Origin of the sequence: Nostoc sp. NMS2, assembly GCF_017115105.1 — a bacterium.
Taxonomy (GTDB): Bacteria; Cyanobacteriota; Cyanobacteriia; order Cyanobacteriales; family Nostocaceae; genus Nostoc.
Window position 1 is genome coordinate 57,672 of the sequence record NZ_JABXKH010000061.1, and the last position, 57,671, is coordinate 115,342.

The window sequence follows — 57,671 nt, forward strand, 5'->3', positions numbered from 1 at the left end:
CAGTTTGAGTATTTAAGGTATAAGTGCCAGTTGAGTCTACTATGGTGTCAATCAGGTTTTTACCGCCGATGACCTTCCAGTTTTCATCAAATACAAACAGCGACACCCTCGCGCCTGTGATTTTTTCACCAGGAAATGTGCTAGAAATATCTGTGGTGACAGAGCCGCCTAGTTCATGGTTAATCCACACATAGTTGTAGGTTTTTCCAGCGATCGCTACTTGGGTAGCACCTGTGCCATCAGGAATACCAGTGAAGGCATATTTTTCGGTGGCATCAACTTGGGGCGCTTTGTCGATATCAAATGTGTTGGTCAGCAGGGGTACTTCATCTCCTACTGTCAATAAAGGCACGATTATTCTATTGTCAGAGTTATTTACTGTATTGACGTAAGCCGATGCTGTTGTTCTTCCGTTCTCAATTGCCATAATTAGAATGTTTTTTAGTGGGTATTTGGATTTAGCTGCATCACAAGCTATTCAAGTTCTCTCAATTGCATTACTTGTGAAAAAAATCACATTTTCACTCTATTTACTGGAATTATGGGAGTATTTCAGAATTACAAAAATATAGTTCGGTTCGGTCGAATTTTGCCATTAATTCCGAGAATACATTTACAAACAAAGTCTTTTTCAGAGAGTAATGATGGTCAGATGTTAACTACTAATCTGTGTTGGCAAGTAATAGTGTGCAGCTAAATTCCGAATTTAAGTTTGTCGATAGTAGTTATGAGAGAACTTGACCATCATTAATTATGTTTTCATTGAAAGATTAAGAAAAGAATAAGTTAAACGGAAGAAATGATTAAATCATTTGTAATTCGTAATGACGCTTCTACGTCGCTCTAAGCGTTCGCGTAGCGTCTCGTTCGCGCAGCGTCTCCGATAGGAGAAGAGAAGCTATGCCGCAGGCTTTACGTAATTCGTAATTACGTTTGATGACGGCGATTTAGCTTAGATGTTCAATTCGTTCTGCGTGTACAGATTCTTTACTTAAACCCCCAAACTTTGTTAAAATGCATGCAGATGAAAAAATAATTTTTATTAAGTTTTTAAGTTACCAAAATAAAAATAATATATGGGAATCCTATCTGAGTTGTGAAAATTATTTTTTAATCGAACCACAGAGGCGCAGAGAAGCCAGTGCGTTGGGCGGGTTGCCCGACTTGAAGCAACTGGCGCGACACAGAGAGAAGAATCAACTACTTGCACATGAGCAAACGCTAAGGCTAAAGTTAAGTTTAATTGCGCCTAAATACTTACCCAGGCTATAAAAGTTTGGGTATTTGCATTTATGGGAATGATTAATTATAAAAACTACCCTCATACATTCTTTCACTCTTCCCTATTCTTCATCCTATGGATATGATAAATAAATCTCTGACGAGACTCTCATAAAATGGCTTTAAATGTCCGGGTAAAATCTCTACGAAATACTTATAAATCCCTCAAAAACTCTATCTTAGAAAAATATCCACTTTTTCCTGGGGTGCTGACTGCATTCTTATCAGTGGGATTATGGCAATTAAGTGCTTGGAATAGCTTGGAATTATTAGGATTTAACTTAATATTCCGCACCCGTAACTATCTACCGCATTCTAGTTGGGATCAACGGATAGCAGTAATTGGTATTGACGATCGCACATTACAACAATATGGGCAGTTCCCGTTATCACGCGATCGCTATACTCAATTATTAGAAACCCTAGAAGCTACCCCTCCCACAGCCATTGGCTTTGATATTCTTTTTACCGAACCCACAAATTATGATGCTGGACTAGCAGAAGCAATGGCGATTAACGGTACAGTTGTCTTAGCAGTTGCCCCTAGTCTACAGCAACAAACCCTGCATCCTGTGGCAATTTTAGATCGTGTCACTAGCAAGGGACACATAGCCAATAATGCTGATTTTGATGGCATCACTCGGCAATCTTTTCTCTACATCGATCAAGTCCCATCTCTGGGCATTAAGTTACTAGAAACATACAACAATAGTGTACAGCATACCTTCACAGCAAACACAAATAAAAACCAAAAATCTCTGATTACCATTCCATCTCTGCAATCAGGAATGAACAAAAAATCCATCTGGATTAACTGGGTAGCACCAACACAGAAAATCCCCACCTATTCCTTTGCCGATGTTTTACAGAAAAAAATAGATCTAGCCAAACTTAAAAACAAAATTGTCTTAGTTGGGTTAACTGCTACTGGTACAAACGATCCTCTCAAAACTCCCTTCGAGCAAACAGTACCCACTTCTGGTATTTATATACACGCCGCAGTCTTGGATAATCTACTCAACCAGCGATTTCTGCGAAGATTACCTTGGCAATTTGAACTTTTGCTACTACTTATTGTCGGTATTACGGGAACCATCATACTAACTCCCCAAAAATTTTACCAACGAATTTTGCTACTCGGACTACTACCCCTAATTTGGTTTAGTTTATCAATATTAGCCCTGACAACCACTAATCTTTGGTTGCCCACTGCTGCACCCATTGGTACTATTCTCTTGGCTGGGTTAAGTGTGCAGTGGCAAGAACAAAAAGAAAAACAACAATTGATGAGTTTATTTGCCAGTCACGTTTCTCAGGAGACAGCAGCATTAATCTGGCAAAATCGCACCGAAATTTTCCAAAACGGCGAACTAGATGCCAAAGAAATGGTAGTAACGGTTTTATTTAGCGATATCCGCAGCTTTACCACAATTTCTGAAGGCATGAAGCCACGAGAGTTACTCAACTGGTTAAACACCTATCTGGGGGCAATGGCTGAATGTGTTCACGAGCATCATGGAGTAATTGATAAATACATTGGTGATGCCGTTATGGCTGTTTTTGGCATTCCTTTTCCCCACACCCAAGCAGAAGAAATTCAGCAAGATGCCATTAATGCCATCTCTGCGGCCATCGCTATGCAGGAAAAATTAATACTATTAAATAAAGAACTGGAACAGCTTTCACAACCTGCTATTCGCATTGGTATCGGTATTCATACAGGTTTAGTAGTTGTTGGTAGTATTGGCGGATCTCAACGATTAAACTATTCTGTATTAGGAGATGCTGTCAATATTGCTGCTCGTTTGGAGCAACTCAATAAAAATACGCAAGAAGGGAATCCTAATAACATCTTAGTTAGCGAGACAACATACCAGCTAATTAAAGATAATTTTGATACACAAAAACTGAAAGAATTAAAACTGCAAGGAAGGCAAGAATTGACTGTGGTTTATTCTGTGACTGAGATTAAAAACTCAGTGAATTCAACAGATAAGTATTGAAAAGCGATACTAAAAACTTTAAAATTTTACATTAGTCATATATTTATAACTCAATAATTTCTAGACAGACTATAAAGTGTAAAATGGTATAAGTAAGTGAATAGATATCTAATTGCAGGAATAGTCACAACTGTATTATGGAACACCCTGTTATGTAAGGGTTGGACACAATCACCCCCATGTATTTCTCCAAGCTTGCCAGAAGTTAGCAATTCTGTTAATAGTTTCCCAGAGAGTGATGTTATCGTCATTGGGAAAGTACCAAATCATCCTTATGTAGTAGTTGTTCCCGGTCAATCAGAGCAGTTATTAAATGTTGTCAGACGCTATGTTACCGACGCATTTTTAGCACAGCATAGGCTTGGTGCTTATGTCTATGCTGGAGGATCTGCAAAGAGGTATGAAGCGGAATGTTTATCTTCCGTGTTGAGATCCCACGGGTTAGATGCAAGAGTCGTCTATTTCCATTGAGTAAAGGTAGAAAGTTTTATGAAAGCTTGGTGGGCAGGTTTGATGGTGGTTATGGTTGGGTTAGTTATTGCTGTTCATGCTTTAGCGGCTGAACCACTGAGGGTAAAGAGCGATCGCTGGCTAGAAGTACGCCGCCCCATCGGACAAGTTATTTATTCCCGTGGACAAACATCTCAACCAGTCCACAAGGGAATGCGATTACAATCAGTCGGTGATACCATCACCACTAAACAAGGTTCTAGTGTAGTCCTGGGAATTGATACAGCTACTGGTTTAGTTAAAGTTGCTGAAAACACAACTCTAACCGTACAAAAGCTGGAAACAGGCAATAAAGGCCAACTCATTACAGAATTACTTGTCCTGTCTGGCCAAGTAAACCTCCAAGTTCGTCCCCTAACTCATAATGCTTCTCGTGTAGAAATTAAAACCCCGGCTGGAGTTGCTGGAGTCCGAGGGACTGAGTTTGGCGTGAGCGTTCAAAATGACGGGAAAATGGGTGTTGGAACTAAAGAAGGAGCAGTAGCTACCTCTGCTCAAGGACAAACAGTGCTGGTAAAAGCTGGATTTCAAAATCTGACTATCCTTGGACAACCACCTTCACCAGCAGTTCCTTTGCGAGAAGATACTCGTTTGAATGTTAGTCAACTTTTAGCTAGAGGTAAACAAGTCCAGATTGTTGGTACTGTTGATCCGGTAAATATACTGTTAATTAATCAACAGCCTCAAAATGTTAATTCAAATGGCAGATTTGATATTACTATTCCTTTACCTTCTAACCGCAAAGTAGAAGCTACAGTGTCAACACCGTTAGGGACAAAACAATTATATCAACTGATAGTTCCTTAAATAATTCGTAATTCGTAATTCGTAATTCGTAATTACGTTTTGTGTCGGGGTCTGTCTTACAAAGTTGCTCCTCTTGGGGAGACCCCAAGATCGCACTTTGCGCTAAATCTCCGTCACAAAACGTTCTGCCGTAGAGCCAGGGACTTAAACCCCAAACTTAGTTAAACTAAAAGATAAGACTGGCGACGACTATTGTCATTAATTCTGATAGGTGAGGGTGAGCAAATCCCCGATTTCTTTAAGAAGTCGGGGATCTTACAGCCCCGCAAATTTAATGGGACAGACCACTTGGCAAACAAACTAAGCTACGATACTATCTGAAAAAACGAAATTATTGGCTGTGAGGCTAGTTGATGTAATTCCTAGCAATGAAACTAACTCTGTATTTCCAGCTTTTACTAAGGTGTCACTACCCTGTTGTAATAGTGTTAAAGTACTAAACTGAGTTACGCCAATACCGCCAAGTCCGATTTTGTCAATCCCAACTGTAAAGTCAGTGACGATGTTCTTGCTAGTTGGCAGACTGGCGTTAGCAATCCAGAATTGGTCTGCACCAGTGCCACCACTGAGGCGATCGCTACCTCCTTGACCAGCAAATAGCACATCATCACCATCGCCACCAAATAGCGAATCATTGACATTAGAGAAGAGTTTGTCATCTCCAGAACCACCATACAGACGGTTATTGCTGCCGTTACTGCTGAGGGTGTCGTTACCTGAGCCACCGAATAATGATTGGCGAGAACCTTCAATGACTGTGAGAGTATCATTACCTTCCGCCCCAAACAAATTATTACTACCATTGGCTTCCACTACGGTAATAACATCATCACCATTGCCGCCATCAGCATTAGTATTTTGAGCCGCGCCGTTTTGACCAATAAATATTTGATCGTTACCATCTCCGCCGGATACTGAAGAGTTACTGCCTACGAGTACAGTGTCATCATCATTCCCAGCCTGGATTGTGTTCCCTTCAGTACCCTCAACAAAATCTGCTCCGTCACCTGCAAAGAATGTTTTTCCTGGCTGAACTGTAATATTATCGCTGTTGCTAGAACCGAAAGTAGGCTGTACACCTGTCAGGTTAACAGGATTTCGGGGATCGTAACTTGTGGTGTCAATATTTAGAGAATTGGGCAAGGTATTGGCTATATTCTCCCAAGCCACCAACTTAAAGTTAGAGTTGACGTTTTCACCATCGATGGTTTTAGCAGGTTCATTGGAGCCATCTTGAGTGACAAATAAACCAAATGGGAAGTTAGGCCCCAGTGGCAGGTTAATTACATCTGCCCCGTCTGATTCTTGTACGCTGTCAATTGACCCATTGTTACCAATGGCAAAGTTCCCTACGTATTCGTTATTGCCTTCACGAGTGTAGGCAACAAAGGTGCTATCACCTTGGCTTGATGCTAGTAAGTAGCCTGTGCCGTTTTTGCCGTAGTAAATGGTCAACCCTTCTGCATCATCGGTAAGGTGAGAACCACCCTCAAAACGGACGCGATCTATCAGCTTGCCTGTTGTGCCACCGTCCGGTTCTGCCTGGAATTTCCAGATGCCTACATCTTCTTGGGCTATGTAGAGAAAGCCGGTTTCTTGGTCAACTACCATACCCTCTGTTTGGGGAGAACGGTCTGTGGCTGTGGGTGAGGGGATGGTGAACTCCCGCACCAGTTCGGCTCCAATTTTGCTATTACCTTTGTCAATTAGCTTGAATTGAGCTATGTCTCCAGTTTGGCGGCGACTGGTAAAGACATAGTAATCGTTAGTTATAGGGCTACGGTATAAGGTAAGTCCGTAAGAACTGCGAGTTGATGCGGAATAGGGAGGTTCAAAAGGTGAGGCTTGGAAGATTGTAGCAATATTGCTATCGGTGATATCCTCCAGGTAGTTACCGTCTGCGCCAGGGTTGGGGTTAATTTTGAAGATTGCTAGTTTATCATTTTGGCGATCGCTAGCTACGGCAATATCAATAGATTGATTGCCTAATTTAAAACCGTATTGCAGGTCAATGTTGTTGTAGCGAATACCACCAGGATTTACTGTCTGCAACAAATTACCAGACAAGTCATAAACCCGCAATCCAGCATTTTTCACTGATGTTAGTACTAGACTATCAGCAGCATTTGTGGCGTTAACATAAATGGCAGGGTCATCAGCATCGGCATTTTGATCTACAGCAGGTAGTGCTGGATCTTCATCGTCAAATAAACCAGGACGAGTTTCTAATGTGGGTGCAGCAGTTGGAACCAAGTCTGCACCCAAGGTGAGGATTTGGGTATATTGGGTGTTGCTAAAGTTGTTGTCACTCACCAGCACAATGGACTGACGACCATCTGCTAGTTTGGGGCCGAAGGCAAGACCTTCTATATTATCTACTCCTGTAATCGGGTGATTTGCATCAGTTGGCAAATTCAGGTCAGTTAAATTCAACAGTAAGCGTTTTTGAGCGGGTTTAATAGCTGCTAGTTGTTCAGCACTCAAACTATTGAGAGAATCGTAGAAACTAATATCAGTTGCACCTTGCAAAGAAACTTCGTAGATTTTGATGGTGTTGCCTACACCTTGGGCAAAAGAGCGTTCTAACGCGAGGAAAGTACCACGATTATCTATTGCTAATAAATCCGCCAAACCATTGTCAGCAGAGCCGGTGCTTGGGTTGGGTGCTTCGGGAATGGCATCGGTGATGTAGAGGTATTCTTTTTCTGGTTGTCCAGTAACCAGATTATATTGCAGAATTCGGGAAGGGCTACCACTGGTGAGTGAAGCTTTTAATCCATCTTGGGAGAGGGCGTTTTCGGTGGCGGTAAATAGGGTTTTTTGGTCAGGTGTGATGGTCAGGCTTTCAAATGCCAGATTATTGTATACGCCTGATGTCTGCGTATCTCCGGCATCTACAATACCATTGTTATTGGTATCCTGAACTACTGGCAGGAATTTGCTGGGGATAAAAAGCGATCGCACTTCTTGCCCTGTTGTAAGAGAAAATTCTTTGATAAAGGGATTAGTAACACGACCAGCAGTAGGATTAACTTCGCCTTCTGAAGAGATGAAGACCGTCCCATTTTTAGTTAAAGCAATACCTTCAGGGTCGAGGCTGTTGGTTGCAAAAAAGTTGTCGTTGGTATCTTTTAGGGTGGTGACATTGGTAAAATTCACCCCGGAATCGGTAGTAGTGAAGGTATAAAAGCGGGCAGGAGCAACTTGAGAGCGATCGTCTGAAATGGCATAGTAGCGGTTGTTAACTGGATCGTAGGTGACACCAGACAATCCACCTAATGGTGTCTCTATTCCATTCACAGTTCCCGCCGCACCAGCAGGAATAAAGCCAGTAACGAAGGTAGTCTGCCTTTCAAAACTTACATTGGGAATGGTTTTACCTGCTTGAGTTGGTCTAGTTTGCACATCTGCGAACACCAAGCGATGGTCAGAACTGGGGAAGGGAAAAGTACCCACTGGGGAGAATGTCGGGTCAGTATTCAGTGGCCAAAATACTCCTGAGTCGGCAATTGTCAGGTCAGCTGAGGGTAGCACGTAATCAGTCCGCAGGTTTCCGGGAGCCGTATCAGCAAAGTCTGCGGTGTCAAAGCTAGGATTTCCTTTTTGGCTAGCGTTTGCACCACCTTGTAATGCTTGTTGGGGGCCGCCAAGACTGGTAGGAATGACATTAGTATTGATCCCAGGATTTTGCAACAATTGGCGAATAGCATTGTCATAACTATCACCATCTAATGGGTCAGCATTCTGATCGCCCATAATTACAAAGTCTGAACCAGCAGCGATACCGCCTGTTTTACCCTGGTCATCATAAATGTAATCACTTTTACCAGGGGTAATATAATCTGCCCACAAGCGAATCTCGTCATGGTTACGCTTACCGTTGCGGTCTTCCGCGCCATCAAAGGTTGGGGGTGTGGGGTGGCTAACGAGGGCGTGAATTGTTTTGCCGTTCACTTCGATGGGTACATCCCAGTGACTTTTAGAAGAAAGGCGTAAAACTGCCAGTTCCTCTTCAGAATACCAATCATTTGGCTGTGGTGTTGTGGGATCGTCGGGAAGTAAAGCGTTGGGCATATCCTTCCAGAGGAAGTTTTGGAAGGTACGGATATTGGCGGTGTCAATGGGATATTTGGACAGCAGCAACATGCCAAATTGACCTGGAAAATTCCCGAATCCGAAGGCATCATCGCCATATCCCGGTGTGCCTGGGGTTGTAACTACTGCGCCATTGTTGTTCAAGTCAAAGCCAGAGGCAATACCTGTGTTGGAGGGAGCGATATAGAAGTAGGGGTAGTCAACGGGAGTCGCACCGTTTTGACTTATGGCTAAATAATTTTGCTGGAATAGTTTAACTGCCTCTTGGGAGTAGTCAAACTCATTAATTAGCAGCACATCCGGGTTATTACGCTGGATAATTTCTGCAACAGCTTTTGCCTGAGCATTATTGGGGGTTGACAAATCGGCCGCTAATTGACCTTGAGTGCTACGGTTTAGAGAAGCATTGAATTGGGAAAAGCGGATTGTATTATTAATTACCATAATTTAGTGCTGGAGTAGATTCAAGTTTTGCGAAGATTAGTGTTTATCTGCGGCAACTACAGAATCAAGTTGCCCAATCACATCGCTGTAAAAGTATGGAAAATTTTGAGTGTAAATGTCATTTATATTGTCAGTAAATGACTGTTAACTACAAAGATGCACTTCGCAGTTTAGAGGATGTTTGAAAAGTCCTTTGGTCGGTAGCAAAACGTTTTAGATCCCCCTAAATCCACCTTTTGAAGGGGGACTTTGATTCTTCCCCCTTTTGAAGGGGGGTTAGGGGGGATCTAGAAGTGCCTAAAATTACAGCCGATCACTTTTCAAACAATCTCTTAGAGAGTTTGCAATATCAACATGGACAATATAATATTTGCCTTCCAAATCAATGTTCTTAGAGATTGTTAGAAGACAGCTACATAACTTTTTGTATGAGTTTTTAATTGGGCAATCTCAAAGTATCCCGCTTAGATTAAGAAGCAGCTAGCAAAAGGTTAAGATAAAATAATTGTCGGTTTAGAGATATTTTTTCCACAGCAATTATTCTCAGTCCTATATCCTGAATAGATAATGTGGTTGACAAAACTTAGGGATTGATTCTATACAGCACTTACGGCAGCTATGAGGTACATTCCCAAATCTGAAAGCTTTGATAGGAGAGGGCAAGGAAAAAAACTGTATTGCATAATAGCCGGAAGCGCTGTATATAGCGGTTCCCAGTTGAGTGAGGTACAAAAAGCTCACCCCCAACCCCCTCCCCGCTCTTCGATAGGGGGCTATAATGTACCTCATTTGATTAGGAAAAGCTATATCAATACGGTTCAGTTAAAAAAAATTGTAGATTGGGTTAAGCAAAGCGCAACCCAACAAAGATACAGAAATGTTGGGTTTCGTTCCTCAACCCAACCTACGCAGTTTAAGGCTTTTGGCGCTAACTGATTATCGGAGAATTTAGAGGATTTAAAATTTTTGATACCAATAAGAGGACTTTTCAAACATCCTCTTAATGATAGGTCTTTCATCGGATATAAAATAAGGTGGGCTGTTTACCCACCTTAATGTAAATCTCTATTTTAGAATTACCGCGACAGAAAAAACGATATCTTTTGGTTTTGGTGAAATTGTTCTGAAATGTTGAGTAATTCAAACATTAGCGGAAGTTACCAGGTTTTAAGCGAACAGAGTTAGGCTGAGACCGACGACGAATTGCTACTCCATTCCGCAAATTGTTTCCAGTACCACCATCTTTGCGATCGAGGAAAGGTTTTAGATTAATGCCACTTCTAGATGAACTAAGCCGATTATTGCCACTCCCTAGAAGTGTACGTCCTAAATTATATAATTCATTTCCTCCACTACTGCGATCGCCATAAGTGTTAACCGCTATAGTCTGCTGTCCGTTGTCAGCAGTAGTCAAGTTCTGAAAAATGCTATTGCGGATTACAACAGGATCTTTCCCACGCGGTACTGTCAGCACAATTCTACAGGTTGAGTTAGCGTCTGTTGTGACGCAGACAATATTTTCGTTATTTTGTACAGATGTCTGGAGTTCTTGTAAGCCATCTGGACGATACTGTTCCAACCGACTGGCAATTGTTACACAACGCTTTTGTGTATCCCAACCACCGCCCAAAGTCGCAGGTGCCGCCCAAGCAAAGAATTGTCCTGGTTGACTTTGTGGTTGATACATAACGGTGTATTGACCATTGTAATTCTGACAGCTAAACCGAGTTGTACCGTCAGTTGAGGGTGGTATGCCTGTGGATGTATCTATGGGTATGGGTGTTGATGTGTCGCCTGATGTACCACCTGATGGTACTGTTGGCACCACTACACCATCGTTAGTAGAAGGATCGTATTGCGCCATTGCTACCGAATTGCCGAGACACAAAGATAAACCCAGAATACCCAAAGACATAAATCGCAACAGTTGTGATGACATAAATCATCCTCCAGTAGAAATAAGTAGGGAATTGATAGTTTAAGTGACGAATAATTCTGGTTTTTGATTCATGAAAACGCTATTTTTTTTCTCTCGTTCTTTTTTCTCTTTAGGCAATTAGCTGTAGAACTTTCATCATGAGATATGGTTGCAAAGCTCTTGATTTCGTTCACAATTTTTTACATAAAAATTGCGTAACCTCTCTCAATTGGCTGATAAATATAGTAAAGACTCAAAATTGCCTAGATTTACTTATATTTAGTTGACGGTATCGTCAAAAGAGAAGCTAAATGACGCAATACATTCAGTTTGCCACTGAAGACGGTAGCACTATCCTTGTGGAAGTAGAAGAAGAGGAAGTGTCACCACCTCCAGGATTAGTAAAGGCTGGCTTGCAAGACAAAATAAAACAGACTGTTGGTGTAGCACAAAATACCTTTGCAGAAGCCATAAACACAACTATAAAGCATAACGTCAATGCATTTATTGAGTCAGTACAGTGTCTATCTGAACCACCAACTGAAATGGAGGTGACTTTTGGACTAAAAATGACTGGCGAGGCAGGGAATGTTGCCGTATGCAAGGGAAGTGGTGAAGTAAACTACGGTGTCAAGCTGGTGTGGAAGCAACTTTCAAAACCTAAATAGCGTAATGACTACACAGCAGGATAAGTTAACTCCAGGTATAGTTCGGATCTTGAAACCAGACGGCAAAACAGCTGGTACTGGCTTTATTGTCACTAAAGATGGATTAATTGTGACCTGCGCTCACGTTGTCGAGTATGCCAAAGCAGGACCAGGAGGTACTGTAAGTCTGGTCTTTTACGCTGGACAGCAGACTTATATAGGACGTGTAGATGCTCAGTACTGGTCTGCGTCTACAGTAGGTGACATTGCGATTCTGCATCTAGAGGGAAATCTACCAAATGAAGTAAAACCTTTGCAATTAGGTACTTCTTCCGGTTCGTCAGGTCATGCATTTAAAACCTTTGGTTTTCCTGAAGCCAAGCCACTAGAAGGAATGTATGGTTATGGCACTATCGGCGACTTGATGAGTGGCGAGAATGGTCTACCTTTAGTTCAACTGACTAACACTACAGAAGTGACACCGGGTTTTAGTGGTGCGCCAGTCGTAGATGAACGTACTCATCGTGTAGTAGGAATGGTAACAGCTATTACACCAGTTGATAAATATCAACGACTGGGAGAAACTGCTTTCATAACTCCTAGCGAATTCTTGCAAGAAATTTTTCCGGCACTACAAATTACTAATATCTGCCCTTATGTAGGCTTAGAAGCATTTACCAAAGATAAAGCCGATTTCTTTTTTGGTCGTGAGGCATTAGTTGCAGAATTAGCTAATCACTTAAAAAATAATCCTCGGTTTCTAGCTTTAGTTGGGTCTTCAGGAAGCGGAAAGTCTTCTGTTGTACAAGCAGGTCTATTGCCATACCTGGAGCAAGTTAAGCTACCAGGATTTAATAAAATCTACACAGTTGGCTATCGTTATACTGCTTATATTGCTAATCCATCTGAAGATTTTCATAGTTATTTACAAAAATCTGGAATTTTCAATGTTGAAGATCCAAATAGTCGAATAATTATTTTTATTGACCAATTTGAAGAAATATTTGCACTCTGTCCTGAGCCAGAACAGTCAAATTTTCTCAGATTTTTAACTGAATTAGTCGATCAAAAATTATTTCAAAATCACAAAATTACACTGATTATAGCTGTACGAGCAGATTTCTACGATCCATTGCTCAGGTCTCCTCTAGGACATTTTTTAGGAGTTGGTCAGGTTAATATTACTTCTCTCAATAAGACTGAATTAAGAGAAGCGATCGCTAAACCAGCTGCACAAGTTGGTTTAGAAATTGAGTCTGGTTTAGATGAACGAATCATTGAGGATATCGGAGCTACGCAAAACCCGCTTCCATTACTAGAATTTACTCTCGAACAACTTTGTAAAAACGAACATTCTAACGGTAAATTAACTCATGTAGATTACGAAAAAATTGGCAAAGTAACTGGTGCGATCGGGCAGTGGGCGAATGAGACATACAGGAATCTTGATGAAAAAGAGCAACTCATAGCTAGGCGGATTTTCACTCGTCTTATCCACTATGGCGAGGGCACAATACCCGATACTCGTCGTCGTTTACTAATCTCTCAATTGCTAACTACCAATGATGAACAAGTTACTCGTCAAGTTATAAAAACACTTGCCGATCAGCGTCTGCTTGTAACCGATGCGGAGACTGTAGACATTATCCATGAAGCCTTATTGCGTGAATGGTCTGATTTAGGTATATGGATTAGAGAGCAAAGAAGTTTTCTTTTGTGGCGTCAGAGATTAGATGAAAGACGAACTGAATGGATCAACAACAAAAAGGATCAAGGACTTCTCTTGCGGGGTCTTTCTTTACTAGAGGCAAAAAAATGGTTGCAAAAACCTGAAGTTGACCTGAATTTAGATGAACAAATTTTCGTTAAAGACAGCAGTAAACTACGGCAAAGAGAGCAATTTATATTGTCGGCAGGAATTGGCTCTATAGTTTCGCTCATCATAGCAAGTGTTGTCATTTTTATTAATCAACAAAATCAAAAACAATTGGATCTTCTTGCTGCTTGGGCTGGTGTCAGTCAAATTGACAACAATATTGAAACATTACAGAAACTTTTTGAGGAAGCAGATAAATACAAGAAGGTAGCAGATACAAAAAGCCAGGATCGCATAAATCTAAAATGGGATAAAGATGAGGATTTAATGCGAGCTTTTAGTTACTATGTGACCATTCAGTCAACAGCCAATAGGATGTTTAGACAAACTAGTAAAAATCAGATAAAAATTAAAAAAAGTGATTTAGATAAAATTAAAAGTATTATGGCTGAAGCTGAAAAAAATAGAGTAGAAATGATTCATGACCACTTAATTCCAGTACTTATTCAACGTTTAGATACAAAAAATTATGGAACTTATTTATCTTCTAATGAAGATGATCCGGTAGATGGTGAAAACTTATATACAAAAGAAAGTGCTTTACAAGAAACTTATAAGATTATGTTTAAAACTGGAGCAGACTTGAATCGCGATCAAACAATAAATACACAAGAGGAAGCAAACTTAATACCTAGTAAAACTCTATTAGAGATTGAAAAAGTATGGCTCAACAAAACGGAAAATTATTGTGGTTGGTGCAATCCATGTGTGGGTTCAGGCGTGGGTTCAGAACCACATCAATTAGGAAAAACTTATAGCATCAAACAAATATTATTTTTCTCTTTGACTAGCTTTGTTGACGATCGCTTCAAATCGGTTCTGGGCGATCGCTGTTCCTCTGACTGAGATATAGATAGTAAGTAGGTGTTTTTAGATTCAATTATTGCTTTAGAGGAGAGTTTTGTGAAGTTAATTCATTTTCAAATATTACTTATTTCTGCATTAACTACTGCACTGATACCTTTTTACTCGTTGGCGATTGATGTTAATAGTTCTGCACAAGAGCCTATTAAGGCGGAAATTAAAAATATAGGAGATCAAGGACAAGAATTGCAAGTACTGGAAAAAAAGAGTAGTGGATTGTTGCCTGTAGCCGATCAACCTAAAGTAATCACAGCTAAGAATCGGCTTTTATTAGTCCCATCTGGCTCCAAGAAACCCTTTGGTCATTTGAGGTTTTTTACCAGTTCTGGTGCTATAGATCCATTGGTACAAGTCGGTCCTAATACCCAGAGAACTACGTACAAGTTTCCTTGTACTATTGTAAATGGTAAATTTATGTTTGCTTGGGGTCTTATTAATAATACTAAAGGTGGCTTGTGTCACGGAATAATAAAAGTACGAGACATAGGGCAAGTAAGTAGAATTCAAACCGTTCCTTTCTTTCTCTCTAAAACTCCTGACATTACTCAGTTTGCTAGTAGTTTGCTAAAAACTAAAGCTTTGTCTAACTTTCTTACCAGCCAAGCAGACTCTTCTGAGAAGATTAATGTTTCCCCAGAAAGTATTGGCATAACTATAGTTCAAGTTGATTCTTCTGCGGAAAGAGTAATAATTGATGCCTTAGTTGGCAATGCCAAAGTTACTACTGATAGTCAGCAAGAAGGGATATCTTTAAGAGAGGGTTTCAGCTACGATAGCAGTAAACCAGAGACTATTGAACCGATTAAGATTACTGAAGAAACTCGTTGGGCGATCGCAGTATTTGTAGATCCGAAAAACTGGACTGAATCTGTCGCTCCTCAAATACCCACCCTTCAACAACAGCCATCTCTACAGAAGTTTTTAGAGCGAGAAGTAATTATAGATTACGGAGGTTTAGGTCGTCCTCAAAATCCTCCGATAGAAGTACCCAGGTGATATTTATATAAAAAAATAAAAGCCATGAAAAAAATTGCAATTCTGCTTTTTTGTTTTTTGATGGGAATAGGTATATTGATGTATGGTTTCCCATTTCAACAAGGTGTTTATGCTCAAGTTCCTGACCGACAATTCGCTCAAGAAGTCTTGAAATCTGACTGGGATGGAAAATGGAAGTGTAATTTAGATGGTCGGACAGCAGAAGTAGAGTTTAGTTATGAATCAACTGAAAACAGAGTTTTTGGATATATCAGTGATAGTGGTGGAGAGAAGAAAGCTTTCGGTGAAAGAAAGCTAAATAAGTCTGACTTGCCCAGTTCTCGTCGAGATCACATGCTTCCTTTACTCTACGACGGAAAAGTTAAGTGGATGCTAATGATGCATACGTGGGATCGCAGTTACGCTAGTGGATATACATATTGGGAAGGTATCCCTTTCGGGTTGCAGTGCCACAAAGAGTCATAGACCTGTTTCTGCTGTTGTTTGAGTGATGTCTGGGTTGGGCTATGTCTACGCTGTTATTTTACAACGCGATATACTACTTGCCCTTGAAGATGCGAACACAAAAAACCCCGGCGAAACTAACCGGGGTAAGAGAGAGAGGTACGAATGACAATGAGATACAGCGATATCGAAATTGAAAATCTTAGCTAACGCTAAAACTAACCAAAACTAAAGTTGTGACAATTAAAGTCGCAAAAAAACCTTGTAAAACGTATTTACGTTGTTCCCAAATTGCTGGGTACTCGGTGTAGTAAACCTTGGGTTCAGCTGCGTAGTTATTGAGAATGCCGTCTTCATTTACAGTGGTGTACATATTTTTTTCTCTTCTTTTGTTTACTTATGTAACTAAATTTAACAATATTGTTACGAAACGTCAAGAGGACTTGACAAAAAAAGGCTGATGACTTTAATAAAAGTTACTTATCAGGCAATACGGTTCGGTTAAGGCAAGAGACGCGATAAATCGCCGTCAAGACAAAGGACTTATTATTGTAGAGACTGCGATTTATCGCGTCTCTCTAACCATCAAAATGAATTTGACAGACTACTAATAATCGTATTTAGCGCACCATCTATTGCAATCATTTTTGGATGAAATAAAATCTACATCTAATTCTTCATCACTGCGTCCAAAAGCACATTGGCATCAAAGCGGACTACATCGGTGCAAGGTAGCCCGGTTTCTGCTGTTATTTGAGCGATCGCATTTTCAGCCGCAGATTCATCTAAATGTGCTGTGTTAAGCGCTATACCCACTACAGGCACACTTGCAAAAGCGCCACCAGCACTAGCAACGGTTTCATAAAGACGAATTACCTCTGGTAAAGGTGGGATGATTACATGGGGATGATTACGGATATGAACTTGTCCCGCCCGATGGACTAACACCAGTTGAGTGGGTTGGGAACCACGAATCAGGGGTAGGGTTGCCGTTGAACCAGGGTGTAGCAGTGAACCTTGTCCTTCAATGTGCAAGATGTCATAGTTTTTACCGTAGCGCATGACTATTTGTTCCACAGCACCAGCAGCAAAGTCTACCCGCACGGCATCTAAAGGCACACCATCCCCTTCTAACATCACCCCAGTTTGACCTGTGGCGAGAAATTTAGAACGCCAGCCCCGCAGTTTTGATGCCCAATGTAACTGTAGGCTAGTTGACATTTTACCGATCGCCATGTCGGTTCCCACTGTCAACACCCGCCGACATGGAAGCGTGCGTGCTATTCCACTAGCAACACTTATATTAGACGGCTCTTTGCGGACATCCCAAATTAGTTGCCCTGGTTTGAGCAGTGCATTTAAGTCTGGTATATTTGCCATTGGTGTATGCAAACCGTTCACCAACGACATCCCAGCTTCTAGAGCGTCTTTGATTTCCACCCAATAATCATCTGGGATCGCACCACCACTTGGAGCAATACCTATTACCAAAACTTCTGGGTTGTACTTTAGGGCTGCGGCTACCGATGCCACAATCGGTACATCACGCTTGATACCTGTTAATTCTGTCAGAGGTTTGCCAGCACATTCGCGATCGATGACGGCTACAATTGGTGCTTCGCTGTAACGTAAAATTGCGAGTCCTGTTTTGCCGTGAGCCCCAGTAGTTCCCTCATGAAGTAAGATAGCTACTCTTTGATTAAGTGGTAGACGCACTGTGTTTTACCCCCAAACCTGGTAAATCGTTTAGCAAAACTCTACCTTCTTTTAGCAATGCACCCGTAAAGGGATCATCGATTAAGTTAAGGTGACTGTCTAAATCTAAATAATCAGCTAGTGGCGCTAGCTGTAATGCTGCTGTATTAGCTAGCGAACTGTCAGAATAGCAACCGAACATTACTTGTAACCGATATGCTCGCGCTGTATGTACCATTCGCATCGCTTCTGTTAGTCCCCCTGATTTCATCAGTTTGATATTAATCCCATCCACGTAATTTGCCAAATCGGGAATATCAGAGCTTGTGAAGCAACTTTCATCAACAAAGATGGGTAGGGGAGAGTGTTCTTTGAGTTTTGCTAAACTTTTTTCTTGACCCCGTGGCAATGGCTGTTCTACATACTTTATACCCAATTCAGCCAGCCAATTGCACATTGCGATCGCATCTTCTAAACTCCAACCCCCGTTGGCATCAACGAAAAACTCTAATTCCGGTGCTTCTTCTCGCACCGCTAAGAGCATTTTTTTATCTGCATCTATGCCATCTGGACTACCTAACTTCACCTTAAAAAGGCGGACATCGGTAAATTGTAACCAGTCTCGCGCTCTAGCGATCGCACCTTCGGGCGAATTAATCCCAATTGTGACTGAAGTTGGGACAATTTGATTGCGATCGAGTCCCCAAATTTGCCACAAAGGTAATCCTACGCGCTTACCTAACCAATCGTGCATTGCCATATCCAAGGCAGCTCTTGCAGCAGAAGGAACCTGATTTTGTGTTAAAACTTGCTCAATTTCCTGTCGTTGTAAGGGGCTGAATGTTTGCAACAGTGGCACAACTTGCTGTAGGGCGTCTTTGATTACATCAGTTGATTGCCGATGATTACCCACACCGAATGGCGATGCTTCCCCCCAGCCTTCGATACCATCTTCTGAAATCCTCACCCATACATTCGTTGTCTGTGCCGTTGTACCTCTACTAATGGTCAACGGAAATCTTTTATTTACTGTAAATAAATTTACATTTATTTGCATACTAATTCTGCATATTATGTTATCGCAAAAGCAAGTGTAAGTTCAAAGTTTAGATTATCGGATGTATCTGTTATACTTTTTTACATTCATTGCTTAATTACTAAAGTTGGTATACATAATTTTATTTTCTACTTGATTTATGAGCGACTTAAAAAAGTGGAAGACTTTAAAATCAAAAATGGTTTTAGATAACCCCTGGTGTCAGATCAGGCAAGATGAAATAGAATTGCCTAATGGTAAAATTATAGATGATTATTTTGTCAGTATTAAGCCTGACGTTGCGATGGTTTTACCTATCACTACTAATAAAGAAATTATTTTTGTCTGGCAATACAGACACGCCGTAGGTGAATTTTTCTTAGAACTACCAGCCGGGAATTTTGACCCGGCAAAAGAGAGTGCAGAAGTAGCAGCAATTAGAGAATTTACCGAAGAAACTGGTTATATTGCCCAAGAATTTAGAAAAATCGGGACTCTATATGATAAGCCAAGCAAAGATACCAATAAAATACATTTATTTTTAGCAGAAAATGTAAGTAAAATTGGAGAGCAAAAACTCGATATTACAGAAGAAATTGAAATTGTGTTTATTCCTATAAAATCAGTTTTAGATAAGATTGTCCAAGGTGAAATTTCTGTTGCAGGAACCGTTGCGGCTCTCTTCTTAGGTTTAAAGTTTATTAATTATTAATAATCGTTGTATCTCTCTTCTGTTTTCTAAACAGAATGCTTGAGACAAATTGTCTCATAAAGCTTTTACAGCAATTTTTTTTGGGCGTTTTGGCATATAATAATATTAATAAAGTTTCCATATAATGTCCTTGTAAAAATAATATATAAAAAAACTCTGTATATCACTGTTACTATGCTAAGGACAGAGAGCAAGTAGCTAAATTCAGATTGGCGGTTCGTAACGTGGATGTTCTAATTGAGTCAACAAGCAACTTTGAGAAGGATCTTGGCAGACTGAGTGAAGATGAAAAAGCCACAACGGTTAAAAAAATTAATGATTGCGCCAGCCTCTTCCCAACTCAAAAAGCTGACGTTTATCGTAAGTTGCGTCGTCTTCCCCTACCGTCAGAGATTAATGGGCAAATTCATCTCAAGGATATTATCGAGGGGCAAAGACACGATGATGTAATTGAGGTGATTAAATCTAAAAAAGCACGCTATGAGTAATTTTTCAGTCTTAATATGGTATCGTACCCAAAAAAGTCTTTGCGCCGGAATGCTCCAATATGGTCAGTTGAGTTGCAGAGGTTGTCTGCATCTGGTGAGCTTTTTCGTTAATTTTCGGTAGCGAGTTTGAGTATCCACGCCACTAATTTTTTATCTTGCCCATTGCTGCAAGATATAAGCATAAAAAGCGTCTTTATCTACTTTATCCATTGCATAAATCTTGCGTCCGCTAGGAACTACTTTAGTCCGCCCCTGACTGACTCCAGTGGTGATAATTTCTGTTTTCCATTCGCGCAATTGATAATATTCTGGGTGTCCCAGATAAGCTGTCGCCAGCACATCCCAAAAATAATAATCTTGGGGGATAACTAGCGCATAACATTGTCCTGCTAAATCAGAGATGGGATAGTGGCGTTGTCGCCCCATTTTTTGCACTAATTCTGATGTAACTGGGACATTATTAGTTAAATCCAAAGGACACATAATAATTTCAATTTGCGTTTCCCATACCCGTGCTGCTGAAACCGCGTCCCAATAAACATTCCATTCGGCAGAACCATCTTGTCCAGGTTCTAAACTTTTTTCTACATTGCCACCGACATTTAATGCACCTCCCATCCAAACAATTTTGTGAATCTTGGCTTCAATGTCTGGTGCTTTGTCCAAAGCTACTGCTACCGTTGTTAACGGCCCAGTTACCATCAACGTTACGGGGTCTGATGCCTCCCGCAACACCTTAATCATGAAATCTTGACCTGTTTCGGCAACCAGAGGCGTGGTGATGGTTTCGCTTTGATTGAGAATGGGAAGATGGTCAACGATAAAGGAATCACGGCGATAGAGAGGAGGAAATGGATTGATACCGCGTACAGTACTTTCTGCTACCGAGATATGAGAAAATCCCATCAAATCGAGAATTTTACGTGTGGCGCTAACAGCCGGTTGGACATAGCAATCTGCTGGAGTGACGACAACACCAAGGAGTTCGATATGATCCATCGTCAACAGCAGCATAGTTGCCAAATAATCATCTACACCGCCATCGTGATCCATTAATACTAGTTGTTTTGTCATAAAAGGAGAATTAATATGGATGAGTTTATGGAAGCTGCTATTCAAGAAGCAAAACAAGGCAGACAAGAAGGTGGAATTCCTATTGGTTCGGTTCTCGTCAAGGATGGCAAAATTCTCGGCAGAGGACACAATAAACGTGTGCAAGATGGCGATCCTGTCACCCACGCGGAAATCGATTGTCTCCGCAATGCTGGGAGAGTTGGCAGCTACAGAGGTACTACACTCTATTCAACTTTAATGCCGTGTTACTTGTGCGCTGGGGCTGTGGTGCAATTTGGTATTAAAAAAGTCATCGTGGGAGAATCCAAAACTTTTCCTGGTGCTAAAGAATTTATGGTATCTCACGGTGTGGAAGTAATTGATCTGAATCTTGATGATTGCGAACAAATGATGAGTGAGTTTATTGAAACGAATCCCGAACTTTGGAATGAAGATATCGGTAATTAGCGCTCTTTTATGACTCTGATGAAAGAAAAAATGTAGGTTGGGTTGAACTTTAGTGAAACCCAACAAAACCAAGGGTTTTTCGTGTTGGGTTTCGTCCCTCAACCCAACCTACTCGTAAATTTATCAAAGCCTTAAAAATCAAGGGTTCTGAATTTTTATTTAACGAGAGTAATAGAAGAGCGTTAGAGACGCGATTAATCGCGCCTGTTGGGAATAGAGACGCGATTAATCGCGTCTGTACAAGAGTTTGGAGTAGCCTGCGTCTTGGTGACTTTTGATAGGAGAATTATGGCAGGAGCGATCGCTATCTAAAAAGAAATACAGCAGAATAAGCTACTTGACAAGCATTCAGCCCAGACAAAAAAGTTACCTTCACACTGATACTCTTCACTCCTAACGCAGCAAAAGTGTGCTGTTATTATCAATCAGTGTAAGAGTTCCACCAGTATTAATACCTGGATTAGACTGTGCTGATGCATTATAAGTCTCAATATAGCGACGCACTTCTAATGGAAAGTGGGGATAGTCTAATATTGCATCTCCATCGGCAATAGTTGCCCAGAAGTCTCGCAAACTAGGAGCTAATTTTTTCGCCTGTGATAATGGTAAGTTTAATGGAGAATGAGTTAGTAGCTTGATTAAGAAGGGAAAAGAGCGATCGCCCATCCATTGCCGCGATAACTGTTGCAAGTCGGGGAAATCAGGCACTGACTCTACCCGATGGGATACAATTTGCAACGATTCTTTACCTTGGTTATCTCGATGAAACTCTAGCACCCGATAAGGGTGAGGATAGCTCACTAAAGAACCAGTGGTAATATCATATACTCCATCTGAGTAAGCAATATCCTGAACGTGCAAATGCCCCGTAAATACTAGCTTGACTCCGTAGCGCCTCAGCAACTGCAATAGTTCTGCTGAATTCGCTAACATATAGCGATTTGCGAGTGGATGGTTCGATTGATTGGGCAAATGTTCCACCACATTATGATGCACCATCACTAAAACTAATTCATCAATAGATGCCGCCAGTACCTCTTCTAACCAACGTAGCTGTTTGGTATCCAAATACCCCACTTGTTCTCCCTGGTCATTAAAGAAGTTAGAATTTAGTCCAATCAGCTTAACTCCAGGCAGTAATTGACGAACGTAGTAAATCTGCTGCGGATCTTCATAGCCACACTTTGTGTAATAGTAGGGAAAATCTGCAAAAGCGATTGATTGGCGATCGGCTAACAGCACAGGAACATCATGATTACCAGGAACAACATAGACGGGAAAAGGTAGCTGGGCTAAACATTGTTGTAACCAGGCGTGATTCTCTGGCTCGCCGTGCTGGGTTAAATCTCCTGGCAACAATAAGAAATCTAAATCGAGTTGTATTAAATGTTCGAGTACACTTTGAAACGCCGAGATACTGACTTCTACCAGATGAAAACGGCTAGGATGATCCCAGATTGTGTGGGGAAGTGCCAGGTGTAAGTCGCTGACTACCGCAAAGCGAAAATTGAGAGTCATTGATTTATGAAAATGTTAAAAGCAGGGGTTAAAATAAGCCTTTTCCCAAAAGTATAACGCTTGCTTTGTTTCGCTGCGTAAGAGTGCGTCTACTTAACATTTGTATACATTAAGCATCGATTACACATTATGATGACGATTAACTTCAGTGCGAATCATAACCATTAATCTGCAAAAATTATCGGAGATTTGATTGCTAAAACCCTTGTTCTGATGGCAGTGTAGAGACGTTGCATTGCAACGTCTCTACAGACCTGTGGTTCTCGAAAAAATCCTTAACCCAAGCGTATTGACCTAGAAACTGGCTTCTCTGCTACTCCCCTTTTCGGTAAAATAACTTAGCAGATCGGTAAGGAACAGGTTCAAGCTCATGGCTCAAGCTAGTATTGGGATTATTGGTGGCAGTGGTCTGTATAAAATGGACGCGCTCAAAGATGTCGAAGAGGTGCATGTCCAAACTCCCTTTGGTTCACCATCTGATGCTTTGATTCTGGGAACACTGGATGGTACACGGGTAGCTTTCTTAGCGCGTCATGGCCGCAATCACACGCTGTTACCCTCTGAGTTACCGTTTCGCGCTAATATCTACGCGATGAAGCAATTGGGTGTAGAGTATTTAATTTCAGCTAGTGCTGTGGGTTCTTTAAAGGAAGAGGCGAAACCACTGGATATGGTGGTGCCAGATCAGTTTATCGATAGAACTAAAAATCGGATTTCAACGTTTTTCGGTGAGGGAATTGTGGCTCATATTGCCTTTGGCGATCCGATTTGTAAGAATTTGGCTGTTGTGTTGGCAGATGCGATCGCATCTCTCAATTTACCAGAAGTTACTCTCCATCGCGGCGGCACTTATGTGTGCATGGAAGGGCCAGCTTTTTCTACAAAGGCAGAATCGAATCTTTACCGCAGTTGGGGTGCAACAATTATTGGAATGACGAATTTACCGGAGGCGAAGTTGGCAAGGGAAGCGGAAATTGCTTATGCAACCTTAGCGCTGGTGACAGATTATGATTGTTGGCATCCAGACCATGACAGTGTGACGGTGGAATTGGTGATTGGCAATTTGCTGCGGAATGCTGTGAATGCTCAAAAGGTGATTCAAGAAACTGTGCGGCGTTTGAGTGAAAATCCACCAACCAGTGAGGCGCATTCGGCGTTGCAATATGCGATTTTGACTCAGTTGGATAAAGCACCAGCAGCGACAAAGGAAAAGTTAGGGTTATTGTTGCAGAAATATTTGTAGTATTGCTAGCGATGTCTACAACAGGCTGCGCCTACGCAACATCATTTGAAATTATAAGGGCGATCGCACTTTCTCAGATTACAGCAAGAGCGATCGCTACAATAGGCTACTCTTATGCACCATCAGATTCTTCAGTGACGCACCATTATCATAAAATCATATAAGTGATAACACGTAAATATATAAGCTGTTGTCAACAAACTCATGAGTTTCATCAACAAACTCATGAGTTTTATTAACAAACGCATGAGTTTCGTTATGAAGCTTTGCTTGTTCGTGGTGTCTGGCAGATTTATCGCACTATCATCATAAAATCATACAGGCGATCGCTTTATTCTAGGTTGGGGCGATCGCTCATTACTAAAATCTCTCCACGTCACCGCGTCACCTGCCTGTGCCAATATCATCACATAGATGGCGATCGCTCTCACTCACATTAGAGTTATTTTGCAAATAATCGCGCACCCAAGCACAACCCTTAACCATTAAATCATCCAAATTGAGATTCCACAGGATCACCGTGTTGTCATCACTGGCAGAGGCAATGGTTTGACCGTCGGGGCTAAATGCCACACTATTAACTGAATCGCCATCACCTTGTAGAGTTTGTAAGAGTTGCCCGTTACGATTCCACAGCTTCACTGTGTTGTCATCACTAGCAGAGGCAATGGTTTGACCATCGGGGCTAAATGCCACGCTATTAACTGAATTGCTATGACCTAGGAAAGTTTGTAAAAGTTTCCCGTTGCGAGTCCACAACTTCACCATACTGTCCCAACTGGCAGAGGCAATGGTTTGACCGTCGGGGCTAAATGCTACGCCCAAAACCGGAACCCTAGTACGTTGGAGAGTTTGTAAGAGTTGCCCGTCGCGATTCCACAGGTTTACCGTTGCCTGCCAATTGGCAGAGGCAATAGTTTGACCGTCGGGGCTAAATGCTACGCTAGTAACTGAATCGCCATCACCTTGGAGAGTTTGTAAGAGTTGTCCGTTGCGATTCCATAGCTTTACCGTCTTGTCTGAACTGGCAGAGGCAATGGTTTGACCGTCGGGGCTAAATGCCACGCTATTAACCGAGCTGCTATGACCTAGGAAAGTTTGTAAGAGTTGCCCGTTGCGATTCCATAGCTTTACCGTCTTGTCTGAACTGGCAGAGGCAATGGTTTGACCGTCGGGGCTAAATGCCACGCTATTAACCGAGCTGCTATGACCTAGGAAAGTTTGTAAGAGTTGCCCGTTGCGATTCCACAGCTTCACCGTCTTGTCATAACTGGCAGAGGCAATGGTTTGACCGTCGGGGCTAAATGCCACGCCCCTAACCGAATCGCTATGACCTAGGAAAGTTTGTGACAGTTGCCCCTTGCGATTCCACAACTTCACCGTGTTGTCATCACTGGCAGAAGCAATGGTTTGACCGTCAGGGCTAAATGCTACGCTATTAACCGAATCACTATAACCTGGGAAAGTTTGTAAGAGTTGCCCCTTGCAATTCCACAACTTCACCGTGCTGTCATCACTGGCAGAAGCAATGGTTTGACCGTCAGGGCTAAATGCCAGACTATTAACCGAACTGCTATGACCTTGGAGAGTTTGTAACTGTTGCCCGTTGCGATTCCACAACTTCACCGTGCTGTCATAACTGGCAGAGGCAATGGTTTGACCGTCGGGGCTAAATGCTACGCTATTAACCGAATTACTATGACCTTGGAGAGTTTGTAACTGTTGCCCGTTGCGATTCCACAGCTTCACCGTGCTGTCATAACTGGCAGAGGCAATGGTTTGACCGTCGGGGCTAAATGCTACGCTATTAACCGAATTACTATGACCTTGGAGAGTTTGTAAGAGTTGCCCGTTGCGATTCCACAACTTCACCGTCTTGTCATAACTGGCAGAGGCAATGGTTTGACCGTCGGGGCTAAATGCTACGCTAGTAACCGAATCGCTATGACCTTGGAGAGTTTGTAAGAGTTGCCCGTTGCGATTCCACAACTTCACCGTCTTGTCATAACTGGCAGAGGCAATGGTTTGACCGTCGGGGCTAAATGCTACGCTAGTAACCGAATCGCTATGACCTTGGAGAGTTTGTAAGAGTTGCCCGTTGCGATTCCACAACTTCACCGTCTTGTCATAACTGGCAGAGGCAATGGTTTGACCGTCGGGGCTAAATGCTACGCTAGTAACCGAACTGCTATGACCTTCTAGTCGGTTACGTTCCTTGACTCCATAAATTACCTGCTGGAGTGTGACTAGTGCCAAAACGCGAGTATCTGGTTCTACATTTTTATTTAATGTTTTGAGTCCTTTGCCTGCCTTCAAGCCTGCTACTAAAGCATTAAGTTCTAAATTTAATGCCAGCAGGTTTTGTGATTTGAGGCTATCAACGCGAATTTCCGCATTTATCCGACGTTTATTCGCATCTGCTTTAGCGGCAGTTGCTTCCTGTTCTTTTACCTTGGCAAAATCTCGTTGCTTTTCAGCGTCTGCCTGTCTGTCCTTAGCTAATTGTTCAGCAGTTTTTGTTTTATGAAGTGCATTTGCTAACTCTGTTCCCCTTTCTTCAGCTAATTGTTGTGCAGACTTTGCTTGCTCCTCTCCTTTTTTAGCTCTTTCACTCTGGTGATTAGCAATGTACTTTTGCTTTTGCGCCTCCCTGCGTTGTTCCTCTGCTTTTTTCTGCTGTGTTCCCGCATTTCCAGCTTCTCGCGCTGCCTCATTGCGTTGAGTTTCTGCTTCTAGACGCTGTTTTTTTGCCTCTTTGAGGGCATTTTGGGCAGTCAGACGTTCGCCATTCACATACACAGCCACTCCCGTGATTAAAAGTAAAAATACTACCAACACAACGACAGAAGGCAGTGCTGGTTTAAGCTGCTGCCACCTATCCCGCAAGTTAAACGGCAAATGTTTATTAATCCACTTGTAATCAAAGACTTGCCGATAAATTTGATTCCGCACCCGCAAAACATTATTCTCTCGCCGCACCACTCCCGATAGCTTCAAGTGAGATTTAGCTAAAGACTGCTCCTCATCCACAACCGTCCGCTTACCCCAGCGAATCTCGCGGTAAATTGTCAAAACCTCTGGGTCTGGTGAGCGTTTAGTCAGCATATCCCGCACAAACTGCAAGTTATTGTCTTGCTCACTCATTGAGCCAAAAAATGTGCTGCTCACTATTTTGTCTACAGACGCGATGAATCGCGTCTCTACAATTCTCTCTGCTAATAAGGCACCACAGAGACGCTGCGTTAAATATGGGTGTCCCGCCGTCCACTTCAACACCTGGCGTAATATCTGGTTGGCTTCATTGCTGGGTAATCCTAATCCCTCAGCTAAGGGTAAAGCTTCCTCAAAGGTAAAATCAGTCAAATCTACACGCTGTCCGATATTAAACGGTGTGCGCTTGGCATCGCGGATTAAATCGCCAGGAGTCGCTACCCCCATTAAGACAAAAGAGAGACGGTGAAATTTAGGATTAGTCGCACGGGCAACGTAGAGATAGCGAATTGCTGTATAAAAATCATCGGTAAAATCTAAGCTGAGGGTGGAATCAATTTCATCCACAAAAATCACCACCCGTTCTTCAATCTCAGCCAGTAAAACCTGCTCAAAAAACAGCGTTAGCCGTTGCGATACCCCTAAATGCTCGTGTTGTTGCCACCAACTCATTACATCTGTATCAAACATGAGTTGGTCATCTAGCTTAACCAAAAAGCCAAAATACCACTGTTCCAGTGTGACTTGTGCCCCCAATTCCTGAAGGTCAACAATTACCGAGCGAATTCCCTCATCCGTTAGCGTTTGCGCCGTGCGTACCATCAGGCTAGACTTACCCATTTGGCGCGGCGTGAGAACATAGGCGAAAATTGCTGACCGACACAAACCGAGCAATTCTTCATCGGCTTGACGGGGAATGTAAATCCCACCGCCAGCTTGTACCGTCCCGCCTACGGTGTAAATGCTTTGATTAGCCACGCAGATGCTCCCGGAAATAATCAGTGTAAAGTTGACAACGGGGAAACACTACACGCCCTTCCCGGCGCACTAAACCTGCACCCCGTAAGCGGAAAAAGATGCGCTCGTCTTCACAGGTGTTCTGGCGAATTATTTGGAACATACCTTGAACTAACTCCTGTTTGTTATGCAGCCGGAAGAGGTGGTTACGCAGATGATTACCAAAGGGGCCATTTTCTGCGATCGCATTGGCAAATAATTCGGTAGGATAGAAGCGATCGCTAGCAACTGAATACAGGGCAAGGCGTACTAAGTAAGGATGTCCACCTAGCAACGCTATTAATTGCTTTTCTTCGCTAGCGTTGAAGGGTGAACCATGACGGCGGTTTAAATCAGCAACCTGTGCTGCTGTAAAGTCTTCTAAGTCAATTACTAACCCAACATTAAAGGGGGATTGGTTGAGATTATCAATTAGCTGGTAGGGTTCGGTGGAAGTAACCAGCGCTAAATCCAGTTGCTTCCAGATGGGAGTAGTGGCGCGGCTATTGTGCCAGCTTCGCAGCATTCCAAAGAAATCAGAGCGAAAATCGGTATCAAAGACCCTTTCCACCTCATCCATCGCTAAGACAAGGGGGTTGCCAAACTCCTTCAACAAATAGCGGCCTACATAGCGGGTGCAACGCTGACTATTGCCCAAAGGCATATTCCAATACTCATCAACTTTGTCTGTCATTTCCAGTTCATCGGTTAACCAAGTACAAAACTGGCGAAAGAAAAGGTCAGCATTAGTTAAGGCCGCTTTATCAAATAATTGGAAATCCAGCAAAGCAACCCGCTTACCTGCATTCACAGCAGTATTAATTGTGCGGATTAACAGGGAACTTTTGCCCATTTGCCGGGGGCCTTTAATTGTAATTGTCACACCTTGCCGCTCAATAGTCTCTAAGGTAAGTGCATCAGATGAGCGTTCCACGTAAAAAGCAGATTGCGATTCCATAGTCCCTTCGGGCATTTCCAGCGAGACTGGCTGTGCTGAAGGAAAGGGATGGGGTAAGAGTGAGGGCTGACTTATCTGGAGTAAATCTGCTTTTGATTTTTCTTCACTGATAGCCAATGCACCACCAGAGACAGCCTGTAACAACTCTGCAATTAGGTGCGGCGTATCTTCTGCATCTTTCCAGAATGCCCAGTTAATGCCATTTAAGTAAGCACTCAAAGGATACAAAAACGGTTCTTGATACGCCAGACGCACCGGGAGAATTATGGGTCGTCCTTCTTGTGATTTTGCCAAGTGGTATGCTGTCTCTATCTCTGCTACCACCATCTCGCTGCTGGTTGACAAGGCTGAAAGGAAAGTAATCAAAAAATCAGCTTGGCGGATTTCTGCTTCAATACGTTCAGCCCAGCGTGTACCAACGGACATTGTTTGGTCGATAAAGACTTTGTGTTGCTGCGATAGTGCCTGGAAGACTTGCAGCGCTACCGGTTCATCTGGGCTAGCATTACGCTTGTAGCTGATGAAGATGCGTTTAGCCTGTGAGTTTAACATTACTATTAACCTTGTCTTCCTTCAGCCTTTTGATTGGAAAAGCTTATCTAGTTGCGAGTCAATTTTGTACAGAAGTTGGGTAATTCTGTGATTCGTCATCCAAGGGCAGTTTTTCCCTATTTCGAGAATTAGCTGAACAAATTAGGATTGTATTCACAGCGCTATCAATTTAGTTACACTCTACTACAGCGCAGTTGCAGGCAATTACCGACAGCACAAAAAAATTGCTCACGGAGTTCAAAGGCTCGTTAACGGAGTTCAAAGACTCGTTAACGGAGTTCAAAGACTCATTAGGGACTTCCAAATAAAAAAATATTCAACTACTTCTTGTGGGGTGGCATTGGTGTCAACTTAACGTAAAACCCTCGCAATGGCGTTATACCAAGTTCACTCAACTACTAATCATGCCCTCGCAACCCCACCCCGCTTTTGTCTAGCGACAAAATCTCCCCTCCCCGTTCACGGGGAGGGGATTAAGGGGAGCCAGTGCGGTGCTTGGGGTCTCCCCCGCCGCAGGATGCGCGAAGCGCTGTAGTGGAGCATCTGGCGTGTGGGGTAAAATGACCGTGGAATAAGCTTTCTGACTTAAGTTGACACCAATGGCTTTTCGGCCCACCCCACAAGATTGGGTAATTTATTTGTTGGAAATCCCTTAGACATCTGGTAAAAAATGAATGTAGAGACGTAGCAGTGCTACATCTCTACAATGGTTCTGAATAACGCATATTTAATTTCTAGAGATATCTATGTAATAGAGTTCAAGGGAATTAAACCCACCTAAAAACCAAACAAAGCCTGTGTAGGCAGGCTTTGCTTAGGTAGCCCCAAACTAAAGGTGTGTGGGCGCTTTCATATTTTTGCAAAAGATTGAATAACTAATTTCAATCAGCGTTTCTGACTGCTCCCTTCACTGCATCGCCTGCATCTTCGGCTGTGCGTTTAACATTTTTACCAGCATCCTCAGCCCCACGCTGAACATTTTTTGTCACGTCTTCAGCTGCATTTTGGGTATTACCCTTGAGATTTTCAAATCCACGCTGAGTCCCCTTAACAACACCTTTGCGAACTTCTTCGGCTGAACTGCCGATATCTTCACCCAGGTTCTTTACTCTTTCACCAAGGGGTGTCCCTTGCTGAAAATTCTTGCCATATTGCTCTCGGCTGTCAATTCCCTTCTGTTCAATATTTTTTTGAGCATTTTTCGCTAGCGCATCAGCTCTGTCATTAGCTGCCTTTTCATCTCTTGCTCTGGGGTCTACATCACTAAAATTATTCATCCCACCGGCGGGAGAGGAGAGAGGATAATCTTTTGTAGGATCATATCGTTTTATATTAGGTGCTTGATCGCCAGGTTGTGGTGGTTGTGTTGCTACTCCTGGGGCACCGCAAGCCTGTGTCATAAATAGAAAGATTCCTGCTAAAAAAACAGTTAAAACTTTCAGGGGACGAATGTTTTTCAGCCAAGTCATTGCTTTTTTCATAATTATCACTCCTTGCATTTTTGTGACTAAGTTAAAGTTTAACCAAGATTGCATTTGGAATTAGTTTTGTATTCCCAGCATTCAGAAAAATAATAACCTTAATTAAGAATATAAATAATTAAATCAGTTTTACCTCTAGCGCAAGTCACATTTTTATGAGTACTAAAGGAATAATTTTATCTAACTCTAGGGAGATATAAATTAAAATAATATAGTTGTTGTAGAAAGAGCTACATTAACCTGTTTTATATTTCAAAAGCTTTGGATATATAGCTGATGTCCCATAAAATTTGAGGTTTTGAGCTTTTGTTGCTCTCACCATTAAATTACTAAATTCATGAAGCAATTTTTACGCTGGATAATTTTGGGGGGAACGCTGTTTTTTTTAGCGAAAGCCTTGATGGATAATTGGATTGGAGTGACTACTATCCGCATTGATGGGGTAGGATGGGCAATTATAGCGATCGCTACAGGCGTAACTTTACTAGCGCATACTTGGGCAGGCTGGATCTGGACTTGGATTCTGCAAGAGTTAAATCAACCTGTATCATCTCGCCAATTTATCCAAGTTTACCTCAAAACGAACATCGCTAAGTATTTACCAGGTAATATCTGGCATTACTACGGGCGAATTGTCGCCGCCAAAAATGCCAATGTTTCTGGCGGTGCAGCCACCTTAAGCGTTTTGCTAGAACCCCTACTCATGCTAGCGGCTGCTTTAATCATCATTGTCATCAGCAGTAGCCAATTTGCGGCAGCTAATACTACCCTTGTTATCCAAGTACTACAATTATTGAGTTTAGCTGTAGTTCTTTGTGCAATTCATCCCCGGTTTTTAAACCCAGTTATTCGCTTTTTGTACAGATTGAAAGCAAAAAAGTCTACTGCTACCACTCAACCAACTGTTCCCTTCAGTCTTAAAAGCTATCCCCTACGCCCTTTATTAGGAGAATTGGGCTTTATGGGACTACGCGCCACTGGGTTTATATTAACTATATCCGCCTTGGGTTCGTTGAACGTGAATCAAATTCCTTTGTTGTTAGGGGCTTTTAGTTGCGCTTGGTTGTTGGGGCTTGTGATTCCGGGTGCGCCTGGTGGGTTAGGTGTGTTTGAAGCGACTGCGTATGAACTTTTACGACACCACTTTCCATCTGCCCTAGTATTCAGTGCGATCGCTCTATATCGCCTCATTAGTATTTTAGCTGAAACTGCGGGTGCTGCGATCGCTTACTTATACGAACGCCTTGCTAAATCATAAAATTAGGCAAAACTCATTTGTGTCTATCTACTTTCATCTGTGAAAACACACGATAACCATCCAGATTAAACTGTGGATTACTGCTTTGTTCTTCTTCCATCTTAATCAAGTTATACTCTACATTTTCTGCATAAATTGCAAACGTGATATTAAAAATCTCCATAAAATGGATTACGCCTTTACATTCATCTTCAGGATAGTTTTCATAAAAACGAATCAGATGAGCAATCCGGGTTTCTAAATGACGACGGGAATTTTTACAAATTAGAATAATCTTTAAAAGTATAATTACCAATGTTAGAGCATGACCTTGAGCAATTAATAAGATAAATAAGGATGAAGGTGCTTTACCATTTTCTATTGTCAAGCAATCAATTACTCGATTACAGGTTCTCAAAAGCAATTCTTTAGTGATAATTTCCTGATTATAATCCTTCTTCCATAATGATAAAATATCTATAAACTGCTGCTTCCAAGTCTCGACTGATTCTTGTTTGCCTACAGAAAGAAATAGATATTTTTCGAGATTAATTTTAAATTCTTCTAGAGTCTGATTTTGAGTTTGTTTGATAAATATATGGGCAATATTCTCATGACTAAAAACACCTCTTTTTAAAACGATTGCTTTGATTAAACGTAGAGCCTGATCTCCCAAAACACTAGGATTTTTATAGCGTGTTGTGCTTGAAATGGCAGATTGAGAACGAGCAATATACATTGCCAGTTCAAACTTAAATTTTTCTTTTATCTGTTTAGAAAGCTTTCTAGCAGCCTCTTGTTGCTCTATGGGATTATTTTTATTAACAGATTGATCGATTAATAAATAAGAACTATAGCGATTAGCCCAATGACCTTTAGATGATTCATCATATTTAGCAGCAAATAATTTCAATTCTTGGTAGTCTTTACTGTTGACAAAATTCTCTAACCAAGCTTTACAAATCTTTACTATTGGAGCATTATTGTCCTTTATCTTGAGATTTTCATTAACAAATAAATTAACTAATTCTTGGATATATTTGTCTTTTCGGTTAGTTTTCCAATTATTTACTATGATGTAGCAACACCGTTTTAGTGTATTACATAACTCTTGCTCATTATCATCTAAAAAAATACTATATATTCCTGGAATATAATCTGAATCTTCTGAATCAAGACCATCTAAAAATAAACCTTTGAATTCTCGTAAAACATCATCTGGCGACAGTTTTTTGACAATTTCTACGAAGAAGCAATAAACCTCTTCTTGTGCAATTTGCACATTTATCTGTCTAGAGTTGGACGTAACACTGTGGGGATTTTCCTGACTAATTGATAAACTATTAACGTTCATTCCAGTTATCAGGATAAAAAGGCTTCCTGTTCATATTATTACCAGCTTAACCTTGGTGAACAGTAGCATCAATCTATTTTTCTGAAATTCAGCAATCTTTTTACACAAATTTGATAAAATCTGACCATAAATAAAGTATTAAATCCAAATTGTTTAATACTTCATCAAAAAGCACGGTAAAATTACTTAAACCACGTCTATCTTGAAACTTGTAGTTCAACTCTAATGAATAAGGATTTGCCCTCATCCCCCAACCCCTTCTTCCAGATATGGGATTCGGGGAGCTAGAATTTCAAAGTCCCTTTCCCAGAGATGGGAGAGGGATTTAGGGTGAGGGCGAAAACTACGGTTCTCAACTTAGATGAGGTTTAAGTAGGTCGGCGCAATTAAAGCTAACTGGCTAAGGCTGTCATTTGTAAAGGTTTTAAGCCTATTGACGTTTCGTAACATACTTGGGTTTTTTCGCGCCAAGTTACTTAGTTTCAAGAATTAAGTCCAATATAAAACTAAATAGGCGAGTTGATTTACCATTAAATACAACTCGCCTATACCTTAATATAGGAGCCTTTTGGCATTTTCAATTTTTAGTGGGGGTGGAGGGACTTGAACCCACACGACCTTTTACGGTCAACGGATTTTCATCCTCCTGCAGTTTTCACTGCTGCCTGATGACAATAGCCAAATCAGGTTTTGAGAATTGGACTCTCCCTTTACCCTCGACTTAACGTTAGGGTAGCTCCCGTCGGGTCTCTGCACCTTACCTCAATTTTGGGTTTTTGATTTTGAATTGAAAACTAATCACAAATCTAAAATCGCAAATCTAAAATTTTTGGGCTTGGCTCAGGATTGCCATGTCTGTCGCCAGATTTAGGTTTCCCTGAGTTTGAGAGCTTCCACTTGAGGGATTTCTCCTTCAAGGCTCAGTTATCTAAGTCCGTAGCGTCTACCATTCCGCCACACCCCCGCAGGTGTTTGGCAATTAACTAGTATAAATCTAGTTATTTTTTGGAGGCAGCAAATACCGCCTTATCTATTCCACCATCAATTGTGTCTTTTGTCCAACTAGATTGAAAATATTTTTTCTAGATTGTGCGATCGCTTCCCAAATCAGAAGTTTTTTTCGTAATCAACCCAGATTAGTTTTCCACCTTGTGTGACTAAAGCATTTGTTTGCTAGTAGATTTACGATGATAGCATCAAATTACCTTTTATCAATCAATCTGGATAAAAAAAGGAATTCTGGCGTAGTAATCTTGAAAGCATCATGATTATACTTCCCTCAGTTTGGCTGTTCAGCATATCATGGAAAACAGATGCTTAGACCAAAAAAGTTATGATTGTCGCCCTGCTATATCTGATTTTGGCTGGAGCTTACCTTCTGGTAATCCCCATTGCTATATTGTTCTACCTGAAGCAGCGTTGGTATGTAGCTAGCTCCATCGAGCGTTTGTTGATGTACTTTTTGGTGTTTTTCTTTTTTCCGGGTTTGTTGGTTCTATCGCCGTTTGCAAATTTCCGACCCCAACGGCGACAAGTTCAAGTTTAACGAGAATTGGTAGGTCATAACTCTCATGCGACGGATTGACGCTATTGGAATTGGCTTAGGTGTTTTTATTGCCGGCGGCTTGGCTTATCTAGGATTGCAGCTAGTCGGTTTGGATACTCAAAAAGCTGGTATATGGAGCCAAGTCTTACTAGTCAGTGGGTTAATTGGCTGGTTAGCGACCTATTTTTTCCGTGCGGTGGGACAAAAAATGACCTACCACCAACAACGGGAACAATATGAGCAAGACTTTCTGCAAAAGAGGCTAGATGAGCTTACTCCCGAAGAACTAGCACGAATTCAAGCCGAAATTGAACAAGAAGAGCAATCACAGGTGTAAAGTTATCATTGGTCAGTTGTCGTTTGTTAGTTACAAATGACCAATGACCAATGACCAATGACCAATGACTAATGACTAATGACTAATGACTGCAATTTCTGATTGCTTTGAAACCCTTGGGCGGAATCATGAGTGCGCTCTGATTCCGTTTATTACTGCTGGCGATCCAGATTTAGAAACAACAGCAAAAGCTTTGCAGGTTCTAGATCGGAGTGGAGCCGATATTATTGAACTGGGCATACCTTATTCCGATCCCTTGGCTGATGGGCCAGTGATTCAAGCTGCTGCTACCCGCGCCCTGCAAAGGGGGACAAAATTGGAGCAGGTGCTGGAAATGTTGCAAGGGATTACTCCCAAATTGCGATCGCCTATTGTCCTATTTATGTATTACAACTCAATTTTGCACCGAGGGATTGAAAAATTTCTTCAGCAAATTGCTGCTGCTGGGGTAGCAGGATTAGTAGTACCTGACTTACCCTTAGAGGAAGCAGCAGGCTTGCTCCAAGCGTCTGGTGACATGGGAATTGATGTTATTTTGTTGGTAGCTCCCACCAGTGATGCTGAACGAATAGAAGCGATCGCTCATTCATCCCAAGGATTTATTTATTTAGTCAGTGTTACAGGAGTAACAGGGGTGCGATCGCAACTGGAAAACCGCGTGTCCGATTTACTCAAACAGATTCGTGGTGTTACTGATAAACCCATCGGTGTAGGCTTTGGCATCTCGGAAGCGGCACAAGCCCGTCAGGTCAAGGAATGGGGCGCAGATGGTGCGATCGTGGGCAGTGCTTTTGTAAAACGGTTAGCAGAAGGCACACCAGAGCAAGGACTTTCGGCGATCGCCCAATTTTGCCAAAGCCTCAAGGCAGCCATCAAAACCAGCACAAATACTCCTCTTGATTAGAACGGAAAAGTAGATTAAAAAGTATAACAGCGCAGTTTTTCTATCCTTGTTTGGTAGACAATTTGACCATTATGGTTTTGAATATTAACATCAGATATCATGATGTAAAAAAACTAGCTGATCCGGTCGCTTATAGTTTGAGTATTATGTGAAGTCAAGTAGGCATAATTTATGAGTGTGAGTGTGAGAGTGAGTCAGTCACAAATGATTATAGTTACGTCGCAATTGAGGAGCAAAAGCGATGAGTGAGAGTATGGCGTTTATCGGCGGGGTCGCCGTAGCTGGGCTGGCGGCTCTCGTATTGCTCAAAGGAACAAATACCCCCCTACAACCTAACTTTGCTGTTGCTCCGCAAATGCCAGGGACTGTAGTAGCGCCGGGAATACAGTCACCAATGTATCCTTATGGCCCTTATGGGCAACCAATGTATCCCAATCCGAATCAGCCACCGACTGCTACCAGTGCCGACCAGCGTCTGGAGATGGAAAAGCTGAATACGCAGATGCAGCTGGAGCGTTTAAAGAACGACAATGAACAGTTGAAGTACCAAAATCAACAACTCCAAGGACAAGTTCAAAATTTCAATACTCAGCAGCAGTGGCAACAAGCCCAGCAGTATAACCAACAAAAAGTAGCAACACCCCAGCCGCAAACCTCTTGGTGGTCTTCACCCATGCTTTGGGCTGTGGGAGGCGCAACTCTGACTATTGGTGGTGGTATTGTCGTCGCTGGAGTATTAGCTTTGTTCTCGCCACGGCAGCGTCCAGCCCGTACTGTACAAGTGATTCACCCCTACCAAGGAAATACACCGCCCTTGGTTCCAGTCCGTCGCGCTGAGTTTTTGCCTGCTTCGCGGATGGAAGCAAGACGAGTTGAAGCCCCAGAATACGACGAAATGCATTAATCGGGAAAATAAAACCACAAATAATCAAATAGAGGGGGGAAGGAGGCGAGAGTCGCTTGCCTCATTCCCCCCTCACCCACGTATGATTATCATTTTCAATCAGACTATTTTGAGTATTTTAACTGATTGACAAAAGGCGCTTAATGTTAGCTTCTCACCAATGGTGCATAGCTGATTATCCTTTAGATAGTGAATTATAGCGGTTTTCGGTCTAGTGAAGTACGATTTTGACCTCTGATTACTGTGGGTTTGCCTTAGTATTGGGATTCTCTGTATTAGCAGGTTGGTTAGTATCGGGAAGTTTCTGTTGGTTATTCTTCTGATTACCTTGATTTTCTAGTTTAGTTAGTGCCTGCTTTGCCAAATTTTCGGCTGCTTGTTTAAATAATGGTTCTATTTTGTTTCGCCAGTATTTAGTATTAGGCAATTTTTCTGGATGGTTTCTATAATCTAAAACTTTATCCCATTTACCATCATCTATTGCTTTATTGATCTCATTAGATAACGCCTCTGCTTTGGCCCAATCGTCCTGCCACTGGGCAATCATTTTGCCCGTCTCTTGGATACCAGAAGCAGCATTTGCTGGAATTGATCTTAAAAGTGCGATCGCTCCAACTATATCTCCTGATTCATACTTCTGTCTTGCTTGCTCTATAATATTGGCACTGTTATCATTAGGCTGCGATCGTTCTGATTTGTCCACATCGTCAGTTGACCCCTTCGGCTTTTCTGGTAAGGGAGTTGCTACATCCCTAGATTTTGCTTTTGGCTTGGGAGTCGGTCGAGTCGCAATCAAGCTACTATCATTTACTGTTTTAGTTGCAATACCTTTTTCGCGCAGGCAAGAAGCCCATTCTTGATTATTGGTTATTACATCCGAGTATGCCCAAGCCAAACGACCAGATTTAAGTTTAACTTCTATCCAACCTCGTTTTGTGCGCTTGCCAGTCACCTCGAAATTGGTGTTATCGGCAACTGTTTGCAAAATATTATCAGAATTTATCGAACTAGGTTCAGAACGGATATTAGAATTTCCGACGACAACAGCCGAGCATTTGTTTGCTAAGGTAGTATCCTGACCTGTAAGATTTAAAGCTAAATTTTTCACATTTGGATATACATTTGCTACCAAGGCAGCCGCACCACCCGCTAATAATATGCCAATTAATATTGGCCATGGGTCGGATTTACCAGAGTCTTTACGCGCAGGTTTGACAGGATTTGCTGGTGCAACTGCAACCGTTTGCAACCGAGATACTTGAGGTCTAGATTTGATGGATTCTTGAGGTTGAGAAAGTGTAGGGACTGGATTAATCGCATCTTTACATGCTTGCAGAGCTTCCGTGGCGTTTTGGTAGCGGTCTTTGAAGTGATAACGCACCATCTTCGTCAACACTGCCGCCAGTCGGTAGTTTACGGTTACTGATTGCTGCCAAATGATTTCGCCCGTTTCCGCGTCTTCTTGCAATGCTGTTGGCAATAATCCTGTTAGTGCTTGAATGGCGATGATGCCGAGGGAATAAATATCACTGTTAGGGCGGGGTTTACCTTGTCCTTGTTCTGTGGGCATATAGCCAGGAGTGCCGATAACTACTGTGGCAGATGCTTGTCCGCCCACTGTCACCATCTGTGTACGCAGTTGCTTTACCGCCCCAAAGTCCACTAAAACTAACTTATTATCTGAGTCCCGACGGATGATATTATCCGGTTTGATGTCGCGGTGAATCACACCTTGGCGGTGGACAAATTCGAGAATTTCCAGAACTTCTTGTAATAGTTGAATTACTTGGCTTTCACTCCAGCGTTTACCAGGTGTAAGTTCTTCAGCTAGGGTATGTCCTTCAATATATTCTTGTACTAAATAAAATTCTTGGTTTTCATCAAAGTACGCTAGCAGCCTGGGTATTTGGTCATGGTTGCCCAGTTTTTCTAAGGTTTCGGCTTCGCTGTTGAACAGGCGTTTAGCAGTATCAAAAACTCTGGGGTCAGTTCCGGGTTTGAGGTGCTTGACAACGCAAATGGGGTTGCCAGGCCGCCTAGTATCTTGGGCAATATAGGTTTGACCAAATCCTCCCATTGCGAGGACTCGAATTACTTGGTAACGATGGTCTAGTAGCTTGCCTATCATATTCCCTCCCCAGAGTTATTACCTAATTGTCCAGCTGGTAATAAATATCTCCAAATTTTCTTCAATGAAATCCGCTATCTTGAGAAAAGATTTAGATTAAAAACGCAGCTTTTTCATAAACGCAGACTGTTTATTTTTCTTTTAGTGCCCCTGTTTATTACCAATGCCACCGAAAATAACAAATCCAGTTGCATGGCAGCAGGCTGAAATCCTCATGCAACCTGCTTTCATTCGCGTTATCGATAATATCCGCAAGTCCCTTGATGAATCTTCTTGGACGGGAACTTACCATGATGTCCTGATTTGGCCGCCTAGCACCACTGATGAAATCAAAGCATTGGTGACTGAGTTGTTGCAAGCAATGGAAACTGCAACGCCCCAAGAAGCAGATGAAATTAGAGAGACTCTGACTCGTTTGCCGATGCCCCATCCAGGATATCATCTACGTTTGCAGCGTCAACAGCAAGAAGCGAGTATCGATTTGTGGGAATTATGTTATGAGGTGTGTTTTATTGAATACAGCCCACAGAAAGAAGCGGCTGAGATTGATACTAGTTTAATTGATGAACTGGGTGAAGTGGATTGGCTGCGTTTGGATGCTAAAGCAAAGGATTTAGTTGAACAGGCGTTTGCTAAATTGCCAGAAGGATAAATATTAGTAAAGGCACGGTATAACCGTGCCCTAATTCGCAAAAAGTATTATTTTGAAAGGTTTTTGCTTTACAGTGAACTACCCACACTGACTTGGAATACCAAGTACAGTGTCGGCTTCTGTAATCACGGGGGAGTGCCGCAACTTGGACTTTCGTCCTAGCCTTGGTCTTACCTCCCCTCCTACAGCAGAGACGGATGAACCTTCCGCCTTTAGCATTCTGATACCCTCTGCTCTAATGTTCGCGGAAGCGTTTCCATCCCTATCATGATGAGTGCCACAGTGGGGACAAATCCACTCACGGATATCTAACGGCATCTCACCTATTTGATAGAAACAATTAGAACAGAGCTTGGAACTAGGGAACCATCTATCAATCTCAACTAACTTTCCACCATTACGCTCTAGCTTATAGGCTAAAAAATTGGTGAATGTTCCCCAACCCACATCAGATATTGCTTTCGCCAATTTATGGTTACGAACCATGCCCTTGACATGAAGATTCTCCACTATTACAGCTTGGCTATCGCTGACCAACTTATAACTAAGTTTATGTAGAAAATCTTGCCGCGAATTACTAACTCGCTCGTACACTTTGGCAACAACTTTTCTATATCTATTCCTTGACTTGCTCCCCTTGACTTTACGTGCTAATTTTTTCTGCTTCCGTTTGAGGTTTTTCTCATGTTTGGCAAGGTGTTTAGGATTATCGTATTTAGAAACCTTTTCCCCATCGGTTACGACAGCAAAGTGTTTTAGTCCTAAGTCAATGCCATAAATTTTACCTTCTGAAATAACAGGATTCTCACCCTCTATCTCAGTCAAGATAGACACAAGATATTTACCTGATGCAGTTTTGCTCACAGTGACAGTCTTGATTTTCCCCTCAATCTGTCTATGTATTTTGGCTTTGATCACCCCAATATTACCGGGGAGTTTGACCTTGCCATCTACAATTTTGACGTTTTGAGGATACTGAATTGACTGTTTACCATGCTTGGATTTGAACTTAGGAAATCCAGCACGTTTCTCAAAAAAGTTCTTATACGCCGTAGTTAGATTGAGTGTAGTAGCTTGTAAAACTTGACTATAACAATCAGCTAACCAAGCAGTATTTTCAGCTTTTTTGAGCGCAGGAAGAAATGCGTTGAGTGCTACACGGCTAAGTCCCTTGCCCGTTTCCTTATAAGTTTCAATTGACTTATTTAGAGCGTAATTCCACCACCAACGAGCGCAACCAAATGTTTGAGCTAGTTGTATTTCTTGTTCTTTTGATGGATACAAACGCACAAGAACCGCTTTGTGTAACACTTAACATCACCTGCTTGATAGCAGTACTTTACCATAAACTGATATTGCGGTAAAGTCGCTGAATCAAATGATTGGTGATTCCGACGCTTGTTCGCGCAGCGTGCCGTAGGCAAGACTCGCTAACGCTTCGCTATCATACATCTAGTATCCCGCCACTGATTCGGAGTACCAAATTCAGTGGGGGACTTACGGCGTAACAGTTAAATTTAATACTGGCGTAAAATTGCAGACAATGAACTATCTTTACGAAGATCCATCAAGTCTGCCAAAGAATCTGTGCGCGTATCCAAGTGGTGCTTGTGTTCTGCTGGCAGAACCGTCACCAGATGTTTTGCTTTAGGTTGCATCTGCATCATCGGCATCAGTTGTGGCTGTGGCACAAAAATTGGTTGGTTCTTGGGAAGGCGTGGTTCCAATCTTTGGTACTGGCTTTGTGCCAAGCGTGCCTGATGGCGGTTAACCTGTTTTTGGACTTTTTGCGGTTGCGTTTTCCGGTTGAGCATTTTGAAAACGAGTAGAGAACCAGCACCACAACTGAGGACGATCGCAGCCACCATCCATAAAGGTGTAGGATTACTATTCTCAGAGGGCACACTGATTGGTTCTTCAACAATAACTGGGATTGTTTCTGGTTCTTCTTGTGCTACCTGTCCAGCACTACCTAAGCTATACAGGGCAAAGGCACCACCTCCTAAAAACATGGCTAAACACCCAGTTAACAATAGCCAAGGATGATGTGTTACCAGATATATCAGAACATTCGAGCTTTGTTTTAATCTCGATTTCCTGTTTGTCAGCTCTGGAGTAGCCCTTCTGAGTCGGGTTGGCTCGCGCTGTACACTCTGACTTTTTTCCATGATTACTTTCAGATTTGTACCCCTCTAGTCAATAAATTGTACTGGAGGAGTCAAGCATCAGGTATCCGTAACAAAATTTCCGATTCCAGTAGCTTTTTTGTAAAACAGAAGCTACCAAATCCGCCTAACTTTTGTCAAAATTGTGTATTTCTTATGACTTCTTGCCGTAATGCTCTGAAATCAGTTTGCTTATTTTTTCTGTCAGCTAGGAGAATACCTTTCGAGAGCAAGTTGAATTAACCGATCAACTAATTCTGAAAAGGAGACTCCACTATGGGCCCAGAGTTGGGGATACATACTCGTCGCCGTAAAGCCTGGCAACGTATTGATTTCGTTTATCAAAACTTCTTGTGTCGCTTCCACATAGAAGAAATCGACCCTTGCCAATCCCGCAGCATCAACAGCTGCAAAGGCTTGCAAAGCCATGTCCTGAATTTGACGAGCGATCGCATCTGGAATTGGTGCAGGAATCAGTAAATCTGCCCGGCCTTCTGTATATTTAGTTTCATAATCATAAAAATCGCTATCATAACTAATCTCTCCAACGACAGAGGCTTGGGGTTGATCGTTGCCTAAAACAGCACACTCAACTTCCCTGGCGACGACACCAGCTTCGACAACCAGTCTTCGGTCGTAACTGGCGGCATTATCTAAGGCGGCTTCTAATTCTTGGCGCGATCGCACTTTGGCAATACCCACTGATGAACCCAAATTAGCAGGTTTGACAAAAGCAGGATAACCTAATGCTGCCTCAATGTCATCACACAATTTCGGAAACACACAAGGATTAGACCAAACTTGCGCTCTAGTTATCGCTTTATATTTTACCTGTGCTAGTCCCGCTTGCTCAAAGGCAATTTTCATCGCAATTTTATCCATGCCCATTGCCGAACCTAACACCCCAGAACCAACAAAGGGGACTTGCATCAAAGTTAATAACCCTTGAATTGTCCCGTCTTCACCGTTGGGTCCGTGGAGAACGGGAAACCAAATATCCACTTGGGCAACTTGAGAGGGAGATTGCCATTTACTCAGAGTTTGGGTTTGAGGATTGGATGTCAGACTTCCCTCAGAAGTTGATTGTTCAGCTTCCAGAAGCGGACTGCCTGTTTCTAAAACCTTTTGGGGTGCTTCTCCCGCTAACCAGCGTCCATCTTTTTGGATGTAAAAAGGAAGTATTTCGTACTTACCAGCATTTTCCTCTGCACTCAGGGCTTTAGCGATCGCCCGTGCTGATTTGATTGAAACTTCATGTTCTCCCGAACGACCGCCAAACAGTAACCCCACGCGCAGCTTAGTCATTTTCGGTTCCTCGACACTTCTCAAGCAGATAGCGTATCACAACCTACAAAAATTGCCATATTTTTCTATATTATTTTTTTGCCCGTTCAACGAAGAGGCAAGGAGCAAGGGAGGCATTGGGCATGAAGAAGACACAAAGAGACAAGTCAGAGGGGGAAACGGAGAGACTTGTTCAACAATTCCCCTTGTCCCCCTGCTCCCCTGCTCCCCTGCCCCTTCCCCCTACCTCCAATTAAAACAATCGTGTTGTCAGCTACAGTTATATTCCGGGAAAATGGGCAACAATATTGATAAATAACTAGAAATGCAGCCCTACCTGTAAAAGATGCTGCCGTTTCATGAAACCCCGAATTATTGTTTGTGGCTTAGGACGTACCGGATATAAAACCTTTCGTTTGCTGAGACAGCAGGGAGCCTTCGTTGTTGGTATTCATCACCAATCTATCCCTGGTGAAACAGCAGGAGATGTGATTGTTGGCGATTTACAAGCAGCTTCAACCCTAACAGCAGCAGGAATTCAACAGGCACATACTTTAGTCATCGCTGGCTCTAAAGATGCTCTGAATTTGTCTATTATGATGCAAGCGCGGGTGCTGAATCCCCAGATTCGGATTATTAACCGTTTTTATAATACAAATTTGGGCGAGCGCCTAGATCAAAGTTTGCCAGACCATTTGAGTATGAGTGTTGTCGGATTAGCAGCACCCGTATTCACCTTTGCAGCAATGGGAAACCGAGCGATCGGACAAATCAAATTATTTCAGCAAACTTGGCCGATTCATGAAGAATACATTGATGAAAATCACTTCTGGAAAGGTCGAAAGCTGAGTGAATTGTGGGAAGACCGATCGCGGATGCTAATTTATTACTTGCCTGTAAAAGGTGAGATGGATTTGGTATCAGGTGTCATATCTGGACAAGAGATCCAAGTAGGCGATCGCTTAATTATTGGTACACAACCCCGTATCCGTTCTCCCCGGAGATCATTGATTAAAAAACTGCTGAAAGTCCTTACCAATTTTAGGCAGTTTCAGGAACACGGGCGATCGGTATTGGTGGGTGCTGTTGTGTTACTTGCAGTTATTGCGATCGCTACACTCACCTATATGTCGGCTGAGTTGAGTTTATCTCCTGTCGATGCTCTATATTTTTCTGTAGGCATGATTACCGGAGCCGGTGGTAATGACAAAGTAGTAGAAAATGCTCCTAACAGTATTAAGTTATTTACTGTTGTGATGATGTTGGTTGGAGCGGTGGTGATTGGTATTTGGTATGCAATGCTCACCGATTTTGTCTTAGGAAGCCGCTTTAAGCAATTTTGGGATGCAGCCAGAATACCCCAGCGATATCACTACATTGTCTGTGGCTTGAGTGGGATTGGGGTGAGAATTGTCCAGCAACTCCACGCTAGCGGATATGAGGTTGTAGTAGTTGAACCCGACTCCAATAACAAATATATCAACACCGCCCGCGAACTAGGTATCCCCGTCATTCAGGGCGATGCCAGCTTTCGGACAATACTTAAAGCTAGTAATATAGACTCTGCCGCCGCCGTACTTGCTGTTACTAGCAATGATGCTACCAATCTGGAAATTGCCCTCAAAGCCAAAGGCTTGACACCCAGCATTCCAGTGATTGTCCATTATGCCGATCCTGATTTTGCTGGCATAGCACAACAGCTATTTGGCTTCGAGGCCGTACTGAGTCCGGCTGAACTAGCAGCCCCAGCTTTTGCTGCTGCTGCACTAGGGGGACGCATTCTTGGCAATGGCATCACAGCCGATAGTCTTTGGGTAGCTTTTGCAACTGTGATTACACCTTTACACGCCTTTTGTGGTCAGTGGGTGAAAGATGTAGCCATGTCTGCTGACTGTGTACCTTTGTACGTAGAAACAAATCACCAAACCCTTCACGGCTGGGATTTATTAGAGACAAACCTCGGTGCTGGCGATGTTTTATATATGACTATGCCAGCGACAAGGCTATATCAATTGTGGCGAGACGAGCGAGTTTGCGAAACACCGCTTAAATAATTCGTAGTTCGTAATTCGTAATTCGTAATTAATACTTTCCACTCCCCACCCTCATTTATCAAAAAAGTAAAGGTTCAAAACCCCGTCTCTTGTAGGCGAAAAAGTCCTTGTATCTTAAAGGTAGGTAAAAACCCCACCCCTAGTGTCGGGTTTAATTCAATTACGAATTACGAATTACGAATTACGAATTATTTGTTAACTACTCGTTGTTGGTATTCCTGCTCAGTAATCATATCAAGAGTGTTTTCTAGGCGATCAACAAATACGATACCGTCGAGATGATCGGACTCGTGTTGGAAAATCCGAGCGATAAAATCGGTTAATTCTTGCTTTTGTAAATTGCCTTGACAGTCAGTGTATTCCACTTCAATAGATTTATACCGAGGAACTAACCCTCTAATTCCTGGAACACTTAAACAACCTTCCCAATCTTTGATAACTTCAGTTGAATTAGCAATGATTTTGGGATTAATCATAGCAGTAGGTTCCATTTCCGGCGCGTTTGGATACCTCGCATTAGGACGGGAAGCCACAATAAATAAACGATAAGATTGTGCTACTTGAGGCGCAGCAATTCCCACGCCGTTAGCTTTGGCAACAGTGGTAATTAAGTCTTCAATTAATTTTTGGATATGCTCATCTTGAATATTCTCAACCCAAGCAGCTTTTTGGCGCAATGTTGGATTGCCTAATTGAATGATTGGTGCTAATTCAGTCATGATGAAAATATTTTGGGGAATGGGGAGTGGGGAGTAAGGGACAAGGGGACAAGGGAGACAAGGGAGACAAGGAGGACAAGGGGGAATTATTGAACAAGTCTAATGACAAATGACCAATGAGAAATGACCAATGACAAACTTTATCCTTCACGTCTGGCGGGTAAAGCAGCAGGTTGGACTCCTATTTGAACAATTTGCCCATTGCGTTCCACCTGTATTGGTAACTTAGTGCCGATTTTGCTATTTTCTACTAGCTTTTGTACTTCTTCAATTTTAGTAACAGGCTGGCTGTTAATGCTTTTAATCACATCACCGACTCGTAGTCCAGCCACAGATGCAGGCGATCGCGGCACAATTTCAACCAGCAAAACGCCTTCATCTGCTGTAAGATTTAAGCGATCGCCTGCTTTATCTCTGATTTTTTCTTTAATTTCTGGTGTCAGTGTCACCATCTGAACACCCAAATAAGGATGATCGACTTTGCCTGTAGCAATTAATTCCTGGGCAATTTTTTGTGCAGTGTTGATGGGGATAGCAAATCCTAAGCCTTGAGCGCCTCGGATAATAGCTGTGTTCATCGCTATTACCTGTCCACGAGCATTAAGCAATGGCCCACCAGAATTACCAGGGTTAATCGCAGCATCCGTTTGGATGTAATCAACCCGCTTGTCACTAGCACCGATATCTCGACCAGAACGACCTGTGGCACTAATAATCCCAGAAGTGACGGTATTATTCAAGCCTAAAGGGTTGCCAATAGCTATTACTGCTTCTCCTGGTTGTAAAGCATCAGAGTTACCTACAGATAAAGTTGGCAGATTATTAGCATCAATTTTGATCACAGCAACATCTGTTACTGGATCTTCACCTAGTACTTTCCCGTCAAAAGTCCGGCCATCTTTGAGGATGACAGTCACTCTATCAGCACCATCTACCACATGGGAATTGGTCAAAATTTGGCCTGAAGAATTAATGATAAATCCAGAGCCACTACCGCGCTCTACCCGTTGTCTAGGCTGTGGCGTTGCGTCTCCAAAAAACCGCCGGAAAAATGGATCGTTAAATTCGTCTGGTACACGAGAAGTGATTGTTCGGGAAGAATCAATGCGAACTACCGCAGGCCCCACATTTTGCACTACTTTTACCACAAAATTAGGATCTCCAGATGACGAGAAAATCGGCGGGGGGACAATTCCCGAATTGGGTTCTATTGTTTTTTGGGCTTGAGTATCGTTTTGTCGATTCTCAAAGGTCTTAGCTGGTAAAAGAGAGCAGCTTCCCAAGAACACCATTGCTACCCCATATAAGAGCATCCACCACCTCTGGCGCAAACCTCTGGTATCAACGAAGAGGCAGGGGGAAGAGGGCAGGGAGCGGGGGGAAGAAAGAGGAATTGGAGCAGGGGGCAGGGGGACAAGGGGAAGAACTCCACCCTGCCCCTCGCTCCCTGCTCCCTGCTCCCTTGCCTCTTTTCCAATTAAGTCATGGTTTGTTGTCTTCATGTATCGTTGCTTCTCCGTGTCAGTCAGTGGATGTTAGGATCTTGCCTACTGGGTATGTCCCAAAATGATTACAACTTAAAAGCTTATTCTAGGTCTGGCGTGTCTGGATGCTAAATTGATGCTTCATCTTCTATTGTGACGATTAGCAGCAAAGGTGGTGGATCATGGAAATTCCCATAGAAAGTCTGTGGAGTCAGGTACTAGAGCGCCTACAGGTTGAACTATCCCGACCTACCTTTGAAACTTGGATAAAAACTGCTAGTGCGGAGCGATTAGAAAATAATTGCTTAGTAATCCGCACTCCTAACCCATTTGCTCGTAATTGGTTACAGAAGTATTACATCAATACCATTGCTCATGCAGTCCAAGATATTCTCGGTCATCCCGTAGGAATTTACATTACTGTTGCTCAAGGTGATGAAGTTTCTCATTTTAGTGAACGCGAGGTTTCTTGGGAATCAACAAATCCTAGCAGTATTCCTGAAGCTGTTTCTCATCACAATCATAAAACTACTGAATTAAATTCTAAATATGTCTTTTCACGATTTGTAGTTGGTGCCAACAATCGGATGGCTCACGCTGCTTCTTTGGCAGTTGCAGAATCTCCAGGTAAAGAGTTTAATCCTTTATTTTTATGCGGTGGGGTAGGTTTAGGTAAAACTCATTTGATGCAAGCTATTGGTCATTATCGCTGGAAAATTTCTCCTGATTGTAAAATATTTTATGTTTCTACTGAACAGTTTACTAATGATTTAATTACAGCGATTCGTAAAGATAGTATGCAAAGTTTTCGAGAACATTATCGAGCGGCTGATGTTTTATTAGTTGATGATATTCAGTTTCTTGAAGGCAAGGAATACACTCAAGAAGAATTTTTTTATACTTTTAATACTTTACATGAAGCTGGGAAACAAGTTGTGATTGCTTCCGATCGTCCTCCAAACCAGATTCCTAGCTTACAAGAACGTCTTTGTTCTCGATTTTCTATGGGGTTAATCGCAGATATCCAAAAGCCGGATTTAGAAACTAGAATGGCAATTTTGCAAAAAAAAGCCGAGGATGAAAATATTCGGCTTCCTCGTGATGTGATTGAATATATTGCTTCTAACTATACTTCTAATATTCGAGAATTAGAAGGAGCTTTAATTCGGGCGGTGGCTTATATTTCTATTTGGGGCTTACCAATGACGGTGGAAAATATCACACCTGTTTTAGAACCGCCTAACGAAAAAATGGCAGCTACCCCAGAAGCAATTTTAAAGGTTGTAGCGGATAATTTTGATGTTTCAATAGACGATCTCAAAGGTAACTCACGACGAAGAGAGATTAGCTGGGCGCGTCAAATAGGAATGTATCTCATGCGTCAACACACATCTTTGAGTTTGCCGAGAATTGGCGAGGAGTTTGGTGGTAAAGACCATACAACGGTAATCTATAGTTGCGATAAAATTACCCAACTCCACCAGAGCGATCGCACTTTAGCACAAACAATCCGCCAACTGAGCGATCGCATCAACATGACTAGTACCGCAAGGCGGAATTCGTAATTCGTAATTCGTAATTCGTAAAGACTGATTATTGTAGAGACGGCGATTTATCGCGTCTTTTGCCTTAACCGAACAGTATTGCGTTGTAGGGGCAATTCATGAATTGCCCCTACAACGGATGTGGTTCAAATACATGAAAAGTGCTGTAAAAGAGGAATAAACCAAACTCAACTCAAAATAATTCAAAATATTCTCTTTGTTCCCACTCAGTCACCTGCTTTAAATACTCTTCTGGTGGCTGCTCGGCGACGGACTGTAAAAAGCGATTAATTTCACTCTGTTTCATCTTAATGATGAAGTTTATGAACTGCTGCCCCATTTTTTGAGCAAAAAGTTCGCTTTGGCTCAAATATGCGATCGCCTCTGACAAACTTTTGGGTAAGATCGGATTTTCTGTAGTGTAAGGTGACTCTGTTGGGGAGCCAGGGTCAAGTTTACGATCTACACCATCTAACCCAGAAATCAATTGCGATGCCATGTAGAGATAGGGATTGGCCGCTGGTTCTCCAACTCGGTTTTCAATGTGGGTACTGGGGTCATCAAAACCGCCTTGTAATCTAATCATTGCCCCTCGGTTTTCCAATCCCCACCCCGCACGATCGGGGGCTAGGGAATAAGGTCTAAATCTTTTGTAGCCGTTAATTGTCGGGGTTGTGAACACAGAAGCAGCATTGGCGTGTTTGATAAGACCACCAACAAAGTGTTTAGCTAAATCTGACGTGAGGGTTTGGGAGTTTGCAGACATGAAAGCGTTCTCGCCTGTGGTTCGGTCTACAAGGGATTGATGCAAATGCCAGCCATTGGAAGAAGAACCTTGCAGTCCTGGACGACACATAAATGATGCGATATAACCTTGTTGACGGCAGATTTGCTTGGTTGCCATTCTAAATATCATCATTGTATCGGCAGCTTGCAATGCACAAATTGGGTCAAAAGTAAACTCAAATTGACCGACACCCCCTTCGTTTTCTACACTCCTTAAAGGCAATTTCATTTCAACTAAGTTTTCTGCCAGAAGGAGCAGCAAATCTTGAATCTCTGGATTGTGGGATTCTAAAAGGTATTGGAAGCTATGGTCTACGGCGCTAACTTTAGCAGGTTCACCGGGTTTTCCAGAAGTACCAACATTTGCGATCGCTAACATCGGATCTTCTAACTTTGCCAGATACCACTCAACTTCTAAGCCGACAATATACTCCAACCCTCTTTGATGTAACTCTACCAATGATTGGCGCAAAATACCGCGACTGGAAAAGGGCATTGGCTGACCATTTTGAAAGTATTCGTCACAGAGAATAAAGCCAGTACGTTTTGCCCAAGGCAGAATTTTGAAGGTATCGGGGTCAGGAACAGCCACAAGATTTGGCGCACCTGTCATCAAAGGCATATCTAAACTACCGCCGGGAACAAATGGGTTAAATACTATTGCAGCACCAGTATCAAACAGGAATGTCCCAGTGCTGATTTGCATACCATTTTCCAGGGCGCTGAAAAAGGCTTGGGGTAAAAGCGCCTTACTGCGAACAATGCCATGCTGGTCTGACCAAGCGGTACGAATCAACAATAAATCCTGTTCTTTAACAACAGCCTTAATCTTTTCAGATGCTTCTTTTTGGATTTCTGTCCACAGGTGATGACGCTCAATAAATCCAGGTCTTTTCATTGGGACTCCCTAATCATCTTCAACTTGTGCGGCTAGTCCCAGAAGGACAGGCTTGAACGAAAGATCAAGGCAAAGAGAGGTTTCTCGAACTCATGTTAAATTAATTTGCATTAGGTTGTCGGTTGCAGAGTTTGCTGTAAGTAAGTTGGTACAATAAAATCAAACTATGTAAAGAAAAATGAACTAGGCTAAAACCCTTATACCTAAACCTCGTCTATCTTGAGAACCGTAGTTTTGTAGGTTGGGTGCAGCGATAGCGTAACCCAACATAAAATTTGGTGGTAATGTTGGGTTGCGTTTCACTCCACCCAACCTACATAAATAAATATATCTTTTAAAAAACTCTTGGTTTCAACATAGATGAGGTTTATTTCATATTGCCTATTTTCTATTGCCTTATCCCAACGACAATTATTTACGCCCACTTACTTAGTTTGAGTAAGCGATCGCTCGCTGTTTGTAATGTCTCAGGTGTTTTGCTAAAGCAGAATCTGATCAATGAATGGCCTTTTTCTGGTTGGCTGAAAAAGCTGGAACCAGGAACTACGGCAACTCCAATATTTTTAATTAGATGGTAAGTGAATTCAATATCTGTTTTGTAGCCAAATTTAGAAATATCTGCAAGAACATAATAGGCTCCCTTGGGAAGGAAGTAAGGAATGCCAACTCGATCGAGTATCTGTGAGATGCAGTCTCGCTTCTGGTGATAAAGTTTGCCTAGTTTTTCATAATAGGATGGTGGTAGTTGCATCGCGGCAACTCCGGCTCGTTGCAATGGTGCGGGAGCGCCAACGGTAAGAAAATCATGGACTTTGCGAATGGCTCCCGTTAATGTGGGGTTGGCCAAAATGTAGCCAACTCGCCATCCGGTGACACTATAAGTTTTGGATAAACCATTAATAGTAACGGTGCGTTCTTCCATACCGGGAAGGGTCGCTAAGGCAATATGTTGAGTGCCATCATAGAGAATGTGTTCGTAGATTTCATCTGTGAAGGCTAACACATCCCACTTTTGACAAAGTTCTGCAATTAGGGTGAGTTCTTCACGGGTGAAGACTTTGCCAGTGGGGTTATGGGGTGTGTTGATAATAATAGCTTTGGTATTAGCATTGAAAGCTTGACGCAACTGTACTTCATCAAATGTCCAATGGGGAGGATGCAGTGTTACGTACCGTGGTGTAGCACCAGCTAAAATCGCATCGGGGCCGTAGTTTTCGTAATAAGGCTCAAATACAATTACTTCGTCACCGGGATCGACTGTCGCTAGCATTACAGATGCCATTGCTTCTGTGGAACCGCAGGTGACGGTGATTTGGGTTTCAGGGTCGATATCTAAGCCGAGATACCAGCGAACTTTGTTAGCGATCGCATGACGAAATGCGCGATCGCCCCAAGTAATGGCATACTGGTTGACATCTGCCTCTATTGCATCATAAGCTGCCTGTTTTAACTCCGGTGGACAGGGAAAATCAGGGAACCCCTGAGCCAGATTCACCGCACTATGTTGCAGTGCCACCCGTGTCATTTCCCGAATCACCGACTCTCTAAACTGGTCAGCCTTCGCTGATATTTTTTTACGTCCAATCTCACTCACTCCCATACCTCCGTTGATCTCTATTGCGGTTTATGCAGGAATTTTTCTAAATTCGATAAAATCCATAATACCGATAGCTTTATCGTAGTATACTCAAATTCGAGATTCAGAGGGAATGCAACCTTATAATCTATATACTTAATTATTGATATTAATAGTCAATTACTGAAGTACAGATCCAGAATCATCATGAAATCTTTGCACCGTCCCGATCTCTATAGCTGGTCTAATTTCAATCCGGCAAGAAATATTGATTTCAATGGGATTGCCTGGATTCGCCCAGATGGAAACATCTTGATTGACCCAGTAGCCCTATCAAACCATGATTGGAATCATTTGAAATCCCTCGGTGGTGTAGTTTGGATTGTGCTGACGAATTCCGAGCATGTCAGGGCAAGTAAAGATATTGCCGATCAAACTTATGCTAAGATAGCTGGCCCTGTGGCAGAAAAAGACACTTTTCCCATACCTTGCGATCGCTGGTTGTCTGATGGTGAAGAGTTCGTACCTGGGTTAAAAGTAATTGAACTCCAAGGCTCGAAAACTCCCGGCGAATTGGCTCTGTTACTGGAGGAGACAACTTTGATTACAGGGGATTTAGTCAGGGCACGCAAAGCAGGTAGCTTAACTATATTGCCAGATGACAAGCTATTGAATCGAGAGGAGGCTGTTGCTTCTGTTCGCAGGTTGGCAGAACTGAGTCGGGTTGAAGCAGTGCTGGTGGGGGATGGTTGGCCCGTCTTCCGCGATGGACGCGATCGCTTGCAGGAACTTGTAGCCACGCTGTAAATGGGTGGGAGGCAGGGGGCAGGAGGAACTTTTTAGTTGGGGATTCTGGAGCCACTGAACTACCGTAAGAAAGTGAGAAGCTGACGCAACAGTTGGGGTCTTAAACTCTCTCCAAAAGTTGGGCTTTACCCTTTTCCCTTTCCCCCTATTTTTAATTACCCTGAGCAAAGCGCGATTCTTCTGTGGAAAGGCTGCGCGATCGCGTGCAGAATATTTACAGTGTTGCCGCCTAAAATTATGGATAATTCCCCAGTGGTCGCTCAAGCAGATGCATCCTTACCAAATTACACTCAGGAAAATATACATTTAGTGGAGTCAACAGTTATAAAAGAAAAGATCGGAACTGACTTTGACTCTCGCATGATGCTGCGGTGTTTGGAACTTGCTCGCCGCGCTTTAGGACGGACTTCGCCAAATCCGTTAGTGGGAGCGGTGATTGTCAAGGATGGCGAAATTGTCGGCGAGGGGTTTCATCCTCGTGCAGGTGAGCCTCATGCAGAAGTATTTGCCTTGCAAGCAGCAGGCGATCGGTCTCGTGGTGCAACAATCTATGTGTCACTCGAACCTTGCAATCACTACGGCCGGACTCCCCCTTGTTCGGAAGGATTGATCCAAGCTGGAGTGGCAAAAGTCGTAGTCGGTATGGTTGATCCCAATCCCCTGGTCGCTGGAGGTGGTATTGCCCGTTTACGGGCGGCGGGGATCGAAGTGTTGGTAGGAGTAGAAGAATCAGCTTGCCGTCGGCTAAATGAAGGTTTTGTGCATCGCATTCTCTACAAACGACCTTTGGGAATTTTAAAATATGCCATGACTTTAGACGGCAAAATTGCCACCACCTCTGGTCATAGCGCCTGGGTGACAAGCCAAGAGGCCCGCAATGAAGTACATCAACTGCGGGCGGCTTGCGATGCAATAATTGTCGGCGGCAATACAGTTCGACAAGATAATCCTTATTTAACCAGCCATCATGCAGAGGCACATAATCCCCTGCGGGTGGTGATGAGTCGCCATCTCAACTTACCGGAAAGTGCCCATCTGTGGCAAACTGCGGATGCTCCAACTTTGGTGTTGACAGAGAAGGGTGCTAACCCCGATTTCCAAGAACTGTTGCTCAAACAGGGGGTGGAAATCGTGGAATTAACATCACTTACACCAGATAAGGCAATGGCGTACTTATATGAGCGGGGTTTTTGTAGCGTGTTGTGGGAATGTGGCGGTACTTTAGCTGCAAGTGCGATCGCTCAAGGAGCAGTGCAAAAAGTTTTGGCATTTATTGCCCCAAAAATCATTGGTGGTAGCATTGCTCCCACACCAGTGGGCGATTTAGGTTTTACTACCATGACTGAGGCGTTGTCTCTAGAACGTGTTCGTTGGCGTGTAGTAGGCTCTGACTGCTTAGTGGAAGGTTATTTTCCCCAAAAAGCCAATAGTCAATAGTAATAACACTAGACTATCAATCAATTTATGGTGATTTTGCTATCATGAACACTGGCGTTCATGGGCAAGATCACGAATAAGGGCTAGCCGAGATTGAATGTAGTGGCATAGAAAGTCAGTTTCGTTAGAATCTAACAACACTTGCGTTTCGGTTTGTTTTACTAACCACTGCACCAAACTAGCATCATCCAGTTGTAAGAGGAGCTTGGCTTGCGCGGTTTCAACCACTGACCAAAGCTGACGCATGATTGTAGGAGTCATCAGACCTCGATTGAATAATGAGCAATTAGCTGTCTTTAGATTACACAATTCCGATCGCAATTTACGACATGAATGTAGAAGCTGAGACAAGTATTATTAAAAACTTAATAATGATATTTATAACTTTATGAAGATTAAGAATTTGAAACTCAGTTTGAAAATGGGCATAAGGCAGTAGACACGGGAAATACAGATTCTCAAGAATTAGAGGATATTTTGCTCTCATAACGATCGCAGCATAGAATCTCAGTACATGGCTGAGACTTTGATTTGTCTTTGCATCTGACCAAAAGTAAAATTATACCCTTCAGGACTTTTAAAATCACCTCTTAGAGCATGTTTGAAAAGTTGCAAAGTATACTATACAGCAGTTCCTGCTGTTATCAAGTATAGTCTCTCCCTCTCCCCACTCCCTCCATTTAGACCCTTTCAGCACTAAACATCGTCTCCCCTTGGGAGAAGACTCGCTCATAGCGTTACCCATGCCGAACCCGTTAGCGTCTCTAAGAGTTGGCTTTACGCTGCGCTAACGGGTTCGGCAGTTCCTGATGGGGGGAACCCCCTTTCTGCGGACTGCCTCACCATTCCAAATCAACGAAACGCTTACGCTGTATTCATTATTTAATTTTTAATTTTTAATTTTTAATTCCGCCTTGCGGTACTAGGCTATTTTTTTTCTTGGGAAATCGGATGAATTTCACGGACTATTTTCAAAACCTCATTTCTTGCCTTATAGGTACACCAAACCAAAATTGCCCAAGTCTGCCAACTCATGATTATAGAACTATTTTGAGTCCCTAGCATAATTGCAATAACTATAAATCCAAACAGAAAGAGACGAATCACTTGATTAGGTAAATCTTTTAACCACTCACTTTTATTAAAACGATAAATAGAATAGGGTATCCAGCGACTAATCACTTGTGCTATGAATAATATCGCCCCGATGATATTAGTTTTTGTCACTACCAGAAAGCCAAAGCACTTGTAAAATTGCAATATAAAGTAAAGCCAAATTCGTGTCTTCTTATCAACAAGGTTGTAAGCATAAAAAGTCACTCTGACAATGAGGAGTAGACCTATCCACAGTGCCATCTCAGTTAAAATCGTTACTAGGTTTATGGCACTTACTTCGCCAGCAAAATTCCTATCACTTGAGACAACTTTAGTCAATTCCAGAACAATTAGTCCGGGAAAAGCAAAAACTATAGACCAAAGCCAAGCCTGCCATACACTAATTCGATTCTTATACTTTTGGTATGTTTCTGAAAGTGTTGGTTTTTTCTCAAACCGTTCGGCAATTATGTCATTTTCCACATAGCCTAGTTCATAGACGCACCAGAACGAAAGTAGTAAAAAAAACATACTGATGCCATGAATAATTGGTTGGCTATTCGCCAAACTCAAACCTAGTATCAAGAACACAAAATCGTCTAATAAAATCTTTTTGACAAAATATTTACCACCTGGTCGCTTTGCTCGCTCTAGATACAAAAAGGGAATATAAACATCAGACATAGCCGAAACATACTTTGCTTCTGGCCAAATAACTAAGCATGGAGTTGCCACAGATGCAAGTAATTGGTTGTCATCATTTGAGTCTGTAATTGCAATCGCACGGGCAACTTTATTCTTACCCAATGATGCTTTCACCAAAAAGTCTTTTCCTCGCTGTCGATCTATAGCTCCCTGCCAAAATCTACAAGCTATGACACTATTAAAACTTATGGGTAGGTGTTTGCACAAAGGACGAACAATCCAACTAAACCCTAGCGTGGCAATTATTATACCTGAATTCTGATTCTTAGTAAGTGCCTGGATTAGGGTAGTGTTCTTGTAGGCTTTAGCTAGCTGTTTAGCTCGCCATTGCCACAAAATTATAGTCCAGGGAAAAACCAGGGTTGCGACAAAAACCCTCATCCAATCTCGTGACACCTCTCCTTTGATTTCCCCAGGCAACCAATTCCACGGTTTGAGAAGATTCAAGAAGGTGAGGAGTAACCACCCAAGGAAGCGGGGTTGTAGTGAGTTTAGATACTCTTGCGTCGAATTGCGGAGGAAAAGAGTTTCATCTAAATCTACTATGATCGGTGTACTGTCTGGTGCTGTTTCAATGATGTTTACTATGTCTGCGACAGAAGTGTCATAACCTAGTGGATTTATCATAAAGCTCATAAATTTGTGACAGTTTTTAAGTCTGCTCTGAAAATAAATCGTTCTTAAGCACTTAATTCTGCTAAATTATTAGCAATAGCTAGTACAGTAACCGTTAAAAATATATCATTTAAGACATTAACACTTTTTGGCTGTTGATGGACTCACAAAATCGTGTAAATTTTCATCCCAAATACTAATGTAAATAAAATTACATTCTTGGCGGATAATCTGACCCTTAACTGAGCCATTCTTAAAACTAAAATTATTAGATTGACCCTGTTGTACCTGTTTAAGTCCCTGCTTAATTTCTTCAGTAGCTTGCCCATCTAACAATCCATTCAAGGTAGTCTCCATTACCTGC

At 42.3% G+C, this 57,671-nt stretch carries 45 protein-coding genes (2 of these 45 cut by a window edge); 22 read left to right on the forward strand and 23 right to left on the reverse strand.

The window, feature by feature from the left end; all coding sequences use genetic code 11:
* Positions 1–427: the 5' end (the start) of an esterase-like activity of phytase family protein gene (locus HWQ36_RS11955; RefSeq protein WP_292702435.1), read on the reverse strand. The gene continues 5,780 nt to the left of window position 1, outside the view; the window shows 427 of its 6,207 coding nt (coding positions 1–427); its start codon is at positions 425–427; the stop codon falls past the left edge of the window.
* A 970-nt stretch (positions 428–1,397) separates the two neighbouring features.
* Between HWQ36_RS11955 and HWQ36_RS11960 the strand changes: the two genes are divergently transcribed.
* The 3 genes from HWQ36_RS11960 (at position 1,398) to HWQ36_RS11970 (ending at position 4,601) form a co-directional block, all read left to right on the forward strand.
* Positions 1,398–3,284: an adenylate/guanylate cyclase domain-containing protein gene (locus HWQ36_RS11960; RefSeq protein ID WP_292702438.1), complete on the forward strand. Its 1,887-nt coding sequence runs from the start codon at positions 1,398–1,400 to the stop codon at positions 3,282–3,284.
* Positions 3,285–3,380: 96 nt separating this feature from the next.
* Positions 3,381–3,755, forward strand: coding sequence for a hypothetical protein (locus HWQ36_RS11965; RefSeq protein WP_292702441.1), 375 nt, complete (start codon positions 3,381–3,383; stop codon positions 3,753–3,755).
* Positions 3,756–3,773: 18 nt separating this feature from the next.
* Positions 3,774–4,601: a FecR family protein gene (locus HWQ36_RS11970; RefSeq protein WP_292702444.1), complete on the forward strand. Its 828-nt coding sequence runs from the start codon at positions 3,774–3,776 to the stop codon at positions 4,599–4,601.
* Positions 4,602–4,901: 300 nt separating this feature from the next.
* Here the strand turns inward: HWQ36_RS11970 and HWQ36_RS11975 are convergent, their stop codons facing one another.
* Both HWQ36_RS11975 and HWQ36_RS11980 read right to left on the reverse strand, forming a co-directional pair.
* A complete protein-coding gene (locus HWQ36_RS11975) occupies positions 4,902–9,140 on the reverse strand; it encodes a phytase (protein ID WP_292702447.1) in 4,239 nt (1,412 codons plus the stop codon).
* Positions 9,141–10,287: 1,147 nt separating this feature from the next.
* Positions 10,288–11,079 carry a COP23 domain-containing protein gene (locus HWQ36_RS11980; protein ID WP_292702449.1) on the reverse strand — a complete coding sequence of 264 codons (792 nt, stop codon included), beginning with the start codon at positions 11,077–11,079 and terminating at the stop codon, positions 10,288–10,290.
* 290 nt (positions 11,080–11,369) lie between these two features.
* Here HWQ36_RS11980 and HWQ36_RS11985 point away from each other — a divergent pair, with 290 nt between their 5' ends.
* Genes HWQ36_RS11985 through HWQ36_RS12000 form a run of 4 tightly spaced genes read left to right on the forward strand, consistent with a single transcriptional unit; the run spans position 11,370 to position 15,906 of the window.
* A complete protein-coding gene (locus tag HWQ36_RS11985; protein ID WP_292702452.1) occupies positions 11,370–11,726 on the forward strand; it encodes a CU044_2847 family protein in 357 nt (118 codons plus the stop codon).
* Positions 11,727–11,730: 4 nt separating this feature from the next.
* On the forward strand, positions 11,731–14,427 hold the full coding sequence (locus HWQ36_RS11990; protein ID WP_292702455.1) for a serine protease: 2,697 nt from the start codon (positions 11,731–11,733) through the stop codon (positions 14,425–14,427).
* 57 nt (positions 14,428–14,484) lie between these two features.
* Positions 14,485–15,441, forward strand: coding sequence for a hypothetical protein (locus tag HWQ36_RS11995; protein WP_292702458.1), 957 nt, complete (start codon positions 14,485–14,487; stop codon positions 15,439–15,441).
* 24 nt (positions 15,442–15,465) lie between these two features.
* Positions 15,466–15,906 (forward strand): hypothetical protein, encoded by a 441-nt coding sequence (locus HWQ36_RS12000; RefSeq protein ID WP_292702461.1) that lies wholly within the window; start codon positions 15,466–15,468, stop codon positions 15,904–15,906.
* Between the two features lie 181 nt (positions 15,907–16,087).
* Here HWQ36_RS12000 and HWQ36_RS12005 read toward each other — a convergent pair whose 3' ends face one another.
* The 3 genes from HWQ36_RS12005 to HWQ36_RS12015 all read right to left on the reverse strand — a co-directional run bounded on the left by HWQ36_RS12005 (position 16,088) and on the right by HWQ36_RS12015 (position 18,637).
* Positions 16,088–16,258, reverse strand: a complete 171-nt coding sequence (locus HWQ36_RS12005; protein ID WP_292702463.1) for a ssl1498 family light-harvesting-like protein — start codon at positions 16,256–16,258, stop codon at positions 16,088–16,090.
* A gap of 296 nt (positions 16,259–16,554) precedes the next feature.
* The gene (locus tag HWQ36_RS12010; RefSeq protein ID WP_292702466.1) at positions 16,555–17,601 is read right to left on the reverse strand and encodes a DUF1611 domain-containing protein; all 1,047 of its coding nucleotides are present in this window, start codon (positions 17,599–17,601) and stop codon (positions 16,555–16,557) included.
* On the reverse strand, positions 17,585–18,637 hold the full coding sequence (locus HWQ36_RS12015; RefSeq protein ID WP_292702469.1) for a dipeptide epimerase: 1,053 nt from the start codon (positions 18,635–18,637) through the stop codon (positions 17,585–17,587). The genes HWQ36_RS12010 and HWQ36_RS12015 overlap by 17 nt, the downstream gene beginning before the upstream one ends.
* Positions 18,638–18,776: 139 nt before the next feature.
* On the opposite strand from HWQ36_RS12015, the gene HWQ36_RS12020 reads away from it, so the two are divergent.
* Together HWQ36_RS12020 and HWQ36_RS12025 are read left to right on the forward strand one after the other, a co-directional pair.
* Positions 18,777–19,328: an NUDIX hydrolase gene (locus HWQ36_RS12020; protein WP_292702471.1), complete on the forward strand. Its 552-nt coding sequence runs from the start codon at positions 18,777–18,779 to the stop codon at positions 19,326–19,328.
* A 224-nt stretch (positions 19,329–19,552) separates the two neighbouring features.
* Positions 19,553–19,816: a hypothetical protein gene (locus HWQ36_RS12025; protein ID WP_292702473.1), complete on the forward strand. Its 264-nt coding sequence runs from the start codon at positions 19,553–19,555 to the stop codon at positions 19,814–19,816.
* A 150-nt stretch (positions 19,817–19,966) separates the two neighbouring features.
* Here the strand turns inward: HWQ36_RS12025 and HWQ36_RS12030 are convergent, their stop codons facing one another.
* Positions 19,967–20,890 (reverse strand): nucleoside hydrolase, encoded by a 924-nt coding sequence (locus HWQ36_RS12030; RefSeq protein ID WP_292702476.1) that lies wholly within the window; start codon positions 20,888–20,890, stop codon positions 19,967–19,969.
* A 15-nt stretch (positions 20,891–20,905) separates the two neighbouring features.
* On the opposite strand from HWQ36_RS12030, the gene HWQ36_RS12035 reads away from it, so the two are divergent.
* Positions 20,906–21,337 carry a nucleoside deaminase gene (locus HWQ36_RS12035; RefSeq protein WP_292702479.1) on the forward strand — a complete coding sequence of 144 codons (432 nt, stop codon included), beginning with the start codon at positions 20,906–20,908 and terminating at the stop codon, positions 21,335–21,337.
* A 393-nt stretch (positions 21,338–21,730) separates the two neighbouring features.
* Here HWQ36_RS12035 and HWQ36_RS12040 read toward each other — a convergent pair whose 3' ends face one another.
* The gene (locus HWQ36_RS12040) at positions 21,731–22,855 is read right to left on the reverse strand and encodes a metallophosphoesterase (protein ID WP_292702481.1); all 1,125 of its coding nucleotides are present in this window, start codon (positions 22,853–22,855) and stop codon (positions 21,731–21,733) included.
* Positions 22,856–23,225: 370 nt separating this feature from the next.
* Here HWQ36_RS12040 and HWQ36_RS12045 point away from each other — a divergent pair, with 370 nt between their 5' ends.
* Complete coding sequence (locus HWQ36_RS12045; protein ID WP_292702484.1) at positions 23,226–24,098, forward strand: S-methyl-5'-thioadenosine phosphorylase; 873 nt, start codon at positions 23,226–23,228, stop codon at positions 24,096–24,098.
* 11 nt (positions 24,099–24,109) lie between these two features.
* On the forward strand, positions 24,110–24,262 hold the full coding sequence (locus HWQ36_RS12050; protein WP_292702488.1) for a hypothetical protein: 153 nt from the start codon (positions 24,110–24,112) through the stop codon (positions 24,260–24,262).
* Positions 24,263–24,482: 220 nt separating this feature from the next.
* Here HWQ36_RS12050 and HWQ36_RS12055 read toward each other — a convergent pair whose 3' ends face one another.
* The 3 genes from HWQ36_RS12055 to HWQ36_RS12065 form a co-directional block, all read right to left on the reverse strand.
* Positions 24,483–28,067, reverse strand: coding sequence for an AAA-like domain-containing protein (locus HWQ36_RS12055; protein ID WP_292702490.1), 3,585 nt, complete (start codon positions 28,065–28,067; stop codon positions 24,483–24,485).
* Complete coding sequence (locus HWQ36_RS12060; RefSeq protein WP_292702492.1) at positions 28,060–29,595, reverse strand: AAA-like domain-containing protein; 1,536 nt, start codon at positions 29,593–29,595, stop codon at positions 28,060–28,062. The genes HWQ36_RS12055 and HWQ36_RS12060 overlap by 8 nt, the downstream gene beginning before the upstream one ends.
* 881 nt (positions 29,596–30,476) lie before the next feature.
* Complete coding sequence (locus HWQ36_RS12065; RefSeq protein WP_292702494.1) at positions 30,477–31,076, reverse strand: hypothetical protein; 600 nt, start codon at positions 31,074–31,076, stop codon at positions 30,477–30,479.
* Positions 31,077–31,413: 337 nt separating this feature from the next.
* Here HWQ36_RS12065 and HWQ36_RS12070 point away from each other — a divergent pair, with 337 nt between their 5' ends.
* Positions 31,414–32,334, forward strand: coding sequence for a lysylphosphatidylglycerol synthase domain-containing protein (locus HWQ36_RS12070; protein WP_292702496.1), 921 nt, complete (start codon positions 31,414–31,416; stop codon positions 32,332–32,334).
* A 13-nt stretch (positions 32,335–32,347) separates the two neighbouring features.
* On the opposite strand, the gene HWQ36_RS12075 is transcribed toward HWQ36_RS12070, so the two are convergent.
* Positions 32,348–33,667: a hypothetical protein gene (locus tag HWQ36_RS12075; protein ID WP_292702499.1), complete on the reverse strand. Its 1,320-nt coding sequence runs from the start codon at positions 33,665–33,667 to the stop codon at positions 32,348–32,350.
* Between the two features lie 1,333 nt (positions 33,668–35,000).
* Between HWQ36_RS12075 and HWQ36_RS12080 the strand changes: the two genes are divergently transcribed.
* The 4 genes from HWQ36_RS12080 (at position 35,001) to HWQ36_RS12095 (ending at position 37,358) form a co-directional block, all read left to right on the forward strand.
* A complete protein-coding gene (locus HWQ36_RS12080) occupies positions 35,001–35,213 on the forward strand; it encodes an NAD(P)H-quinone oxidoreductase subunit L (protein WP_292702501.1) in 213 nt (70 codons plus the stop codon).
* A gap of 25 nt (positions 35,214–35,238) precedes the next feature.
* Positions 35,239–35,550, forward strand: a complete 312-nt coding sequence (locus HWQ36_RS12085) for a DUF3007 family protein (RefSeq protein ID WP_094340472.1) — start codon at positions 35,239–35,241, stop codon at positions 35,548–35,550.
* Positions 35,551–35,635: 85 nt separating this feature from the next.
* On the forward strand, positions 35,636–36,454 hold the full coding sequence (gene trpA, locus HWQ36_RS12090) for a tryptophan synthase subunit alpha (RefSeq protein WP_292702508.1): 819 nt from the start codon (positions 35,636–35,638) through the stop codon (positions 36,452–36,454).
* Positions 36,455–36,695: 241 nt separating this feature from the next.
* Positions 36,696–37,358 (forward strand): heterocyst differentiation related protein, encoded by a 663-nt coding sequence (locus HWQ36_RS12095; protein ID WP_292702511.1) that lies wholly within the window; start codon positions 36,696–36,698, stop codon positions 37,356–37,358.
* Positions 37,359–37,596: 238 nt separating this feature from the next.
* On the opposite strand, the gene HWQ36_RS12100 is transcribed toward HWQ36_RS12095, so the two are convergent.
* Complete coding sequence (locus HWQ36_RS12100; RefSeq protein WP_292702513.1) at positions 37,597–39,486, reverse strand: serine/threonine protein kinase; 1,890 nt, start codon at positions 39,484–39,486, stop codon at positions 37,597–37,599.
* Positions 39,487–39,649: 163 nt separating this feature from the next.
* Between HWQ36_RS12100 and HWQ36_RS12105 the strand changes: the two genes are divergently transcribed.
* The gene (locus HWQ36_RS12105) at positions 39,650–40,138 is read left to right on the forward strand and encodes a hypothetical protein (RefSeq protein WP_163932840.1); all 489 of its coding nucleotides are present in this window, start codon (positions 39,650–39,652) and stop codon (positions 40,136–40,138) included.
* 78 nt (positions 40,139–40,216) lie between these two features.
* Here HWQ36_RS12105 and HWQ36_RS12110 read toward each other — a convergent pair whose 3' ends face one another.
* The 3 genes from HWQ36_RS12110 to HWQ36_RS12120 form a co-directional block, all read right to left on the reverse strand.
* Positions 40,217–41,449: an RNA-guided endonuclease TnpB family protein gene (locus HWQ36_RS12110; RefSeq protein WP_292702520.1), complete on the reverse strand. Its 1,233-nt coding sequence runs from the start codon at positions 41,447–41,449 to the stop codon at positions 40,217–40,219.
* Positions 41,450–41,655: 206 nt separating this feature from the next.
* Positions 41,656–42,306, reverse strand: coding sequence for a hypothetical protein (locus HWQ36_RS12115; RefSeq protein WP_292702522.1), 651 nt, complete (start codon positions 42,304–42,306; stop codon positions 41,656–41,658).
* A gap of 201 nt (positions 42,307–42,507) precedes the next feature.
* On the reverse strand, positions 42,508–43,608 hold the full coding sequence (locus HWQ36_RS12120; protein WP_292702524.1) for a D-alanine--D-alanine ligase family protein: 1,101 nt from the start codon (positions 43,606–43,608) through the stop codon (positions 42,508–42,510).
* 338 nt (positions 43,609–43,946) lie between these two features.
* On the opposite strand from HWQ36_RS12120, the gene HWQ36_RS12125 reads away from it, so the two are divergent.
* Positions 43,947–45,641, forward strand: a complete 1,695-nt coding sequence (locus HWQ36_RS12125) for an NAD-binding protein (protein WP_292702526.1) — start codon at positions 43,947–43,949, stop codon at positions 45,639–45,641.
* Between the two features lie 188 nt (positions 45,642–45,829).
* Here HWQ36_RS12125 and def read toward each other — a convergent pair whose 3' ends face one another.
* Together def and HWQ36_RS12135 are read right to left on the reverse strand one after the other, a co-directional pair.
* Positions 45,830–46,360 (reverse strand): peptide deformylase, encoded by a 531-nt coding sequence (gene def / locus HWQ36_RS12130; RefSeq protein WP_292702529.1) that lies wholly within the window; start codon positions 46,358–46,360, stop codon positions 45,830–45,832.
* A gap of 140 nt (positions 46,361–46,500) precedes the next feature.
* Positions 46,501–47,673 carry an HhoA/HhoB/HtrA family serine endopeptidase gene (locus HWQ36_RS12135; protein WP_292702532.1) on the reverse strand — a complete coding sequence of 391 codons (1,173 nt, stop codon included), beginning with the start codon at positions 47,671–47,673 and terminating at the stop codon, positions 46,501–46,503.
* A 353-nt stretch (positions 47,674–48,026) separates the two neighbouring features.
* On the opposite strand from HWQ36_RS12135, the gene dnaA reads away from it, so the two are divergent.
* Positions 48,027–49,409 carry a chromosomal replication initiator protein DnaA gene (gene dnaA / locus HWQ36_RS12140; RefSeq protein ID WP_292702535.1) on the forward strand — a complete coding sequence of 461 codons (1,383 nt, stop codon included), beginning with the start codon at positions 48,027–48,029 and terminating at the stop codon, positions 49,407–49,409.
* Positions 49,410–49,581: 172 nt separating this feature from the next.
* On the opposite strand, the gene HWQ36_RS12145 is transcribed toward dnaA, so the two are convergent.
* Positions 49,582–51,072 carry a glutamine synthetase family protein gene (locus HWQ36_RS12145; protein WP_292702537.1) on the reverse strand — a complete coding sequence of 497 codons (1,491 nt, stop codon included), beginning with the start codon at positions 51,070–51,072 and terminating at the stop codon, positions 49,582–49,584.
* Positions 51,073–51,487: 415 nt separating this feature from the next.
* Positions 51,488–52,672 carry an aminotransferase class I/II-fold pyridoxal phosphate-dependent enzyme gene (locus HWQ36_RS12150; RefSeq protein WP_292702540.1) on the reverse strand — a complete coding sequence of 395 codons (1,185 nt, stop codon included), beginning with the start codon at positions 52,670–52,672 and terminating at the stop codon, positions 51,488–51,490.
* A gap of 183 nt (positions 52,673–52,855) precedes the next feature.
* Between HWQ36_RS12150 and HWQ36_RS12155 the strand changes: the two genes are divergently transcribed.
* Together HWQ36_RS12155 and ribD are read left to right on the forward strand one after the other, a co-directional pair.
* Complete coding sequence (locus HWQ36_RS12155; protein ID WP_292702542.1) at positions 52,856–53,455, forward strand: MBL fold metallo-hydrolase; 600 nt, start codon at positions 52,856–52,858, stop codon at positions 53,453–53,455.
* A gap of 237 nt (positions 53,456–53,692) precedes the next feature.
* Positions 53,693–54,892 (forward strand): bifunctional diaminohydroxyphosphoribosylaminopyrimidine deaminase/5-amino-6-(5-phosphoribosylamino)uracil reductase RibD, encoded by a 1,200-nt coding sequence (ribD, locus tag HWQ36_RS12160; RefSeq protein WP_292702545.1) that lies wholly within the window; start codon positions 53,693–53,695, stop codon positions 54,890–54,892.
* Positions 54,893–54,934: 42 nt separating this feature from the next.
* Here the strand turns inward: ribD and HWQ36_RS12165 are convergent, their stop codons facing one another.
* The 3 genes from HWQ36_RS12165 to HWQ36_RS12175 all read right to left on the reverse strand — a co-directional run.
* Positions 54,935–55,153: a hypothetical protein gene (locus HWQ36_RS12165; RefSeq protein WP_292702546.1), complete on the reverse strand. Its 219-nt coding sequence runs from the start codon at positions 55,151–55,153 to the stop codon at positions 54,935–54,937.
* Positions 55,154–55,819: 666 nt separating this feature from the next.
* Positions 55,820–57,319: a haloacid dehalogenase-like hydrolase gene (locus HWQ36_RS12170; protein ID WP_292702549.1), complete on the reverse strand. Its 1,500-nt coding sequence runs from the start codon at positions 57,317–57,319 to the stop codon at positions 55,820–55,822.
* Between the two features lie 126 nt (positions 57,320–57,445).
* Positions 57,446–57,671 carry the 3' end of a serine/threonine protein kinase gene (locus HWQ36_RS12175; RefSeq protein WP_292702551.1) on the reverse strand. 1,604 nt of this gene lie beyond the right edge of the window, so 226 of the gene's 1,830 nt are visible here — the last part of the coding sequence; its start codon lies beyond the right edge, outside the window — the gene reads right to left on this strand; it ends in the stop codon at positions 57,446–57,448.

Coding starts and splice junctions, on each gene's coding strand:
- HWQ36_RS11960 (WP_292702438.1), top strand. CDS start 1,398: ATGGCTTTAAATGTCCGGGTAAAATCTCTACGAAATACTTATAAATCC.
- HWQ36_RS11970 (WP_292702444.1), top strand. CDS start 3,774: ATGAAAGCTTGGTGGGCAGGTTTGATGGTGGTTATGGTTGGGTTAGTT.
- HWQ36_RS11975 (WP_292702447.1), bottom strand. CDS start 9,140: ATGGTAATTAATAATACAATCCGCTTTTCCCAATTCAATGCTTCTCTA.
- HWQ36_RS11980 (WP_292702449.1), bottom strand. CDS start 11,079: ATGTCATCACAACTGTTGCGATTTATGTCTTTGGGTATTCTGGGTTTA.
- HWQ36_RS11985 (WP_292702452.1), top strand. CDS start 11,370: ATGACGCAATACATTCAGTTTGCCACTGAAGACGGTAGCACTATCCTT.
- HWQ36_RS11990 (WP_292702455.1), top strand. CDS start 11,731: ATGACTACACAGCAGGATAAGTTAACTCCAGGTATAGTTCGGATCTTG.
- HWQ36_RS12000 (WP_292702461.1), top strand. CDS start 15,466: ATGAAAAAAATTGCAATTCTGCTTTTTTGTTTTTTGATGGGAATAGGT.
- HWQ36_RS12005 (WP_292702463.1), bottom strand. CDS start 16,258: ATGTACACCACTGTAAATGAAGACGGCATTCTCAATAACTACGCAGCT.
- HWQ36_RS12015 (WP_292702469.1), bottom strand. CDS start 18,637: ATGCAAATAAATGTAAATTTATTTACAGTAAATAAAAGATTTCCGTTG.
- HWQ36_RS12020 (WP_292702471.1), top strand. CDS start 18,777: ATGAGCGACTTAAAAAAGTGGAAGACTTTAAAATCAAAAATGGTTTTA.
- HWQ36_RS12030 (WP_292702476.1), bottom strand. CDS start 20,890: ATGACAAAACAACTAGTATTAATGGATCACGATGGCGGTGTAGATGAT.
- HWQ36_RS12035 (WP_292702479.1), top strand. CDS start 20,906: ATGGATGAGTTTATGGAAGCTGCTATTCAAGAAGCAAAACAAGGCAGA.
- HWQ36_RS12040 (WP_292702481.1), bottom strand. CDS start 22,855: ATGACTCTCAATTTTCGCTTTGCGGTAGTCAGCGACTTACACCTGGCA.
- HWQ36_RS12045 (WP_292702484.1), top strand. CDS start 23,226: ATGGCTCAAGCTAGTATTGGGATTATTGGTGGCAGTGGTCTGTATAAA.
- HWQ36_RS12050 (WP_292702488.1), top strand. CDS start 24,110: ATGTCTACAACAGGCTGCGCCTACGCAACATCATTTGAAATTATAAGG.
- HWQ36_RS12060 (WP_292702492.1), bottom strand. CDS start 29,595: ATGTTAAACTCACAGGCTAAACGCATCTTCATCAGCTACAAGCGTAAT.
- HWQ36_RS12065 (WP_292702494.1), bottom strand. CDS start 31,076: ATGAAAAAAGCAATGACTTGGCTGAAAAACATTCGTCCCCTGAAAGTT.
- HWQ36_RS12070 (WP_292702496.1), top strand. CDS start 31,414: ATGAAGCAATTTTTACGCTGGATAATTTTGGGGGGAACGCTGTTTTTT.
- HWQ36_RS12075 (WP_292702499.1), bottom strand. CDS start 33,667: ATGAACGTTAATAGTTTATCAATTAGTCAGGAAAATCCCCACAGTGTT.
- HWQ36_RS12080 (WP_292702501.1), top strand. CDS start 35,001: ATGATTGTCGCCCTGCTATATCTGATTTTGGCTGGAGCTTACCTTCTG.
- HWQ36_RS12085 (WP_094340472.1), top strand. CDS start 35,239: ATGCGACGGATTGACGCTATTGGAATTGGCTTAGGTGTTTTTATTGCC.
- trpA (WP_292702508.1), top strand. CDS start 35,636: ATGACTGCAATTTCTGATTGCTTTGAAACCCTTGGGCGGAATCATGAG.
- HWQ36_RS12095 (WP_292702511.1), top strand. CDS start 36,696: ATGAGTGAGAGTATGGCGTTTATCGGCGGGGTCGCCGTAGCTGGGCTG.
- HWQ36_RS12100 (WP_292702513.1), bottom strand. CDS start 39,486: ATGATAGGCAAGCTACTAGACCATCGTTACCAAGTAATTCGAGTCCTC.
- HWQ36_RS12105 (WP_163932840.1), top strand. CDS start 39,650: ATGCCACCGAAAATAACAAATCCAGTTGCATGGCAGCAGGCTGAAATC.
- HWQ36_RS12115 (WP_292702522.1), bottom strand. CDS start 42,306: ATGGAAAAAAGTCAGAGTGTACAGCGCGAGCCAACCCGACTCAGAAGG.
- HWQ36_RS12120 (WP_292702524.1), bottom strand. CDS start 43,608: ATGACTAAGCTGCGCGTGGGGTTACTGTTTGGCGGTCGTTCGGGAGAA.
- HWQ36_RS12125 (WP_292702526.1), top strand. CDS start 43,947: ATGAAACCCCGAATTATTGTTTGTGGCTTAGGACGTACCGGATATAAA.
- def (WP_292702529.1), bottom strand. CDS start 46,360: ATGACTGAATTAGCACCAATCATTCAATTAGGCAATCCAACATTGCGC.
- HWQ36_RS12135 (WP_292702532.1), bottom strand. CDS start 47,673: ATGCTCTTATATGGGGTAGCAATGGTGTTCTTGGGAAGCTGCTCTCTT.
- dnaA (WP_292702535.1), top strand. CDS start 48,027: ATGGAAATTCCCATAGAAAGTCTGTGGAGTCAGGTACTAGAGCGCCTA.
- HWQ36_RS12145 (WP_292702537.1), bottom strand. CDS start 51,072: ATGAAAAGACCTGGATTTATTGAGCGTCATCACCTGTGGACAGAAATC.
- HWQ36_RS12150 (WP_292702540.1), bottom strand. CDS start 52,672: ATGGGAGTGAGTGAGATTGGACGTAAAAAAATATCAGCGAAGGCTGAC.
- HWQ36_RS12155 (WP_292702542.1), top strand. CDS start 52,856: ATGAAATCTTTGCACCGTCCCGATCTCTATAGCTGGTCTAATTTCAAT.
- ribD (WP_292702545.1), top strand. CDS start 53,693: ATGGATAATTCCCCAGTGGTCGCTCAAGCAGATGCATCCTTACCAAAT.
- HWQ36_RS12165 (WP_292702546.1), bottom strand. CDS start 55,153: ATGACTCCTACAATCATGCGTCAGCTTTGGTCAGTGGTTGAAACCGCG.
- HWQ36_RS12170 (WP_292702549.1), bottom strand. CDS start 57,319: ATGATAAATCCACTAGGTTATGACACTTCTGTCGCAGACATAGTAAAC.